Source organism: Streptomyces sp. NPDC033178, from assembly GCF_055577685.1.
Genome location: NZ_JBVIPT010000015.1, coordinates 114044 through 171714, shown reverse-complemented (window position 1 = coordinate 171714; position 57671 = coordinate 114044). Strand labels below are relative to the sequence as shown.

The following is a 57671-nucleotide window of genomic DNA, read 5'->3' as shown; positions in this document are numbered from 1 at the left end:
ACGATCGAGCAGTTCGGTGCCGTGCCCGAACCCTTCGAAGTGACGGCGCACAACCCCAAGGTCGCCCAGGACTCCACGGAGATCGGGGCCAGGCTGACCCAGTGGGACATGGCCGACGAGGGACTCAAGACCTTCGCGCACATGGCGGTCGCGGCACAGGTCGGCTGCAGTTGGTGCCTCGACATCAACTACTTCCAGGCGCTGAACAAGAACCTGGACCTGACCAAGGCGAGCCAGGTGCCGCGCTGGCGGGAGTCGGAGGTGTTCACACCGCTGGAGCGGGACGTACTGGAGTATGCCGAGGCTATGACGAGCACGCCGACGACCGTCACCGACGAGCTGTACGCGAGCCTGCTCGACCGGCTCGGCCCGGCGGCGATGGTCGAGCTCACCGCGGTCATCGGCTTCGCCAACATGGCGACCAGGAACAACACGGCGCACGGAATCACGTCGCAGGGCTTCTCCGACGCGTGCGGGATTCCGCTGGCAGCGCGTTCGGAGAATCCCGGCGTGGTGTCGACGGCGATATGACCGAGGATCCCTTCCTCGCCCATCGCAGCCTGCTGTTCACGGTCGCCTACGAGATGCTCGGGTCGGCGGCCGACGCGGAGGACGTGCTGCAGGAGTCCTGGCTGCGGTGGGCCGACGTCGACCGTTCGCAGGTGCGTGACGCGCGGGCGTATCTCGTCCGGGTCGTCACCCGGCAGGCGCTCAACCGGCTGCGGACGTTGTCGCGCAGCCGAGAGGAGTACGTCGGCGAGTGGCTCCCCGAGCCGCTGCTGACCAGCCCTGATGTCGCCGAGGACGTCGAACTCGCGGAGAGCGTCTCGATCGCGATGCTGACCGTCCTCGAAACGCTCGGGCCGACGGAGCGGGCGGTGTTCGTACTCCGTGAGGTCTTCGAGATGCCGTACGGCGAGATAGCCGAGGTCGTGGGGAAGTCCGCGGCCACGGTGCGGCAGATCGGGCGGCGGGCCCGCGAGCATGTGGCGGCTCGAAAGCCGCGGGTACAGGTGAGCCGGTCGGAGCAGCAGGCTGTGGTGGAGCGCTTCCTGCTCGCGTTGCGCACCGGTCGGTTGCAGGAACTGATGGAGGTCATGTCGCCGGATGTGGTCCTGATCGCCGACGGTGGCGGGATCGTGGCCGCCGTTGAGGCGCCGATCCACGGTGTCGAACTGGTGGCGAAGCTGCTCGCGCGCGCGGATCGGGTGGTCACCCCGTTCGAGACGACGACGGTGTGGCTCAACGGAGCCCCCGCGGGCCGGGTCGAGGTCGACGGCGAGCCGGCCGCGGTGAGCCTCGTGGTGGACGGCGGGCGGGTCACCCGGATCTACCTGGTGAGAAACCCGCAGAAGCTGACACGACTGGATGTGCGGGCCGAACTCGCCAGGTAGGCCTGCTGCTGCTCCGGCGTCTTGGGTGTTCCGGACGGTTCCCGGCCGTCCGGAACACCCACGAGCGCCTCTGCGAACGGCGGCTAGTCGAGGCGCGAGACCTGGTAGTGGCTGATGTACCAGTCCTCCGCCGTGCGCTTCACGACCACGCCGAGGCTGACGTTGAGTGTCGGCCGGTCGGAGAACGAGAAGTCGACGCTCAGATAGCCCAGTACGAGGTCGTCGGCGAGGCGTCTGGTCTCGACGATCCGGTACGCGGCCGTCAGACCGAGGGGCTGGGAGTCGTAGTAGTCCGCGATGCCCTGACGCCCCACGCTGTAGGGGTGCAGTCCCTGGAAGATCGCGTCCTCGGTGAACAGGGCGGCGACCTTCTGCGGCTCGTGGCTGTCTACGGCGGCCTTCCACCGGTCGAGTACGCCGCGCAGGACCGATGCGGTGTCCAGGGTGCTGTTCATCGGGTTCTCCTTGCCGATGGGACTGATGGGACCAATCGAACTGATGGGACCGACAGGCCCGATGGGACCGTCAGTGCCCGGCGCTCATGCCACCGTCGACGTGGAGGATCTCGCCGGTGACGAACGGCGCGTTCTCCAGGTAGATCACGGCGTCGACGATGTCGCTCTGCTCGCCCATCCGGCCGACCGGGTGCAGGGCGGCGAGGAACCCGTGGGTCTCCTCGGGGTGCATGGGGGTCTTGATGGTGCCCGGGGCGACGGCGTTGGTGCGGATGCCGCGGGTGGCGTACTCGACGGCGAGGGACTTGGTGGCGGACTGCAGGCCGCCTTTGGTCAGCGAGGCCAGTACGGAGGGCACGTTGGCGTCGGCGTTGTCGACCAGGCTGGTGGTGATGTTGACGATGTGGCCGCCACCCTGGGCGAGCATGTGCTCGACGGCCAGCTGGGTGATGCGGAAGAACCCGGTGACGTTCACGCCGGTCGCGGTGGCGTAGTCGTCCTGGGTGTAGTCCGTGAAGGGCTTGGCGACGAAGACGCCCGCGTTGTTGACCAAGGTGTCGATGCGGCCGAACCTCTCCACACCGGCGGCGATGACACGCTCGGCGGTCGCCGGGTCGGCGATGTCGCCCTGGACGGTCAGGATGTCCGCGTCGTCTGTGGGGGCGATGGTGCGTGAGGTGGCGACCACGGCGTAGCCGAGCTTGCGGTAGGCGTCGACCAGTCCGGCGCCGATGCCCTGCGATGCCCCGGTGATGACGGCGACCTTCTGGTGCTGAGTGCTCATGGTGATCTTCTCCGGTATGGGTGCGAGTTTCTCGGCCGATTTCTTACTAGTCAACCGGTCGACTATTTGAAAACTAGGCGAACGCAGGAGGAGAAGTCAAAGGTCAGAGGGGGGATGGCCGGGACCGGCTTCCTCCCAGCTGGTAGGGCTGGGCTCCCAGCGCAGGTCGCCGGGATGATGTTCGGGAAGACGTCGGACGCCGGCTAGAGCTTGTGAGGGTCGCCGTCGGGCAGCCAGGCGGCCGGGCCGTGGATCCCGAGGTCTCCGACTCCCTCGCAGAGGGCGTCGACGACGGCGAGTACGGCGGTACGGACCTCGCCGGCTCGCCGGACCAGGGACCACGTCCAGTAGATCTCCGGTGCGACGACCGGGCGCTGGACGAGGTCGGGCGGCAGCGGGGTGGTCTGCCCCTTGGGGGAGTTGATGACCGGGCGGCCGCTGCGGCGTACGTGGTCGAAGAAGGCCGGCCCGGTGATGCCTCCGTCGAAGATGCGGACCGCGTCGGCCCCGGTGTCGTGCGCCAGTTGCTCGGCGTAGGTGTTCCAGGAGGACCACGAGGTGGTGTCGTCGTCGAGAAGGACGGCGGTGTCCTGGGCGGCCACCTCGCCGGTGTCGTCGCCGGAGGCGACGGCGTAGAGCCGGTCGGCACCGATGAGCCGGGCCTCCAGGCCGTGGCGCTCCACATCCTCGGACCGCACCCAGCACACGGCGAGATCCAGACTGCCGTCGGCCACCCGGGCGGCCTGGGTGTGCGAAGGCGCGATCCACGCGTCGATGTGCAACTGGGCCACGGCGGAGGTGCGGGCGGTCAGATCTGCCGGCAGCCAGTTGACGTAACCGAGCCGTACCGGATCGGATCCGGACAGGCGGCGGGCGCGGTGCTGGAGATCGTCGGCCCGTTCCAGCAGGGCGCGCGTGTGGGGGAGCAGGGCGGAACCGGCCGGGGTGAGCGACACCGAACGGCGGTCACGGTCGAAGAGGCGCACCCCGAGATCGCGTTCGAGCGCCTTGATCTGCTGGGACAGGGACGGGCCGGCGATGAGCAGCCGCTCGGCGGCCCGGCCGAAGTTCAGCTCCTCGGCCACCGCCACGAAGTACCGCAGTTGGCGCAACTCCACGTCCGTCATCCTACGTCCCGTAGGAGGCTGTACCTATCAGAAGCAAGGAAGCCGGTCGTGGCGCGGGCCTGGTGGCGGGCGAACGATGACGACCACAGGACGCGATCACCACCGCGGCGTTTCGGTTCCCGCCGGACACCCCATCGAGTCCCGCCGGACACCCCATCGAGCGGAGCAGGGCCATGCGAGAGTTCCTGGTCGAGATCACGACCACTGTCCCCGAGGGAACCAGCCAGGACGAGGTCGACCGGCGACGCGCGGCCGAAGCCCTCCGCGCCCGCGAACTCGCCGCCGCCGGCAACCTGGCGCGGCTCTGGCGCCCCGTCGGCGAACTGCGCAGCATCGGCATCTGGCGGGCCTCCGACGAGGAGGAACTCCACGCGAAGGTGCTCGGCACGCTGCCGCTTCGCCCGTGGATGACCTTCACCGTCACCGCACTCCAGTCCCACCCCAACGACCCGGGTGGGAGCGACGCCGCGCGGTGACGGCTCGACACGCGCCACGACTCCCGTTCGCGGCCACCGCCACCGTGCACCGCCGGTGCAGGAAGCATGGAACCAGCGTGCGTGCGGCGTACGTTGGGATGCCATGCGGATCACGAAATACACCCATGCATGTGTGCGGCTCGAACACGAAGGCCGGGTGCTGGTCATCGATCCCGGGACATGGAGCGAGCCGGCGGCCTTGATCGGCGCGGACGCCGTGCTGGTCACGCACGAGCACGCCGATCACATCGACGTCCTTCGCCTGGCCGGGCTCGGCGTGCCGGTGTACGCCCCGGCCGACGCGGACATTCCACGGCTGGAGACCATCGGGGTGTCCTCCGGCACCGAGTTCACCGCCGCCGGCTTCCGAGTGCGAGCGGTCGGCGGACGCCACGCGTTCATCTACGACGGCGAGCCGGACTGCGCGAACCTCGGCTACGTCGTCGACGAGTCGGTCTACCACCCCGGTGACTCGCTCCACGTCCCTGAGCAACCGGTCGAGACGCTCCTGGTCCCGGCCCAGGGATCGTGGATGAAGATGGCGGAGGTGATCGACTTCGTCAAGGCGATCGAACCGCAAAGGGCGTTCCCGATACACGACGCCCAGATCAACGATCGCGGCCTCAACAGCGTCAATGGCTGGCTCGCCGAGTCGACCGACAGCGGCTACCGCTATCTGGCACCCGGCGAATCGCTGTGATCGCTCTGAACCGTCAGTGGGCGATGCCGTCGATCAGGTCCCGGGCGCCCTGGCGCAGCAGGGCCACGGCGACGGAGGTGCCGAGGGTGGCCGGGTCGAGGGGGCCGGCCCACTCGTGGGCGTTGAGCTGGGTCTTGCCGTCCGGGGTGAACACGCAGGCGCGCAGGGAGAGTTCGCCGTTTCGTGCGGCCGTGGCGTAGCCGGCGATCGGGGAGTTGCAGTGGCCCTGGAGGACGTGCAGGAACATGCGTTCCGCGGTGGCTTCGCGGTAGGTGTCCGGGTCGCCGAGCGCGCTGACGGTGTCGATGACCGTCGTGTCTCCCTCGCGGCACTGCAGGGCGAGGATGCCCGCGCCGATCGGCGGCATCATGGTCTCGGGGGAGAGGATCTCGCTGATCACATCGGTGCGGTCGATGCGCTCCAGGCCGGAGACCGCGAGCAGCAGCGCGTCCGCCTCGCCGGCCGCGAGCTTGGCCAGGCGCCGGTTGGCGTTGCCGCGGAAGGGCACGCACTGAAGATGCGGGTGGGAGGCGGCCAACTGGGCGATGCGGCGCACCGAGGAGGTACCGATCCGGGTTCCGTCCGGCAGCTCGTCGAGGGTGAGTCCGTCGGGGTGGATGAGGGCGTCGCGGATGTCGTCCCGCTTGAGGAACGCGGCGAACATGGTGCCTGCAGGAAGCGGCCGGTCGGCGGGCACGTCCTTGACGCAGTGCACCGCCAGGTCCGCCTCACCGGCCAGAAGCGCGGCGTCGACCTCCTTGGTGAACGCCCCCTTGCCCTCGACGAGGGCGAGATCGCCCATCCACTTGTCGCCGGTCGTCTTCACGGGCACCACTTCGGTGCGCAAGTGCGGGTGGAGCGCTGCCAGTTCGCCTTGGACGCGCTTCACCTGGGCCAGCGCCATGGGCGAGTCGCGGGAGACGATACGGATCAGTTCAGGGACGGACATGCCGACACGATAGACCCTTGGAGCCACCGGTCCGTCATCCACCGGAACGTGCCGACGGCGTCGGACTCGCCGCCTGCGCAAACAGCGGCCGCACCGGCGCGCGGCCCGGCCCCCCGACCCCGGGCCGCGCGCCGGCTCTCAGACCGCGGTCCGCTCCACGGGGATCCACAGCTCCGCGTCCGCGTGCGAGGCATCCTGCGACAGCCGGGTCCGGAGGATCTCGGGCCCCGGTCGGCTCTGGTACGGATTGGACGGGAACCACTGGGTGAACACGTCCCGCCACAGGTACTGGAGCGCCTGCGGGAACGGCCCGGAGTTCTCGAAGACGGCCCAGGTCCCGGCCCGGACGGTGAGCGCGTCCATGTCCTCGGGCACGGCGGCAAGGGTCACCACGCCGTGGTAGTAGTCGAGTTCGGTTCCCTCGGCGCGGCTCTCGTCCAGATTGTCGCTCACCGAGATGATCCCCTCCGGTTCCTGATCGGACAGCTGCTCGATGCGCTGGATCGTCTCCTGGCCGAGGCCCCGGATGAAGGCGACGATCGCCGGGTTCATCCCCTCATGCACGAGGGGGACGCGCGCCTTCCTGCCCACCACCCGGAACTCCTCCTTCTCCACGACCCTGTACCGCATGCTGCTACTCCCTTCGACGACGAGTCGGAAGGACATCCGGGGTTGGGACTGCAGGCTCGCACCGACCCGCCTGGCCTCGCCGGGACCGACGCCGTGCATAGCGCGGAACGCACGCGCGAACGCCTCCCCCGAGGTGTAGCCGTAGCGCACCGCGATCTCCAGCAGTGTCCGTTCACCGGCCAGCACCTCGGCACCCGCGATCGTCAGGCGTCTGCGCCGGATGTACTCCGACAGCGGAATCCCCGCCAGCGCCGAGAACAGCCGCCGGAAGTGGTACTCCGACGTCACCGCGATCCGCGCCAGTTCGGACGCCTCGATGCGCTGATCGAGGTGGCACTCGATGTGCTCCATGGCCTGGTTGAGCCGCTCCAGCACCCCGGTCTCCTTCCCTTTCGATCACTGACGTTAGGAAGAACCCACCCTGCCGGACCCGACATCCTGTGCCCGGTTCGGTCGGGCACGACCGGGCTTCGTTCGCCGGGGCCGATCCAGGACGACGCCGTCGAAGGCACCGCTCCAGTGCGTACCCGTCACCCCTGAGGGAGCCCGCGCACCGGATGCCTGCTCATGATCGAGACCCGGTTGAAGGCGTTGATGGTGAGGGCCACCCAGATCACGGCGGATATCTCGTCCTCGGTCAGGACCTGGCGGGCGTCCTCGTAGGCGTCCTCCTGGGCGGTCGCGTTCGCGATGTCGGTGGTCGCTTCGGCCAGGGCGAGTGCGGCCCGCTCCCGCGGCGCGAACAGTTCCGTGTCACGCCAAGCGGGCAGTACGCCCAGGCGTTGTGTGGTCTCGCCGGCACCCAGCGCGGCCTTGGTGTGCACGTTGAGGCAGTAGGCGCAGCCGTTGATCTGGGACACGCGGAGGTTGATCAGCTCCACGAGGATGCGGTCAAGACCCGCGTCGGCGGCGGTCGCACGGACGGCTTCGGAGGCCTGGACCAGTGCGTGATAGGCCTTGGGGCTCTGCTTGTCGATGAAGACCCGCCTGCCCGCGGAGCCCGTCGTCGTGTCGCTCAAGCTGAACTCCTTCGGTGAGCCGTCCCCGGCCCTGATCGTTGCGTCGCGTCCGTGTCGAGATCATCGTGTCAGGCCTCATGTGACGCCCGCCTCCCGGGAATTGAAACCGTTCAATCCACTCGCGTCGTGGCTGCCACGGACGGGGGTGAAGTCACACCCTCATCCGACTGTCCGTCAAGAAATCCCTGCACACTCATTGACCCTTGCCTCGCACGCCCCTACGTTCACCTACGTCCAACGCCGTGAATCGATTCATCATTCTGCGTTAGGGGCCCGTAGTGATAAGTAGGAGGAACATCCTGGCGAGCGCGGCGGCCACGGTTGCTGGTGTGGCCGCCGGAGCAGGGCCGGCCGTCGCCGCCCCGGCGTCCGCATCATCTCAGGCGTCCGCGCAACGCGGCGCCCTGCGCGTCACCGCGCCGACCGTCGAGTACGTTCAGCACCCCCTGGGCCTCGACGTACAACACCCGCGCCTGAGCTGGCCGATGGCCTCGGACAAGCCGGGCTCGCGCCAGAGCGCCTATCAGGTCCGCGTCGCCTCCAGTGAGTCGCGCCTGCCCCGCCCGGATGTCTGGGACAGCGGGAAGGTCGTCTCCGGCGATTCGTCCCTCGTTCCGTACGCGGGCCCTCAACTCAGGCCGCGGACACGCTACTTCTGGTCCGTGCGGGTGTGGGACGGCGACGGCGAGGCGTCCGGCTGGAGCGCGCCGTCGTGGTGGGAAACGGGCCTCATGGGCGCCGCGCAGTGGTCCGCGAACTGGATCTCCGCTCCCGCGGCCCTCACGGACGCGCCGTCCCTCGAAGGCTGTGACTGGATCTGGTTCCCCGAGGGCGAACCGGCCAACAGCGCGCCCGCGGCGACCCGTTGGTTCCGTCGGACCTTCGACCTCCCGGACGGAGTCACGGCGGCGAGCCTGGCCATCACCGCCGACAACGTGTACGCCGTCTCCGTGAACGGCACCGAGGTGGCCCGCACCGACCTGGCGACGGACCACGAGGGCTGGCGCCGCCCGGCCGTCGTCGACGTCCTCGCCCAGGTGCGTTCCGGTGGCAACGTCCTCGCGGTCTCGGCCACCAACGCGAGCGTGGGACCCGCAGGTCTCGTCGCCGTCCTGACCATCCGGACGCCCGCAGGCGAGCAGAAGATCGTCACCGACACCTCCTGGAAGTCGGCGGACAAGGAACCCGCCGAAGACTGGCGCGACGCCGGCTTCGACGACAGCGGCTGGCCGGCGGCGAAGAAGGCGGCCGCATGGGGAGCCGGTCCGTGGGGCAGGGTCGTCCCGGTCGTGTACGCAGCCAACCAACTGCGGCACGAGTTCCGGCTGCCGCGCAAGAAGGTGTCACACGCACGCCTGTACGCCACGGCCCTCGGCCTGTACGAGGCGCACCTCAACGGCCGCCGCGTGGGCCGCGATGAGCTCGCCCCCGGCTGGACCGACTACCGCGAACGCGTCCAGTACCAGACGTACGACGTCACCAAGCTCGTGCGGCAGGGCGCAAACGCCATCGGTGCCTACGTGGCACCGGGCTGGTACGCGGGCAACGTCGGCATGTTCGGGCCTCACCAGTACGGTGAACGCCCGGCGCTGCTGGCGCAGTTGGAGGTCGAGTACGCCGACGGCACGAGCGAGCGCATCACCTCTGGCACCCAATGGCGGGCTACCTCCGGACCCATCGTCTCCGCCGACCTGCTGGGAGGTGAGACGTACGACGCGCGCAAGGAGACCGCCGGCTGGACCTCGCCCGGCTTCGACGACCGGACGTGGCTCGCCGTGCGTGCCGCGGACGAGGCCCCTCCCGCCCTGATCGTCGCGCAGGTGGACGGCTCGGTCCGCGTGGCCAGGGAACTTCCCGTCAAGAAGGTGACCGAACCCAAGCCGGGGGTCTTCGTCTTCGACCTGGGCCAGAACATGGTCGGCTCGGTCCGGCTGCGGGTCGCGGGCCCCGCGGGAACGGCCGTGCGCCTGAGACACGCCGAGGTCCTCAACCCGGACGGCACCCTCTACACCGCGAACCTGCGCACCGCCGCGGCCACCGACACGTACATCCTGAAAGGCCGTGGCGAGGAGACGTACGAGCCGCGCTTCACCTTCCACGGGTTCCGCTACGTCGAGGTGACCGGGTTCCCGGGCACTCCCTCGGCGAGAGCCATGACCGGCCGCGTCATGCACACGGCGGCGCCCTTCACCTTCGAGTTCGAGACGAACGTCCCGATGCTCAACGAGCTGCACAGCAACATCACTTGGGGGCAGCGCGGCAACTTCCTCTCCATTCCGACGGACACGCCCGCGCGCGACGAACGCCTGGGATGGACGGGTGACATCAACGTCTTCGCGCCCACGGCCGCGTACACCATGGAATCGGCCCGTTTCCTCACCAAGTGGCTCGTGGACCTGCGTGACGCCCAGACCGCCGAAGGTGCCTTCACCGATGTGGCGCCCATGGTCGGGACGGTCGGCAACGGCGTGGCCGGATGGGGTGACGCGGGTGTCACGGTCCCCTGGTCCCTGTACCAGGCCTACGGCGACCGGCAGGTGCTGGAGGACGCCTGGCCGTCCATCCAGGCCTGGTTGAAGTACCTGGAGAAGAACAGCACCGGCCTACTGCGGCCCGCCGGCGGGTACGGCGACTGGCTCAATGTCTCCGACGAGACACCGAAGGACGTCATCGCCACCGCGTACTTCGCGCACAGCGCCGACCTCGCGGCCCGGACGGCCGAGGAACTCGACAAGGGTCCCGCCCCCTACCGCGACCTCTTCGAGCGCATCCGCAAGGCGTTCCAGGACGCCTACGTCACCGCCGACGGCAGGGTGAAGGGCGACACGCAGACGGCGTACGTCCTCGCCCTGTCGATGAACCTGCTGCCGGACGCACTGCGGAAAGCGGCGGCCGACCGGCTCGTCGCGCTGATCGAGGCCAAGGACTGGCACCTGTCGACGGGCTTCCTCGGTACGCCCCGGCTGCTGCCCGTCCTCACCGAGTCCGGGCACACCGATGTCGCCTACCGGCTGCTCCAGCAGCGTTCCTTCCCCAGCTGGGGCTACCAGATCGACAAGGGCGCCACCACGATGTGGGAACGCTGGGACTCCATCGAGCCCGACGGCGACTTCCAGACACCGGACATGAACTCCTTCAACCACTACGCCTACGGCTCGGTGGGGGAGTGGATGTACACGAACATCGCCGGCATCTCGGCGGGCCGGCCCGGCTACCGCGAGATCGTCATCCGTCCCCGTCCGGGCGGTGAAGTCACTTCAGCACGCGCCACGTTCACCTCGGTCCACGGTCCGATCTCCACGCGGTGGCAACAGCGGTCCGGCGGCTTCGTCCTGACGTGCACCGTGCCCGCCAACACGACCGCCGAGATATGGATCCCCGCGGACGGTCCGGACGCGGTCACCCACACCCGCGCGACGTACCTGCGCGAGGAGAACGGCTGCGTGGTGTACCGGGCAGGCTCCGGCAGTCACCGCTTCACCACGTAACGCGGCTGCCGGGACGGCTGAACACGTCGGCGCGGGCTGCCCTGTGGCACCCCGCGCCGTACATCGAGATCGTCGTCACGGCTTCATGAAGAGGGACCTGGGCGCGCGGTCACAAGACCCTTCGTCTGCGGCCGAGCCAGGTCTGGGCCACGACCACGACGGCGAGGAAGGCGCCGCTGACGACCTGCTGGTAGGCGGAGTCGAGGGAGCCGATCTGGTTGATGACGTTCTGGATCACCTTCAGCAGGAGCACCCCGACCAGCGAACCGCTGACGAACCCGAAACCGCCGGACAGCAGCGTGCCGCCGATGACGACCGCCGCGATGGCCTCCAGCTCCATGCCCGTGCCGAGGATCGTCACGCCGGACAGCAGCCAGGCTGCGTTGAGAGCACCCGCGAGGCCGGCGCACAGACCCGAAACGGCGTACACCGCGATCTTCGTACGGGCCACGGGGGCGCCCATCAGGGCCGCCGCGTCCTCGTTGCCGCCGACCGCGTACACGTACTGGCCGAATCTGGTGCGTCGCAGTACGACGGCTCCCAGTACGAACAGGGCCACCGTGATCCACACGGGCACGCCGATCCCGAGCAGTGAGCCCTGGCCGAGCGTCGCGAAGAACGAGTCCTTGTCGACGAGATAGGTCCGCGAGCCCTCGTCGGTGATCGCAAGAAGGATGCCGCGCGCGCCGAGCATGGCGGCGAGGGTGACGATGAACGGGGCCAGTCCCGACCGGGCGATGAGCAGTCCGTTGACCAGGCCGATCAGCCCGCACACCGCGAGCGGGAGCAGCAGGGCCACCGCCGAGCCGTACTGCGAGCCCCAGGCGGCCACCACTCCGCCGAGGGCGAAGAGCGAGCCGACCGACAGGTCGATCCCGCCGGTGACGATGACGAAGGTCATGCCGAGCGCGACCACGGCGAGGAAGGCCGAGGACAGCGCCATGTTCTCGAGGTTGTCGCCGGTCAGGAAGGTGTCGAAGCTCAGCGACGCCACGGCCATGGCCACCAGGAGGGTGACGAGGGCCCCGTGCTGCTGGGCGAGGGCGCTGAACCGGTCGGCGCGGCCCGGTCCGTGGTCCTCGTCGGTGATCTGGTGGACGGCGTCGGGCTGCATGTCGGCTTCCGTGGTCTCGGTCGTCATCGCTTCCCCCGTTCGCGGGCCGCGTAGACGGCGCCGACGATCACCACGGCCTGGGCCATCTGCGTCCACGACGGCGGCAGGTCGTGCTTGACGAGCGTGGTGGTGAGCAGCTGGATGAGGACGGCACCGGCGACCGTGCCGCCGATCCGGACCCGGCCGCCGGACAGGGGAGTGCCGCCGACGACCACGGCGGTGATCGCCGACAGTTCCATCAGTGTGCCCAGCGAGGTCGGGTCGCTGGCCGTCAGCCGGGCGGTGGCGAGGACGCCCGCCACCGCGGCCAGGGCGCCGGAGCAGGCGTACACCACGACGAGGACCCGGCGGACGGGCAGGCCGGCGAGGCGGGCCGCCGGCCGGCTGTCGCCGATGGCGAGCAACTGCCGCCCGAAGGTGGTGCGGCGCACCACGAAAGCCACCAACAGGGCCAGGGCGACGGCGATGAGGACGAGATACGGCACGCCCAGCACGTCGCCGGAGCCGAGTGCCGTCATGCCCGGATCGCGTACGTCCTTGAGCTGGGGGAGCAGGACCAGGGCGAGGCCGCGAGCGGCGACCATGAGGGCGAGCGTGGCGACGATGGGCTGAACGCCCAGGTAGGCGACCAGGGTTCCGTTCGCGAGACCGATCACGATGCCACCCACCACCGCCACGAGCACGGCGGCCCACGGCCCGTAGCCGAGATAGAGGGACAGCAGCGAGGTGGACAGGGCCATCACGGAGCCCACCGACAGGTCGACGCCCTCGGTGCCGATCGCCAGCGCCATGCCCAGCGCAACGATGAGCACGGGTGCGACTTGGACGGCCTGGGTGCGGAAGTTCTCCGCGGATACGAAGTGATCGGTGAAGGCGAAGTTGAAGACCAGGAGTGCGGCGACGCCCGCGTAGACGCCGTACTCCTGGAGCAGGCGCAGCAGCCGGTCGCGGTCCACCCGGCCCTGCGCGAGCGCGAGTTCAGTCATGGTGGCTCCCGGCGGGTTCGGCCGCGATGGCCCGCATCAACGCGTCCTCGGTGACGCCATCGCCGGTCAACTCGTCCACCACCGCTCCGTCCTTGAGTACGAGGATCCGGTCGCTGCCCTCGATCAGCTCCTCGGTGTCGGAGGAGATCAGGAGCACGGCGAGTCCGTCGTCGGCGAGTTCGTCGATGAGTGCCTGTACCTCCGCCTTGGCGCCGACGTCGATCCCGCGGGTCGGCTCGTCCAGCAGCAGGACCTTCGGGTGCAGGGCGAGCCAGCGGGCCAGCAGCACCTTCTGCTGGTTGCCGCCGGAGAGTTCGCCCACCTTCTGGTGGGGGCCGGATGACTTGATGCGCAGCCGCTTCACGAAGGTGTCGACGATCCGGTCGATGCGGGCGTCGTCCACCAGACCGAACCGTGAGAGTGAGGGCAGGGCGGCGAGTGCGATGTTCTCCCGTACCGAAAGACCGGGGACGATGCCCTCGGCCTTGCGGTCCTCCGGCAGCAGGCTGATGCCGGCGCGGATCGCGGCCGGTGTGGAGCCGGTGCGCACGGCGGCGCCGCCGACCGAGACCCGGCCCGAGTCCGTGGGCAGTGCCCCGGCGACGGCCCTGGCCGTCTCGCTGCGGCCCGAGCCGAGCAGCCCGCCCAGGCCCACCACCTCGCCCGGGCGGATGGACAGTGAGACGTCCCGCAACTGGTGACGGACCGTCAACCCTTCGGCGTTCAGCATGGGTTCGGCCGACGAGTGGTGGGATCCGGTGAACTTGGTCAGGCCCTCGCTGCGGACCTCGCCGATCTCCCGGCCCAGCATGAGCGAGACCAGACGCAGGCGGTCGAGGTCGGCGAGGCGGCCGGTGTGGACCACGCGGCCGTCACGCAGCACGGTGACCGTGTCGCAGATCTCGTACAGCTCGTCCATGCGGTGGCTGACGTAGACCACGGCGATGCCGCGCTCGCGCAGCATGCGGATCACGTCGAACAGGGTGCGCACCTCGCGCGGTTCGAGCGAGGAGGTGGGCTCGTCCATGATGACCACTCGTGCGTCGATGGCGACCGCACGCGCGAGGGCGACCATCTGCTGGGCCCCGACGCCGAGTTCGCGCAGCGGGCGGCGCACGTCGACGCGGATGCCCAGGCCACGCAGTGCCTCGTCCGCCTCACGGTGCATGCGCCGGAAGTCGATCAGGCCGAGCCGGCCGCGGGGCTCGCGGCCGAGGAGGAGATTGCGGGCCACGCTCATCAGCGGGACGAGGTTGACCTCCTGGTAGATGGTCGAGATGCCGGCCTGCTGGGCCTGCAGGGGTGTGGTGAAGCGGACCGGTGTGCCGTCGTGGACGACCTCGCCCGCGTCCGGCCGGTAGACGCCCGTGAGTACTTTGATCAGGGTCGACTTGCCCGCGCCGTTCTCGCCGACGAGGGCGTGCACCTCCCCGGCGCGGGCGGTGAAGTCCACGTCGGACAGCGCCTTCACGCCGGGGAAGAGCTTGGACACGCCGGTGACAGCGAGCATCTCAGTAGGCCTTGTCGAGGTCCGACTGGGCGTTGGCCTCGGTGTAGGCGCTGTCCTTGATAACGATGTCCTGAGCCACCTCGGAGCCCTTGGTGAAGGTGTCGAGGGTCTGGAAGGCGAGCGGCCCGAAGCGCGGGTTGGACTCGATGACGCCGCTGATCCAGCCGTCCACGATGCCCTGCACGGCCTTGCGCGTGCCGTCGATCGTGACGATCTTGACGTCGCCCGGCTTCTTGCCCGCGCCCTTGAGGGCGTTGACGGCGCCGAGGCCCATCTCGTCGTTCTCGGCGTAGATGCCTTTGATACCGGGCTTGGACTGGATGAGGTTCTCGGTGACCGACTGGCCCTTCTCGCGGGCGAATTCGCCGGTCTGCTGGAACACCACCTTGAGACCGGGCGCCTTGTCCTTGATCCGGTCGACGAAGCCCTTGGTGCGTTCCGTCGTGACGTTGTTGCCCGCCGAGCCGAGCAGGATGGCGATGTCGCCCTTGCCCCCGGTGGCCTCGATCATCTCGTCGGCGGCCCGCTTGCCCTGCTCCACGAAGTCGGAGCCGATGAAGCTCACATAGTCCTTGCAGGCGGTGGCGTTGATCTTGCGGTCCACCGTGACGATCGGGATGTGCCTGGCCGCCGCCGTACGCAGCACGGGTTCCCAGCCGTCCGAGTTGAGCGGCGCGATGACGAGCAGGTCGGCGCCCTTGGCTATGAGGTCCTGGACGTCGCTGATCTGCTTGGAGAACTGCGACTGGGCGTTGGCGGTGAGGAGCTTGACGCCCCGCTTCTTCGCCTCCGCCTCGATGGAGGCGGTCTCCGCGATCCGGAAGGGGTTGGCCTCCTTCTCGGACTGGGAGAAACCGACGGTGGCGCTCTTGAGATCGAGCTTCTCGCCCCCGTACGCGTCGATGGTGCAGGCGGGCCCGGATCCGGTGCTGGGCGAGGCGACCTGCTGGCCGGCGTCACCCTGCTGGGGCGCGGCCTTGTCGCTGTCGGAGGAGTCCTCGGACTTGGTGCATCCGGTGGTCAGGACCAGGCTTGTCAGGAGGCCGGTGGCGAGGAGGGTTCGTGCGGCGGTACGACGAAGAGGTGCGGTGGGCTTCATGGGAGTCCCCAAACGGCGCGGCCCCGGCGCTGAGAGCGCTCCCGGGGAGTTCGGCACTTGCGGTCAACATGGCGTGCACGTCGTTCAGGGGAGTTTTTTACATCGTTGGAAGGGGGCTGTAAACCCTTCCGTCCGAAATCTCGGCCAGTTGGTCCGGACCGTGGTCAGCGTCGTCCGAGGGTGCTCTCCCGCTCCACCAGCCGGTATTCCGCGGTCAGTTCACGTCCTCCGGGATCCTGACGGCCCGACAGACTGCGCAGCAGTGAGCCCATCGCGAGGCGGGCGATGGCCTGCTTGTCCGGCGCGATCGTGGTCAGTGAGACGGCTCCGAAACGGCTCTCGGCGATGTCGTCGAAACCCACCACGGCGACGTCCCACGGCACCCTGAGCCCGCGCTCGTGCAGCACCCGCATGGCGCCGATCGCGATGAGGTCGTTGTAGGCGAAGACCGCGTCGGGCCGGATGCCCGAGTCCAGCAACCGGGCCATGGCCCGGGCCCCGTCGTCCCGGTCCCAGCCGTCGACGGGCACGACCATGTCGTCCGTGGTCGGCAGGCCCGCCGCCGTCAACTCCGCCCGCCAGCCGTCGAGTCGCAGATGGGCGGGGCGGTTCGCGGAGTCGGTGCGGGCGCCGAGGTAGGCGATCCGGGTCCGGCCGCGGCCGATCAGATGGCGCACCGCCTCTCGCGAGGCGGCCACGTTGTCGATCGCGATGTGGTCGAAGGGCAGGTCGTACTCGCGCTCGCCGAGCAGCACCAGCGGCACGTCGTCGGCCCGGCCGTGCAGGTCCTCGGCCTCCAGTTCCAGCGGGCTCAGGATCAGCCCGTCGATCACCCGGGCCCGGAAACCCTGGCTGACCAGCAGCTCCTGCTCACGGTCACCGCGCGTGTGGTCGAGCAGGACCGTGAACTCGTGCTGGGCCGCCGCGTCGATCACCGCGCCGGCGAGCTCGGCGAAGTAGGGATTGCCGAGCTCGGGAACGGCAAGCGCGATGATGCCCGTACGGCCCTTGCGCAGATGGCGCGCGGTGAGGTTCGGCCGGTAGCCGAGCTGGTCGATCGCCTCCTGCACCTTGGCGCGCATCGCCGGTGTGACGTGCGGATAGTTGTTCACGACGTTGGAAACGGTCTTGATCGAGACGCCGGCCCGTTCGGCCACGTCCTTCAGGCTGACCCGCAAGGAATCTCCTCGGCATCGACAGGGGCTCCGCGACCGGAGCTTTGTCATGGACCTGGACAGCGGCCGGGAGCCGTGCTCTCATGCCAACTGCCTCTGCTTCCAACGTTGTACAGACTGAAGCACCGAGCCGCCACCCTTCCTCAACCAAGGAGGATTCGTGCGCATCAGACCGTTCACACACAGCCTCGCCCTGCTCGTCGCAGCAGTGCTGGGTGCCGCGGGACTGGCCGCAGCACCTGCCGCGACGGCCGCGGAGGATCCCGAGATCCACGGCCTCAAGGGTGAGTACTACACCCAGTCCGCCCCCGGCGCCTTCGACTTCCACGAACTCAAAGCCACCGGATTCGACCCGCAACTCGACTTCGACAACCTGGAACCCCGTCTCCGTTCGGCGACCGGACGGTCGGACGACGTCTCCGTCCGCTGGACCGGCCGGATCGTGCCGGAGAAAACCGGTCCCACCACCTTCTCGATCATCGGAGACAACGGCTTCCGACTCTGGGTGGACGGGAAACCCGTCATCGACCACTGGGTCGACGACTGGGACCGCGAACAGACCGCTGCCCCGGTCGAGTTGACCGCCGGCAAGGCCTACGACATCAAGATCGAGTACTTCGAGCACTACGGGGGCTCCAACCTCCATGTGCGCTGGACGCCGCCCGGCGGCACCAAGACCGCCGTCCCGCAGTCGGCCTTCCTGCTGCCCGAGGGCTACGACTACAACGGGGCCATCGCCGCCACGGTCCTCAAGGACGGCCGCAGCCTGCGGCTCGACTTCGCCCAGACACTCGCGGCCGCCCCGGCCGGTCTCACCGACCACCTGGACGCCGTGATCGGCGGAGCCACCTGGCCGCTGGGCCGGGCGCGACTGGATCCGGCCAACCCGAGATCGCTGCTGGTCGCGCTGAAGGAACCCGTGGTCGGCAACAAGACCGGCACCGCGCGTGGCGCCGCCGATGTGCGCTACGACGGATCGGGCGGCCTCTCCGGCACGGACGGCAACGTTGTCAAGGCCTTCTGGAGCAGCGGCGCCAACAAATCCACCTACCAGCTGAGCACTCCGTGGGGCGAGAAGGTCACCCCGGCCAACGCCCACCGCGAGTACCCCAGGCCGCAGCTCACCCGCGGCGACTGGAAGAACCTCAACGGCAGCTGGCAGTTCGCCGCGGCGAAGGCGGGCGAGCAGCCCCCGGTCGGCCGGAAACTCGCCGAGAAGATCCTCGTCCCGTATCCCGTCGAGTCCCAGCTGTCGGGCATCGAGCGGCACGAGGACCGGATGTGGTACCGGCGCACCTTCACCGTCCCGTCCGACTGGAGGATCGGCTCCGCCAAGCGCCTGCGGCTCAACTTCGGCGCGGTCGACTGGCGCTCCGAGGTCTACGTCAACGGCACCAAGGTCGCCGAACACAAGGGCGGCTACGACAAGTTCAGCGCCGACGTCACCGACGCCCTCAAGCCCGGCCGCATCCAGGAGCTGATCGTCGGCGTCTACGACCCGACCGACTCCGCGGACGGCGAGAACCCGCCCGTCGGCAAGCAGCGCCTCGACCCCAGTGGCATCTGGTACACCCCGTCCTCCGGTATCTGGCAGACCGTGTGGATGGAGCCCGTCGCCACCGACCACGTCGACTCGCTGAAGCTCACTCCGGACGTGGGCACGGGCACCCTGACCGTCGAGCCCCAGGGCGTACGCCCCGGACTCGCCGTCACCGCGACCGCGTACGACGGCAAGCGGAAGGTCGCCACCGTCACCGGCCGCACCGGAAGCCCGCTCACCCTGAAGATGAAGAAACCCCGGCTGTGGTCGCCCGACGACCCGTTCCTGTACGACCTGAAGGTCAGCGTCGGCACCGACCGTGTCAACAGCTACTTCGGCATGCGGTCCATCGCCGTCGAGAACGTGAACGGAACCCCGCGAACCGTCCTCAACGGCAAACCGGTCTTCATGATGGCCACCCTCGACCAGGGGTTCTGGCCCGACGGCCTGCACACCGCCCCCAGCGACAAGGCCCTGGCCTATGACCTGAAGATGCACAAGGCGATGGGCTTCAACTCGGTCCGCAAGCACATCAAGGTCGAACCCGACCGCTGGTTCTACTGGGCCGACCGGCTCGGCCTGCTGGTGTGGCAGGACATGCCGTCCATGACGGCGGGCGTCAACCCGTCCACCGCGGCCCGCGCCGAGTACGAGCTCGAAATGAAGCAGATGATCGACGAGCACATCAGCAGCCCGTCCATCGTCATGTGGGTCACCTTCAACGAAGGGTGGGGCCAGTACGACGTGGGCCGCATCGCCACACAGGCCAAGGCCTGGGACCCGACCCGCCTGGTCAACAACCAGTCGGGCCTCAACCTCGGCGCGGACGGCGGTACCGGCGACATCATGGACGAGCACGGCTACCCGAGCCCCGCACTGCCACCGCGCCCGGACGGCAAACGGGCCCTGGTCATGGGCGAGTACGGCGGCCTCGGCCTGGCCGTACCCGGACACGCCTGGTCGGTCCAGCAGTCCTACGTAGACGTCGACCCGGCCACGTACACCGACGACTACCTCACCAAGCTCGCCGAGGTGCACGCCCTGGCCTGCAAGGGCGGCAACGGCGCGGTCTACACCCAGATCGCGGACGTCGAGGGCGAGCTCAACGGGCTGATCACCTACGACCGCAAGGTCGTCAAGCCCGACGTGTCACGGGTCAAGGCGGCCCACGAGGCACTGATCAACGACGTGTCGCGGCCGACTCCCGCCGGCTGCGCCTGACCCGGACCGCCCGGCGAACGGCTCACCTCCGTTCGCCGGGCGGCTCCGGCCCCACACCGCGGATATAGGGACGGCCCCTGGACCACACGGTCTTTCCCTACGTTTTCCTGGACGCCAACTACTGCAAGACCTCACGCAGCGCGGTGCGGCGTCGTGCGCGGGACCGAGCGAGGGCCGTGCACGACGCCGGGCCCCTTCAGAACATCAGCCTTTGATGGGGCCGCCGTTGATGGCGATGCGCTGGCCGTAGCGGGCGTAGGGGTAGTAGTCGTACGTCGCGTGGTGCTGGACGCACCGGTTGTCCCAGAAGACGAGCGTGCCCGGGGTCCAGCGGACGCGGCAGTGCAGGACCGGCCGGCGGGCGATGATGTCGAAGAGCACGTCGAGCAGGGCCCGGCTCTCGTCGGGGGAGAGCTGCGGGATACGGCTGGTGTAGGCCTTGTTGACGTACAGCAGTTTGCGGTCGGTCTCGGGGTGCCGGGCGACGAGGGGGTGTTCGCTCTTGGGGATGACGTAGTCCGCGGGCAGCGCGTATCCCGCCAGAGCCTGCGCTCCGTCGTGTATCGCGGTCAGCGGGTCCAGCAGGGCACGCATCGCCGGCGAGAGCATGGCGTAGGCGAGGTGCATGTTGGCGAAGAGGGTGTCCCCGCCGCATCCCGGCTCGGGGGTCTCGGTGATGTAGAGCATCGATCCCAGGGACGGTTCGGCGTCGGCGGTGCCGTCCGCGTGCCAGCCGTTGCCCGCCACGTTCGCCGCGGCCGACGTCGTGCGGATCTCCAGGATGTAGGGATCGCCCTCGGGCGGCGGCGGGTTGACGGGGCGCAGTTCGCCGAAGGCGGCGGCGAAGCGCCTGTGATGCTCGGCGGTGATCGTCTGATCGCGGAAGACGAGGACGTGGTGGTCGCGGAAGGCGGCCCGGATCTCTTCCAGTTGCTCTGCCAGGATCTCCTGCGACAGGTCGACGCCTGAGACTTCCGCTCCCAGAACGGGAGTGATCCGCTCGACGGTGAGCGTGCGGTAGGGGTACGCGGGACGAGTGGTCACCGCTTCCAGCGCTTCGAGTTCGTACGACTCCATGTCAACCTCCAGAGGCGGGGCGGGGTTTACAGGTCGGCGATGCCGCGGGCACCGGCACCCGGGGACGCCAGCGTCGCCCTGATGGTTTCGGCCACCGTGTCCACGTGGGGTGCCGCGAGGATGCCGTAGTGGTCCGTGGGCAGATACCTGCGTACGGCGGACGGAGGCAGGCAGGTGTTCCACTGCCGGTCCGGCTCCTGAGGGTCCGCGGGGGTGGGCATGCCCGCCGTGGGGTGTTCGGCCAGCCACAGATACGTGGGGACGAAGACGAGCGGCCGTACGCGGTGTTCCTCGAGGCTGCGCAGGTTCGCGCGGCAGCAGCGGGCCAGCCTCTCGGCGTACGCCTGTGCGTGCTCGGTCGGCAACGAGGAGGCGCCGGCGCCGAGTTCGGCGGCGAACACCCTGTCCAGGTGGGCCTCGTCGTAGGCGGCGACCAGCACTTTTGCCTCGGGCGGTGGCGGATCCAGCAGGTGGAGCGACTCCAGCGGCCATCCGGCCGACTCGGCCAGGCCCGCCATCTCCATCGCCACACGGGCGCCGTAGGACCATCCGGCCAGGTGAAGCCGGTGGTCCGGTCCGCCGAAGCGCTGACGTAGCTCGGCGTCGTAGTGATGGGCCTGCTCGGTCAGTGACCACGTGGGCATCCCGGTGTCGCGGAGTGCCGGGTCGGCGATGAGGCACACCGTCGGCGCGGGGCCGAGCGCTGCCACCAGGGAGCGGTAGGCCTGGACGTCTCCGCCCACGGGATGCACCAGGCACAGGACGGCCGAACCGGTTCCCTCCTGCCAGATGTCGAGGACGACCCGGGAGGTGCCCCCGGCCGCCTCGGTGGTGGCCTCGGAGGTGGGCTCTGCGGTGGTGAGGGCCGCCTCGATGTGTTTCAGGATCTCCGTGAGGCTGACGCGGTGGCTGAAGGAGGCCAGGTCGAACTCGATGCCGTAGTCATCCTCGATCCGGGCGATCAGGCTGATCAGGGTCAGCGAGTCGGCGCCCAGGTCGTAGAGGGAGTCCTCGGGGTCCAGTTCGTCCACGCCCAGCAGATCCTGGATCACCCGGGCCATGGTGTCCGCCTGCTCTCCGGAACCGTCGGCGTCGGAGCCTACGACGAGGGCTTCCTCCTCTCCGCCCGTCGGGTGCACCGGTCCGGAACGCGACGGCGGGGCCGCGATCCCGGTCGGAGCGTAGAAGGCCCGGGAGACATCGATGTCGGTGGTGGACACGAGGAGTTGAGGCAGTTGCAGGGCCAGGGCATGTGCGAAGACGGCCTTGCCCTCCTCGACGGTCAGGCCGACCGCGAGGTGGGCCTGATGGCGGCTGTCCGGGGTCAGGACCCGGGTCGCCATTCCGGTCTCGCTCCAGATGTCCCAGTCGATGCCGATCCGGACGGTCGTCTCCGTCTCGGCGGCCAGGTGGTGGGCGAAGCCGTCGAGGAGGCTCGCGCCGGCCGCGTAGTCGCTCTGGCCGACACCGCCGAGCAGGGCGGACATCGAGGAGCAGTAGACCGCGATCTCCGGGCGGAAGGCTCCGATCAGGTGCTCGACGACGAGCGCGCCCCTCTCGCGGACCGCGGCGGCGTCACGCATCGCGGTGGCGTCACGTCGTACGAGCAGCCCGCCGTGCCCGAGACCGGCCGCGTGGATGACGCCGTCCAGCCGTGCCGTGTGGCCGGCGACGGCCGCCGCCACCTCGTGGACGGGCATGGTCGCGAGATCCGCCGGGACGAGGCCGATGCGGTGGGCCCATCTGTTCAACTCCTTGGGCAGCCGCGGGTTTCTCGACAGCAACAGGATGCGACCGCGGGTGTGTTCGAGCAGCCAGGCGGCGATGGCGCGGCCGATGCCGCCCGTGCCGCCGAGCACCAGGTGGACGGTGTCCGCTCCGGCCGGTACGAGGGACCGCGTCTCCTCCGGTTCCGGTACGGGTGTGGTGCCCTGCCGCCACCAGTAACCCTGCCGCAGCGCGAGCTGTCGCGGCAGATCCGGTCCGTCGGGATGACCGGTCTCGCGTGTTCCGGCGATGACCGAGGCCACGTGCCAGGCCCAGCGGGTGAGGTCCCCGTCGGGGAGGTCGAGCCAGTGTCCGTTCAGGGCGGACTCCTGATGGGCGACCTCGACGGGCCCGGCGAGGAGTGCCAGTTCGGGTCTGTCCACTGTGCCGGTCACAGGCCGGGCGCCGTACGACAGCCACCACACACGGGGGGAGCCGTTTCGCCCGGCAAGGGCCTGGGCCAGGGCCGCCGTGCTGTCCAGGCAGGTGTGCCGGGCGTGTTCCAGGGTGCCGGGACCGACCGGCCCCGTCACGTCGAGGGGCAGGGCGTGCACCCACTCCGTGTCGGCGGAGGCGGGGACGCCGTCCTCGGACAGCGCCTCGAGCAGCCGGCGCAGAGACGCCGGATCGGCGGGGTCCACGGCGTAGGCGCTCGGTCCTCCACGGGCGAAGGCGCCGGCCGGGTGCACCCGTATCACCCGCGACGCCACCGCCTCGAAGGGCGTGAGCGCTGTCCGCGGGGTGTTCTCGGAGGCTACGACGACCACGGTGGACGCGCGGCCGGCCGGCACGCCGGTGTCCGCGACGGCGGCACGGCGCAGCCGGACCCAGTGCGGCTGGTGCAGCCAGTTCTCCCGGGGAAGCCGGCGGGGTGTGGCGGCCGGGACCTCGCGAGGCTTTCCGGGGAGCCGGTCGAAGTCGTGCTCCGTGAGGGAGAAGGACGGGGGAGGGAAGTCCCAGGGCGCCGGAGCGGTGCCCGCCTCCCAGTCGACCGGGCGTCCGGAGGCCCAGTCCTCGGCGAGGTCGTGGGCCGTGCGACCGGCCGCGGAGACCGTTACGGCGTCCGGGTCCGCGGTACCGGGCGGCACAGCTCCCGCGGCCACCGCGCGCAGCCAGCGCCCGGCCGCGGCGGCGTCCGCCACAGGTGCCGCGGCCCGCAAGCGGCGAGCGACCCGCCCGGCCTGGAGATGGCGCAGCACGAACTCGTAACGCTCCGGGTGGAGTTGGAGGTAGTCGGCGATCCGCGCGGCGTCGGCGGCGAGGGCGTTCGCCGTGGCGGCCGACAGCACCAGGCATGCGGGTACCTCGCGGGTCGCCACCGGTCCGGGCGCGGTGTCCTGCTCCACGATGACGTGGGCGTTGGTGCCGCCGATCCCGAAGCTGCTGACCGCGGCCACCCGTTCGCGTCCCTCGGGCCAGGGCGTGGCCTCGGCCGGGACGTAGAAGGGAGCGGGATCGGGGCCGATCTCCGGGTTGAAGGCACGGAAGTTGAGGTTGGGCGGGAGTGTCCCGTGGTGCACGGCGAGCACCGCGCGTACGAGGCCCACCACACCGGCGGCGGCGCCCATGTGGCCGAGCTGGCTCTTGACGGAGCTGAGAGCGCAGCGGCCGGACTCACCCACGTCGAATGCCTGCCGAAGCGCTCCCACTTCGATCGGGTCGCCCAGCCGGGTGCCGGTGCCGTGTGCCTCCACGTAGCCGAGGTCGGCGCCCGTGCGTCCGGCGCGGGACAGGGCGGTCCGGATCACCTCCCGCTGTCCGGCGAGGGACGGCGCGGTGTAACTCATCTTCGCCGCACCGTCGTTGTTGATCGCGGAGCCGGTGACGAGTGCGTAGACGGTGTCGCCGTCGCGCCGTGCCCGCCGCAGCGTCTTGAGGACCACGACGCCGACGCCGCTCGCGCCGACCGTGCCGGTGGCGTCGTCGCTGAAGGGCCGGCAGTCGCCGTCCGCGGAGAAGATGTGCTGCGGGCGGTAGCGGTAGCCGCCGGTCAGCCCGGGGTCGATGAGTACTCCTCCGGCGAGCATCACGTCGGCCTCGCCCTGCCGGAGCAGACCGGCGGAGAGGTGCACGGCGACCAGAGAGCTGGAGCAGGCCGTCTGGGCGCTGAAGACGGGGCCGGTCAGTCCGAGGTGGTACGCCACCTTGGTGGCCAGGAAGTCCTTCTCGTGGTGGAGGGCGAGCTGGAAGCCGTCAGGCAGCCGTTCGGGGTCGGCCTCGCGCAGCAGGGACTGGAAGTAGGTGTTCTCGCCCGCTCCGGCCACCATGCCCACCCGGGTGGCCGAGGTGTCCGCGACTCCGGCGTGCGCCAGGGCCTGCACGCCGGCCATCAGCAGGTGACGCTGCTGGGGGTCCATCAGACGTGCCTCTTGGGGGCTGATGCCGAAGTGGCCCGGGTCGAAGCCGAGCATGCCGTCGAGCGTGCTGTGCGCGCCGACGACTCCTTCCGGCGCGTCGACACGGCGGATTCCGGTGCCGCCGGAGACCACCAGCTCCCAGAAGGCGGCCAGGTCCGGGGCGCCCGGCACCCGTACCGCCATGCCGACGACCGCGATCGGCTCGCCGGGTTCGGGGGGCCCGTCGTGCTCCGCGGCCGAGCGGGTGAGCGGTCGCGGAGCAGTGAGCGAGGGGGTGAGCGGCGGCGGGGCGGTGAGGTGGCGGGCCAGGGCGCGGACGGTGACGTGCTCGAACAGGTCCGCGACGCTGAAGCGCAGACCGAGTGCCGTGGTGCAGCGCAGGTGGAAGCGCATCAGGGCGAGGCTGGAGGCGCCGGCCTCGAAGAAGGTCTGGTCCGGTGCGATCACCGACCCGGTGACCTCCTCGAAGGCAGCGGTGAGACGCTCCTCCTCGGCCGACAGCCCCGTGCGGGTGATCGCGGAACGACGTATCTCTTCTCCCGGTGCCCGGACGACCGACTGCCGGTCCAGCTTGCCGCTGGGCGTGCGGGGCAGTCTCTCGAACTTGCGGAAGCGGTCCACACGTACGTAGGAGGGCAGCAGGCCGGACAGATGCGCGGTCAGCTCGTCGGCGGACGGCGTTTCGCCACGGATCTCCAGACCGGCCGTCAGCTGCTCCCCGTCACGTGTGACGGCGGCGTTGACCACCGCCGGATGGCGCAGCAGGGCCGCCTCGACGGAGCCGAGTTCGAGCCGGTGCCCGCTCAGTTTGATCTGCTGGTCGTCGCGGCCCGCGTAGTGCAGCAGGCCCTCGCGGTCGAAGAACGCCCGGTCACCGCTGCGGTAGAACAGGCCCGTGCCGGGGAGTTCGACGAAGCGGGTGTCGTCCGGTGCGGGTTCGTCGAGGTAGCAGCGGGTGGTCATGGTGCCGCCGATCAGCAGCTCGCCGGTGCGCCCGGCCGGGACCGGGTCGCCCTGGGCGTCCACCACACGCAGATCGGCGCCGGCCACCGGGCGTCCGACGGCGGGCCGCTCGGGCCACTGCCGAGGATCTCCGTCCAGACACAGGGCGCTCACCACATGGGTCTCGGTCGGCCCGTAGTGGTTGAACAGACGCGCGCCGGGGAGTCCGGAGAACCAGCGCCGGATGCTGTCCGTGCACACCAACTGCTCGCCCGCGGTGACGACTTCGCGCAGCCGGGAGGGATACCTGTTGAGGCGGACGGCGTACTCGGCGAGCAGATGCAGGGCCACATAGGGCATGAAGATCCGCTCGGTGCCCGCGGAGTCCAGCCGGTCCAGGAGCGCGGGCACGTCCTGACGCCACTCGGGACGAATGAGCTGGAGGCTGCCACCCGTGCACAGCGTCCCGAAGATCTCCTGGAAGGACACGTCGAACGCCAGCATCGAGAACTGCTGGGTGGCCGCGGGGGCGGTCAGGCCGCCGGGACCGGACTGCCACCTGATCAGGTCGCACAGGGTGCGGTCGTGGATCTGCACGCCCTTGGGGACGCCGGTGGATCCGGAGGTGAACAGGGTGTACAGGGGGCGGGCGCCGTCGTGTGTCGGCACGTGGTCCGGGCGTCGGTCGTACGTGTGCCCGTCGTACGAGGGGCTCGTGCCGTCGCTCTCGACGGGTGGTACGACGAGGTGGCGCACCACACCGTCCGGGAGCAGTGTGTCCAGCGTCGTCGAGCCGTCCTGCGTGGCCAGGACGCACAGCGGGTCGATCTGTTCCAGGACGCGGCGCAGCACGTCGGACGGGTAGGAGGGGTCGAGGGGCACGGCGGTGACGTTCAGCCGTGCCAGCGCCAGCAGTGCCACCACGTGCGCGACGGAGGGATCCAGGTACAGGGCCGCCCGGCAGGGGCTGCCGTCGGCCGGGATCGGGTAACGGCCGGCCAGTTCCGTGGCGAGTGCCGCGGCCTGGGCGTCAAGGGCCGCGTAGCTCAGCGTGACGCCGTCGGCCGTGACGACGGCCGGGGCGTGCGGAGTGCGGGCGACCTGCCGTCCGAAGCCTTCCGCGATCGTGGTGAAGCCGGGTTCCGGGGCGGGTCCGCGCCCGTGCTCCGGAAGGGAACGCCGGTACGGCAGGACCAGCTCCCGGGCGCTGGAGCGGCCACCGGCCGCGAGCGCGTCCACGCCACGCCGGAACAGCTCCGCCATCGCCTCGACGTCCTCGCCGGTGAACCGGTCCTCGGCGTACTCCCACAGCACGTCGAGTCCGTCCGCGTGCTCGACCACGGAGACCGTCATCGGGCACTTGGCCTCCGGCGCCGCCCACCACAGGGGGCGCTGGACGCAGCCGGGCAGCCGCAGCGCCCCGAAGTCGGTGTTCTCCAGGACGAACAGAAAGTCGAACGGCGTGCTGTCGCCGACGCCCTCCCAGCCGGTCAGGACGTCCGTGAGCGCCACGTCCTGGCATCCCAGTACCCGCCCTGTGTCGGCCCCGGTACGGGCGAGATGCGAGCGCAGGTCCTCACCGGGCGCGACGGTCAGGGGCAGCAGCACGGTGTTCGCCATCATGCCCGTGCTGTTCTCGAACTCGCGCACCGGGCGGCCGGCGACCGGGGCGGCGACGCGCGGGCGGACCAGGCCGGTCACGCCGTACAGGCACCAGGAGAACACGCTCAGCAGGACCTGGAACCGGGTCAGTCCGAACTCGGCGGACAGCTGGTCCACTTGGGCCTGCCGAACGACGTCGAGCGACGTGTGCAGCAGGTGCGCCCGCGGTGCCGGTCCCTCCACGTCTTGGGCGAGCAGTGGATCCAGCGGCTCCAGGGGCTCCTCCAAACCCCGGTAGAACGCGAGGAGTTCATCGCGCTGCGCCTGGTAGGCCGGGCTCGCGAACCGGTCGCTCTGCCAGACGGCGAAGTCCAGTGGCGTCGGAGCGGGTTCCGCGGTCGGGCCGCTTTCGGCGTACGCCGTCGACAGGTCGTGCAGCAGGACGCTCAACGACCAGCCGTCCACGGCGATGTGGTGCAGGTGGAGCAAGAGCGTGCCGCCGTCGTCACGCGGCAGCCAGCAGGCCCGGAGCATGCGGGGGACGGCGAGGTCGAAGGGCTCGGCGAAGAATGAGTCGGCGAAGGCGTGCGCTTCTTCCTCGTCCCAGGCGTGCTGGGGACCCGGTTCGTGCCAGGGATCGTACGGCTCGCCGACGGTCTGCTCCAGGCCGTCCGGCCCGGGGCCGAAGCTCGTCCGCAGCGCGTCGTGGCGTGTCACCAGGCCGCGCAGCGCTCGCCGGAGGCCTGCGGTGTCGACGGGTCCGTCCACGCGGAAGACCTGGTTGACGGAGTAGGCCCGGGAGTCCGGGGTACGGCGCTGCAGCAGCCACAGCCGCTGTTGTTCGCTGGTGGCGGGTGCCGAGCGGGCACCCGAGACCACCGGTGCCGGCAAGGCAGGCTCCTCGCCGGGACGGACCGTGGCGACCGACCGGGCGACGGCGGCAAAGTCGCCGTGCAGGACGGCCGCCTGGGGCAGCTCGCGGCCCCATCTCTGTCGTACGGCGAAGCAGAACCGCAGCGCCTTCAACGAGTCACCGCCGCTGGCGATCCACCGGTCGCCGAGCCCGAGTCCGGTGGTGCCGAGTATCTCCTCGGCCAGTTCGACGACCCGCCGCTCCGTCTCCTTCATGGCCGGTCCCTCGGCGCCAAGGGAGGCGGGCCGCCAGGGCCGGTCGGACTGCCGTAGCAGGGCGGCCTCGTCGATCTTGCCGTTGGCGTTGAGCGGCAGCTCGGGCACGAGATGAATGTGGTGGGGGCGCATGTAGGCGGGCAGGTGGGCCGCCAGGTGGCTGTCGAACTCCTCGTAGGGCAGTTCCTGACGGAGGACGACGAAGGCCAGCAGTTCGTTGGGCCCCTCCTGGCCCGCGCGGCGTGTGCATACGTGAGCCCGTTGGACCGCCGGGTGGGTGAGAACGCGCCGTTCCACCTCGCCGGGCTCGATCCTGAAGCCACGGACCTTGACCTGGCGGTCGGTTCGGCCGACGTACTCCACCAGGCCCTCGTCGTCGACCCGTACGAGGTCACCGGTGCGGTAGTGCCGTTCTGTGCCGCCGTCCAGCCATGCCAGCCGCACGAATCGCCGCTCGGTCTCCTCGGGGAGGTTGCGGTATCCGGCGGCGAGTCCGGGTCCGCTCAGCAGGAGTTCGGCGACCTCACCGGGTGCGGCGACCCGTTCCTGGCCCGGCACGACCAGGACGGCACCGGTCTGCGGCAGGGGCCGGCCGATCGGCACCACGGCCCCGTCGAAGTCCCGGGGGATCGGATGACACAGGGCGAAGGTGCTGGCCTCCGTCGGTCCATAGCCGTTGAGCAGCCGGGTGCCGCTGTCGGGGTTGTCGCGGTACCAGCGGCGTATCGTCCGGGCGTCGAGTTGCTCACCGCCCACCAGAACCTCGCCGGCCGCGGCGAAGCAGTCCGGTACGGCCGTGACCACCGCGTTGAACAGCGCGGCGGTGACGAAGAGGGTGTCCACCCTCTCGTGCCGCAGTGTCGCGGCGAGCCGCTCGGGAGTCCGTACGTCCCCGTCGTTCAGGATGACGCAGCAGCCACCGGTCAGCAGGGGCACCCAGACTTCGAAACTCAGCGCGTCGAACGCCGGGTTGGCCAGGCAGGCATAGCGCAGACCGGGCTCGGAGCGGATGTAGCCGGGCTGTGCAAGTCGCCGGACCCCGGCGTCACGGACCTCAACTCCCTTGGGCTGCCCCGTAGTTCCGGAGGTGTAGAACAGGAAGGACACCTCGCCGGGGGCTGACGGTGCCTCCAGGGCGGCGACGGCGGTCGCGGCAGTTGCGGCGTCCGGGAGTTCGGGCAGAAGGGTGTCCGCGGCGAGCGCCTTCACGTGCTGGGGGAGCCCGGTGACGCTCTCGGCCGTCTCGTGCACCAGGTCGTGCACCAGGGCGACCGCGGCGGAGTCCCGGAGGATGAAGTGACGGCGCTCCGCGGGGCTCTGCGTGTCTAGGGGCACGACCTGCGCCCCCAGCCGCAGAATGCCCAGCATCACGCAGACCAGCCGCCATGAGCGCGGCAGCGCCACCGCCACGGCCTGCCCCGCGGTGACGCCCAGGCGCTCCAGATCCTGGGCGACGCCGGCGGCTGCCGTGTTCAACGTCGCGTAGTCGAGGCCGACTTCACCGTCGACTACTGCCTCGGCGTGTGGTGTGCGAAGAGCCCGGCGGTGAATCTCAAGGGCTATCCCGGCCGAGGCGCTCAACTCCTCCGCCACGTCGGTGGGGGACGTTTCGACGCGCGGTTTCATCGTGCCTCCGACGTGCCTGAAGGTGTGGTGCACTCCGTCTCGCCCTGGCCGGGGTCGGAGGTCAGCCGGTGCAGTTCGGCGGTGAGGACGGCGGCGACGCGGGGCAGTTCGTCGCTCTCCAGCATGTCCCAGTGACCGCAGGCGACCGGCTCGACCACGAACTCGCCGCTGACACGATGCCGCCAGAACGCGCGTAGACGAGCGGCGGCGTTCTCGACGTCCGCTTCCTCGTCCTCCACGGCCGTCGCCTGCATCAGCACGACACGGGCGGGCGATCGGGGTACGGCGTAGTCGCGCCCTGTCTCGCGGTGGTGGTTGTAGACGTTCAGGTACCGGGCCACCTGGTCGTCGTCGATACCCGGGTACATGCCGTTGAAGCGCACCAGCTTCTCCCGGAACTCCGCCATGCCGACCGGTGCGATCGCGGCGCGCTGCTCGTCGTCCTGGGCGCCGTGGGTGTCGAGGAGGACCACGCTCACCTTCTCGTGCCCGGCCGCCACCAGGCGGCGGCCCATCTCGTACGCGATGAGACCGCCGTAGGAGAGACCGCACAGCACCAGTGCCTCGTCGGTGCCGGGAGCGACGAGCCGCAGGTACTCCTCGGCCATCGCCTCGACACCGGGCAGGGTGGACTCGCCGGGATTGATGCCGGGTGCCTGAAGTCCCACCACGCCGATGTCGTCGGCCAGTTCGGCGGACAGCGGCAGGTAGCAGAACGCGGTGCCGCCGGCGGGATGCACACACACCACACGCTGCCGGCCGCCGCCCGCACGGAACTCGACCAGGTTGCCAGGTTCCGCGGACCGCGCGGTGTCGCCCGCGTGGCCACGCACCCGCTCGGCGAGCGCCTCGATGGTGGGGTGCAGCATGACGTCCCGGACGGGCAGGGCGACGCCGAGTTCCTCCTGGACGGCGGACGCCATCTTGATCGCCGATATCGAAGTGCCGCCCAGCTCGAAGAAGTTGTCGCCGATACCGATGTCCGGGTGCAGCAGCACCCCGCGCCAGACCCGGTACAGCGCCATCTCCACATGGTCGCGGGGCGCGGCCGTGTTGACCTGCCCGGCGCGGGTTCCCACCGCGGCCCGCAGCACCTCTGTCCGGTCCACCTTGCCGCTGCGGTTCAACGGCAGCCGCGGGAACTCGGCCACCACGGCGGGGATCATGTAGTCCGGCAGCCGGTCCTTGAGGGCCGCACGCCACTCGTACGGCAGCCGCGTGGCCCCGGCGTCACATCCCACGCCGGCGACCAGGCGGGGGCCGCCGGGGGAGTCCCGGTCGGCCAGGACGACGGCCTCCCGCACTCCGGGTACCGCCAGCAGCGCCGCCTCGACCTCGCCGGGTTCGATACGGAATCCGCGCAGCTTGAGCTGGTCGTCGCGGCGGCCGACGTACTCGGCGTTGCCGTCCGGCAGCCAGCGAGCCAAGTCACCGGTGCGGTAAAGGCGTCCACCGGGGACGAACGGGTCCGGCACGAAGAGTTCGTCGGTGAGGTCGGGGCGGTTCAGATATCCACGGGCCAGACTCGCTCCGCCGAGGTAGACCTCTCCGGGGACCCCCACGGGCACCGGACGCATGCGCTCGTCGAGCAGGTACAGGCGGGTGCCACGCAGTGGCCGCCCGATGGGACACGACCGCTCGTACGGCTGTGGGTCGGTGTAGGCGGTGGAGTAGAGCGTGGCCTCGGTCGGGCCGTAGCCGAAGCAGATGCGCAGGCCGGGCAGCAGCTCCCGCATGCGGTGCAGGGTGCTTTCCGGCAGGGATTCCACTCCGGTCAGGAGTTGACGCAGGCTCGATCCGGCCAGGCGCGCGGCCGGATCCTCGCCGATCCACAGCACATAGGACGGAGGCAGGAACGCCTGGGTGACCTTGCGTTCGCGCATCCAGTCCAGCAACGCCCGTGGGTCTCCACGGAGTTCGTCGGGAACCAGGTGGAGCACGGCGCCGGTGGCCAACGGGACGAGGAGTTCGTGCACCGACGCGTCGAAGCCGATGCTCGACCAGGCGGAGGCCGCCTCGCCGGGGGCGTCCCCCATGAGTTCGCGCCAGTGGTCGAAGAGATTGACGACGCTGCCGTGCGTCACCGCCACGCCCTTGGGGCGGCCGGTCGACCCCGAGGTATGGATGACGTACGCGAGCCGGGTCCGGTCCATGTCGATGACCGGTGCCTCGTCGTGCGACCCCTCTGCCTCCACCTCCGCCAGGTGCTCCCACAGCCGTCCGCGGTCGCCCGCAGAGTCCTTCTCGTCGGTCAGCACGAGGACCGGTGCGGCGTCGCTCACCATGGCGCCGAGCCGCTCCGAGGGCTGGCCGGGGTCGAGGGGGAGGTAGGCGGCTCCGGACTTGAGGATCCCGAGGACGCCGATGACGAGTTCGGTCGTACGTCCGGCGTGCAGGCCCACCACCCGGTCGGGACCGGCGCCGCGGGCGATCAGCGCATGGGCCAGACGGTTGGCCCGGCGGTCGAGTGTCGCGTAGTCCAGCTCCGCGTCGTCGGCCACCACCGCACACTGCCCGGGGCGTTCTCGGACCTGCGCGGCGAAGCGTTCCAGTACGTCCGCCGACGCCGGGCCGGCCACGGGGGGTCCTGTGCTGAAGTCGGCGAGGAGCGCCCGCTGCTCGTCCTCGTCGAGCAGCGTCAGGTCGGCGATCTCGGCGTCGGGCCGCTCGGTCATCAGCCGCAGCACGCGCAGGAATTGACATATGAGCCGTTCGATCGTCGCCCGGTCGAAGAGCGCCACCGCGTAGTCGATCTCCCCGGTGAGGTGTCGCTCCTCGTCGGCCAGAGCCAGGACCATGTCGAACTTCGCGGGTACGTGGGCGGCGTCCTCCCGTAACTCGACCTGCAGGCCCGGAAGTTCGAGTTCCTGCCGCATGGAGGGGACCCAGGCGAACATGGTCTGGAACAGGGCTGTGTAGGAGGGGCTCCGCGGTGGGTTGACCAGTTCGACGACTCGTTCGAAGGGGAGATCGACGTGCTTGAGGGCGTCACGGATCCGCTGGTTCACCCGCTTCAGGGCAGCCTTGACGCTGGGTGAGCCGGAGAGGTCAGCGCGCAGGGCGAGGGTGTTGACGAAGAAACCGATCAGGCCCTCGACGTCGCCGCGTCGGCGGTTCGACGTGGGGGCGCCGACAACGATGTCGTCCTGCCCGGAGAGCAGGGACAGCAGCACGGACCAGCCCGTGAGGACGGTCGCGTAGAGGGAGACATCGTTGTCTGCAGCCAGCGCGCGCAGGGCTCGCGTCAGATCCTCGTCGACGGTCACGGGCAACCGATCGCCGTGGAAGCCTTGCTCGGGCGGGCGGGGCCGATCGGCGGGAAGGGAGATCACGGCTGGGATGTCGGCCAGTGCGGTGGTCCAGTAGTCGGCGTGCGAGGCGGGCTCGTCTCCCGACATCCACTCCCACTGCCAGCGCGTGTAGTCCCTGTACTGCCAGGTGAGTTCGGGCAGTGGGACGTCCTGCCCCTGCTGAAGCGCGGAGTACATCACGCCCAGCTCTTTCAGCAGCAGGGAGCGGGACCAGCCGTCGAAGATGATGTGATGCGCCGTCAGGACCAGTACGTGATGGTGCGGTTGGAGCCCTATCAGGCAGCCGCGCACCATGGGCTCCTCGCCCAGCCGGAACGGGGTGCTCTCCACCTTCGACCGTATGCGTGCGAATCGTTCGGCCGCGTCCGGCAGTCCCGTCAGATCCTCGAAGGTCACCGGGAACCCCGTGTCCGGCGGATCGACGACTTGAAGAGCCGAACCCTCGAAGGGGACCAGCCGGGTGCGCAGGGCCTCGTGGCGGGCCGCGAGCAGATGCAGCGCCTTGATGAGCAGGTCCCGGTCCAGCGGACCCCGGATATCGAAGGGCATCGGCTCGTTGTAGGCGGCGCTGGCGGCGCCGTCCATGCGTGCCATCACCCACAGACGCTCCTGCGCCAGTGACAAAGGCGCAGGTTTTGTCTCTTCGTCGGAATGATTACTGACTGCGATTCGGGGTAAAAACACGGGTTACCCTTCACGAGAAGAGAACGCGGCGAAAATCGGGTAAAGCGCGAGCGGCTGTCCGTCCTGGTCAACGCTGTTCTATGGAGTCGAGCGAGGTACTTGCGGAGTGGCGATTGCGAACGGTTCTGTCTATTCGACCACCCGCACGGTGGCTCATTTCCGCTGATGCTAAATGCGCTTCGATTGGGTGGTCAACCGTGACCAATGCCACACCCATTCAGTGATGGAATACTGTTTGCGCTCGGCGTGCGACATTAGGGAAATTGCCTGAAGATAGCGGACCACGCGGGGTCAATGGTTCACTTCGGTCGTGCCGCGTTCTCCCCGTCGGGACGGCGTATTCGGAGACAGAAGGCCATGAGCCCGAACGCCGGCAACCGAGGGTGCGGTGTCGGCCGCAGCACGATCAACCACGAGGCCACGGTACTCACTTCACGGTCCTGGGTTCGCCCCGGTCGGGTTCGCCCCGGCCGGGGCCCCTGCGCTCGGACCGGCCCGAGAGCTCCCGAGCACTACGGGCCGACGTCGTTCACCGAGACTCGTCGACCAATCGGCGTGCGGCCACCTCCGCTCCGTCGGTGCGGAGCCGACTGCTCAGGGAATTCGCGCGCGCCCGGGTCTCGGGCGACAGAGCGGTCTTGAGCGCGACGCCCAGGGATTCGACGGTCGTGGTCGGAGCGTCGAGGGCCGCACCGAGGTCCAAGGCCGCCACCTGGCCTGCCCAGTAGGGGTTGTCCGACAGCTGGAGAGGTATCACCACTTGGGGCGTGCCCGCACGGGCCGCCGTCAGCGTCGTACCCGCGCCGCCGTGGTGGACCACAGTGGCCACCTTGCCGAACAGCTTCTGATGGTTGGCCTCGCCGATGGCGAAGCAGTCGTCCCCGTCGTCGAGGAGATCCAGGTCTGCCCACCCGCGGGACACGAGCACGCGGTGCCCCTGTGCGCGGATCGCCTCGACGGCCATGACTCCGACGCCTTCGGCCGGGGACATGCTGCCGAAGCCGACGTAGACCGGTGGGGTGCCCGCGTCCAGGAACCTCGCCAGGTCCGCCGGGAGGGGCCGTTCGTCCGCGAGGGTCCACGCGCCTGTCTGCGCGACGTCGAGCCCGGGGGTCTCCCGCCACGGTCCCAGGACCGGGTCCGCCGCCAACCACGGACGGTCGGTGAGGATGTGATCGCGCACGTTGTCCACCGGCGGCAGACCGATCTCTGCCCGGTGGCTGTTGAGTGCCTCGCCGAACTGCGCGTTGACGTTCCGGGCGTCCGACTCCCACAGTGTCCGGTTGTCGGCGGCCTCGGGCTCCGGCCAGCCCGGCCGCGGTGGTGGCGCGTGGTGCGGCGACGGCAGGTGGACCGCCGCATAGCTCACGTACAGGTAGGAGATACCCGCGGCCTCGGCCACGGATCGCGCGGCGACCTGCCCCAGACCTGCCGCCACCACCACGTCACATCCGTCGAACGCCGCAGGGAAGGCGTCGAACTGTGTCTCGACCAACTCGTTTCTGTAGCGGGCCAGGTCCCCTGCCGAGGGCAGAGTGTTGCCGCGCATCAACTCCCTGACAGGCGGCCCGACCGGCACCAGCCGCACTCCGATACCCGCGAGCCGCTCGGCGAACTCCTCGTCCGGCGGGGCGCACATCCGCACCTCCGCGCCGAGCGCCCGCAGCCGCACCGCGAGTGCCACCAGCGGTTCGACGTCGCCACGTGTCCCGTATGTAGACAACAGCACCCGCATTCAGTGTCCTCTTTCGTCGGGTCGTCCATGTGCTCAGGGCGGGGGAGAGCCGCCGCGCGTCATCGCGCTTGGTCGTGTCGGTCAACTCGGTTGTCTCGCAACAGACTTCGGCCCTCGGGCGTTGCTGGGGCGGCCATCTGGGTGGCTACGGTGCGAGTGAGGCCGGAGGTTCGGCGTCGGCCGGCTCTGGGCAGTCTGTGCTTGGCGAGGTGTGCAAGGTCCCCCATCGTCCACACAACCGGAGTGTTACGCGATGCAGAGTCCGTCCACACCCCTACCTGATGTCTCGGTCATCCTGCCCTGCGCCGGATACGGAACACGTTTCGGGGCGCCCTACCCGAAGGAGTTGCACTGTCTGGCTCCTGGGGTGACGGTGCTGGACCGAAGCCTGGAAGCCGTCGTCGAACTCGCCAAGAGCGGACTCAAGGTGCGCCTGGTCGTCGTGTTCGGCACACACAAGCTGGACACCGTGAGTTATCTCCTTCGCTATGCCGACACCTTCCAGATGGTCTTCGTCCACCAGGACGAGTCGTTCGGACCCGGTCTCGACGGGGCGATCCGGGCCGCTCTGCCGATGACCCAGGGGCCGGTGGCCCTCGTGCTGCCCGACATCGTTGTCTCAGGGGCGGACACGCCTGGCAAACTCCTTGACGCCTTACGGCAGTTGGAGGTGGCGGGCTGGAGCGTAGTGGCCGCGGAGGAGGGGGATCACGACACGCTCCGGCAGATGGGCGCGTTGGCCGTCGCTGAGGCGGAAGGCGTTCTGACCGTGGGGGCGGCCACCGACAAGCCGACGGATCCCTCGGGCTTCAACGCGTTCTGGGGCATGGTGGCCGTCACCGAGAGCGAGGCGCACAAGCTGCCCGACGTCGTGGGCACAGGAGCGACCAACCCGTTGGCCGGTGCGGTCGCTCTCATGGTTGAGGGGATCGTCAACTACAACACCCCTGCGGGCTGACTCGTTGCACGCCGACGCATAGTTCCTGACGGACTTGGGCCGCGAGGCAGCCGAACAGGTCCGCGCCCTGGCGCTGTGGACCAACGAGCGGAGGGACCAAGTGGTGAAGGCGCGAGAGAACTACGACGTGGCGAAAGAGCGGGCCTGAGCGACCACGACCGACCGCGGCGCTCGTTCGGCGCTCCGAGTGCCCGCGCCGCGTGTGCAGAGGGCCCGGGGGTCTTGCAGGGTGTGGTCGGTCGGTACAGAGCCGTTGCCCCACTACCAGTGGGAAGGTCTCAAGTGGTCTGGGAGACCGAGAGCTTGCCCAGCACCGCACGAGACCTGAACCGGGCGTCGTGAGCCCCCTGCCGACAGCGATGGGGCAAGCGGGCGCCGGGGCTGAGACGCGGCGGCCAAGACTCACGAATCACGGGAAACGGACGGTCACGACGAGGCCGCCCGATCGGCCGGGTTCCGCCGTTGCCCCGGTTCCGTGGGCCTCGGCGATGGAGCGGACGATGGCGAGGCCCAGTCCGTGCCCCGTGGTGCCGATTCGGTCCTGGCCGAGGCGGCGGAACGGCTCGAAAAGGTCCGGCACCCGGTCGGCGGGCACCGGAGGCCCGGTGTTGGCCACGGCCAGCGTCCGGTCGTCGATCAACACCCGGACCCGGCCGCCGGGGTGGTTGTACTGAATGGCATTGCGGACGAGGTTGGTCAACAGGTGACGCAGCAGCACAGGATCACCGAGGACGGTCAACGGCCGGTCTGCCGACACCTTTACGTCCACCTGCTCTCCCTCGGCCTCCGGGGCGAGCTCGGCCGCCACCAGCCGGGCCGTGGCCGACAGGTCCACGGTCTCGGTCTCGTCCAGTCCGCGATCGCTGCGGGCGAGCAGCAGCAGCGCGGTGATCAGCCGCTCGGCCTCACGGTTGGCGGCGAGTAGATCCTCACGTACGTCGGCGAGACCGTCGGGGAGGGGATCGGCGAGGCCGACCTCCAGGCTGGTGCGCTGGACCGCGAGAGGAGTCCTCAGTTCGTGGGAGGCGTTGGCGACGAAGCGCCGCTGGCTCTCGAACGACTTCTCCAGCCGGTCGAGCATGGTGTCGAACGTGTCGGCCAGGCGCTGGAGTTCGTCGTCGGGACCGGTGAGCGCCAGCCTCTGGTGCAGGTTCTGCTCACTGATCCGACGGGTGGCCGCCGTCATCGCGGCGACCGGCCCGAGCGCCCGCCCGGCCAGCCACCGGCCGAGCAGTCCGGCCAGCACTGCCATGACGAGCAGCCCGACGGCCGACCAGAGGACCATCTGCCGCAGGGCGGTGTCCTGCACGGCCTGCACGGTCTGGTCCATCTGCCGGATCATGGCGAATTCGTCGCGAGGCCTGACCAGCGGCGGAACAGTCCCCTGGGGATCCGTGGGTTGCGCGCCTGCTGTGGCGAACCCGCCGCCGCTCGGCATCTCGCCCTTCGTGATCTCGATTCCCTTGACCTGCTGGGCCGTTCCGTAGCGCGCGAGCAGCACCACGAAGGCCAGCAGCGCCGCGCCCGCGAGCAGGAAGAGCACGGAGAAGGCCGCGGTCAGCCGGGCACGGAACGGCATGCCCCGCAGCAGCGCCCGCGGGTTCAGTCGCACAGCCGGTATCCCTGACCCTTGTCGGCGGTGATGAGACCGGGGTCGCCCAGCTTGCGGCGCAGCCGGCTGACGACGGCCCGTACCACGCCGGTGCGCGGGTCGAGGTTCTCGTCCCAGAGAGTGCGTACGAGTTCGTCGTGCGGCACCGCCACCCCCTGGGCCTCCATCAGCAGTCGCAGGACCGCGAACTCCTTGGGGGTCAGTTCCAGCGGCCGGCCCTCCACGCACACCTCGTGCCGCGCCCGGTCCAGGGTGATGCTCTCGTGCCGCAGCGCCGCCGGAGGCGACTTGGGGACGCGGCGGCCGAGTGTCCGTATCCGGGCGACCAGTTCGGCGAAGTCGAAGGGCTTGGCCAGGTAGTCGTCGGCGCCGAGCGTCGTGAGCCCGTACACCTTGTCCGCGACCTCACCGGCCGCGGTCAGCATCAGGATCCTTGGCGGGTCGGTGAGTTCGCGCAGCCGTCGGCACACCTCGTCGCCCGTCATGACCGGCAGGTCGCGGTCGAGGATCAGCACGTCGTACTCGGTGAGCAGGCACATGCGCTCGGCCTCGTCACCGGAGACGGCGAGATCGACGGCCATCGCCTGCCGACGCAGACCCGTGGCGATCGTACGGGCGAGAACACGATGATCCTCGGCTACCAGAACTCTCATGCGCCCCATGAAACCCGGCGTGGCATTGCAGCGGAGTAAGGACGGTGGCCGCGGCGGCTCGTCCCCGCATCGCACGTACAGCGCTCTTACGTCCCTGTCACGCGCTTATCCCGCTGTACAGGGCGCCCTGCTTCTGTCGTGGCCATGAACTTCGTCAAGCGCGCCGGGCTGAGCCTGCGCGCCAGGAAAGCCAGGACCGCCGTCCTGCTGGGGATCTTCGTCGTCATCTGCACCCTGCTGCTGGGCGGCTTCCTGCTGCAAGGCGCCACCGCCCGTCAGGAGGCGGACGCACAGCGGACGATCGGCGTCGACGTGACGCTGAAGGGCGAGGCCCTCACCCCGGCGCTGGCGGACCGGCTCGGCTCGTCCCCGCAGGTCCACCGGTACAACCCGCGGCTCCCGATCGAGGCCGGGGCCCGCGGTTTCGAGCCGCTGGAGTCCGACGTCCCGATGCCCGGCGGCAAGCGCGCCGGGACGAACACCCCCCGTCCCCTGGCACTGAACGGCGTGCGGGACTCGGGCCTGCTGCTGCCGTTCTCGTACGGCTCGAACAAGATCACTGCCGGGCGTGGGATCACCCCTGAGGACGTCGGCCGTCGGGTCGCCATGGTCGAGAAACGGCTGGCCTCGAAGAACGGACTCAAGGTGGGGGACACCATCCGCGCCCTGTCCGCCGACGGAAAGAGCACCGTGCCGCTCACGGTCGTCGGGATCTACCGCGACTCGACACCCGACCCGACGAGGTGGACGCAGCCGCACCGGCTGCCTGGCAACACGCTGTACGTACCGGTCCGCGCCGCTCAGCAACTGAGCCCCGGAGCCGCGGACTTGGCCGAGGCGGTCTTCAGGATCGGCTCCCCGGAACAGGCCGAGCAGCTGCATGCCGAGGCCAGGCGGCTCCTCGGCACGGGGTCGTTCGACTTCCGCGTCAACGACAAGGCGTACAAGGACCAGGTCCGTCCGATCCAGCGCGTCGGAACCTTCTCCAGACTGATCGTCCGGCTCATCGCCGTGGCCGGAGCGCTGGTTCTCGGACTCATCGTGATGCTGCAGATCCGGGAGCGCCGCGACGAACTCGGCATGCTGCTGTCGCTGGGCGAGAAGAAGTGGAAGCTCATCGGCCAGCACACCGTGGAAGTGGCCGCCGTCGCCCTGCCCGCGGTGGCCGTCGCCGCCCTGGCCGGTCAGATCGCCGCCCAGCAGGCGGGCGACGCGCTGCTGGGCCACCAGGAGTCCGCCGCCTCCCCGCGACCCCGTGCCCCGGACACACCGGCGGACCCGCCGGAGATGCACGTCGAGCCGTCCGACCTCGTCAAGGTCGCCGGCATCGCTCTCGGTATCTCCCTGGTCTCCACCGTCGTCCCCGGCATCGGAATTCTCCGCCTCCACCCCCGCTCCATCCTCACCGACAGCGAATAAGCACCGCACCGACACAGACCGGGAGAGTCGACCGACATGAACTTCGTCAAACGCGCAGGGTTCAGCCTGTGGTCCCGCAGGGGCAGGACCCTGATCACCCTGTGCACCTTCCTCGTCATCTCCGTGATGGTGCTGGCCGGGGTACTGATCCAGGACGCGACCGCCCAGGCCAAGGAGGAGGCCAAGCGCTCCGTGGGCGCCGAGGTCAACCTGGAGATGGACCTGAGCGGCCAGAACGCCGCCGGTGGTCTGGTGGCCCCTCAGATCAGCGCCGCGACGGTGGAGAAGCTGGGCGCGTCCACGTTGGTCCAGAAGTACAACTACTCCATGTTCGACCGAGGTGTCGTCAAGGGCGGCACCGAGCTGGTCACCGGGGGAGCGAACACCGAAGCCTCCGGTATGGGTCCCGACGGCACCCCGACCATCGGAGTCCTCGACTCGGCCCTGCTGCCCGACTTCCGCAGCGGCAGATTCCAACTCCTGTCCGGAGCACACATCACCGCCGCCGACAGGGACAAGCACCTGCTGCTGATCGAGGAGAGGCTGGCCCGGAAGAACGGTCTCAAGACCGGCGACAAGATCACCCTGGGGGCCAACGAAGGCTCTGCCACAGCGGAGTTCACGGTGTCCGGGATCTACCGCGACCCGCGTCCCAGCTCCGAACCCGAACCCGAGTACTTCAGCGACCCGGCCAACATGCTGTACGCGTCCATCGGCGGCTTCGCCGGACTCAACGCCACCGAGGAGAACTCCCTCCAGGTCACGAAGGCGACGTTCCTCCTCCAGGACGCCGGAGACCTCGGGAAGTTCAGGGAGGAGGCCGAGCGGATCGCGGGGTCCGAGCTCGACGGGTTCCAACTGGACGCGAACGACAAGGCGATCCGGCAGATGACGGGCCCACTGGACAGCATCGGTTCCACCGCCGTCCTCGCGATGTGGCTGATCGGTGTCGCGGGCGCCGCCGTCCTCGTCCTCCTCGTCAACCTCGCGGTCAAGCAACGCCGCCAGGAGTACGGCGTACTCCTGGCGATGGGCGAGAAGAAGTGGAAACTCGTCGCCCAGCAGGCGCTGGAGATCGTCGCGGTCGCGGCCCTCGCCATCGGACTGAGCTCCCTGTTCACCCAGAGCCTGACCCAGAGCGCGAGCCAGTCGCTGCTCGGTGAGGAGGCCGCCGCGGCCCGGCACAAGCTCGACTCTTGGCAGCCTCCGGCTCCCGGCACCACCGGCATCGACCAGGGCATCGACCCGAACGACAAACCGGTGGAGAACGCCGACCCCATCGACAGCATCGACATACGCCTCGACCCGGCGGCCCTCGCCACCGTGGGCGCCGTCGGCCTCGGCCTCGGCCTGCTCGCCACCGCCGTTCCCGCCGCCTCCGTACTGCGGCTCAGCCCACGGACCATCCTCACGAAGGGCAAGTGACAGCCACCATGAACACCGCCCCCACCATCGCCACCGAAAACCCGCCCGTCCTCCGGCTCGACGGCGTCAGCCACACCTACATCGGCCAGCGCCGCCGGACCACCGTGCTCAAGAACATCGACTACAGCTTCCGGCGTGGCACCTTCTACACGGTCCTGGGACCCTCGGGCAGCGGCAAGACCACCCTGCTCAGCCTCGCGAGCGGCCTCGACGCACCCACCCGGGGCACCATCAGCTTCAACGGCGAGGATCTGACACGGCTGGGCCTCGGCCGCTACCGCAACAAGCACGCCGCCACGATCTTTCAGTACTACAACCTGCTCACCTACATGACCGCCCTTCAGAACGTCACGACAGCCATGGAGATCACCGGTGTGAAGCCGGGCAGCGGTGGCCGGAGGGCGCGCGCACTGGAACTCCTGGAGCGGGTCGGCCTGGACAAGCACATGGCGACGCGCAACGTCATGCGGCTCTCCGGCGGCCAGCAGCAGCGAGTCGCCATCACCCGCGCCCTGGCCTGCGACGTCGACATCCTCTTCGCCGACGAACCCACCGGAAACCTCGACGAGGACACCGCCCAGGGCATCATCGACACCTTCCGCGAACTCGCCCACGAACAGGACAAGTGCGTGGTGGTCGTCACCCACTCCCAGCGCCTGGCGTCCCAGTCCGATCGCGTACTCACCCTGCGCAAGGGCAAGTTGACGGAGTGACTCTGCACGGCTCGCTCGCCGTACGCGGCTACTCCTGAAGCTCCAGCATGGGTTCACCGCAGGACTGGCATTCGGCGAAGACATCGAGATCGTTGAGTATCTCGGCGTACTCGGGGTGACCCTTGAGGGCCGCCGCGGCGGCGAGCAGATAGCGAGTGGTGATCTGGTCGTGCTCCGCCGTGGCCAACGTGTCGGCCAGCAGGGTCATGGCCTCGGGGAGGGCCTGACGGTAGGCGTCCGCGATGTCGTCGGGCAGGTCGGCCGGAGACTCGCCGAGTTCGCCGGAGCACATCGCCACGAGGCCGACGACGTACAGGTAGTCGTCGCGCTTGGCCGGAGGAAGCCCGCGCGCGATCGTGACGATGTACGGCACGGCCGCGTAGGCGGCCGGCCAGGCGGTGCCCTCGGAACACAGGTACGGCCAAAGGTCGTTGAAGTGCCCGCCGTTCATGGGGTCGGCCATCAGATGGCGCAACTCGTCGGGAACGAAAGGGGCGTCGGGCGCACTGCCCTGGCCCTTGGACCAACCCCGGTGGTCGAGGGCGGGCCAGCGCGGGTCGTCCAAAGGCATCATGGGCGGAAGTGTAGGTGGACCGGACCGATCGTCGGCCGGGAGGTCCTGGCGTATCTCTCGGCAGAGATCGGCAGAGAACTGACCGCCTCCGCAGAGCCGAGCCCACCTAGAGGGAAGCGAGCAGCCCATAGAGGAGCGGGATGCGCGGTGCGCTGTCCGGCAGCCGCCACCAGCCGGAAGGAGTGCGGATCATCTGCGGGAAGCGCGGCCAGGGGAGTTCCTCGCTCTCGCGGAGCCGGACGATACGCAGACCGGCTCCGGCCAGTGCGTTGATCACCTCGTCCAGGCCGTGCCTCCACTCGAAACTCTCCGTCGCGCCGTCGACGGCCGGGCCATCGGTGTACGTGTGGGTGGAGTTGCCGCGGATGGCGCCGCGCCCCTGGAGATAGTCGTGGCGCAGCAGAAGGTCAGGGCCCTCGTCGGGGGCGGGCTTGGGACCGAGGGCGTTGAGCAGGGGGTGGAACTCGACGAGGTACAGCCGTCCACCCGGCTTGAGGAGACGGGCGATCACCTCCGCCCAGCGGTCCAGATCCGGCAGGTAGCACAGCGCCCCCTTGCCGGTGTAGACCACGTCGAAGCGTCGGTCGCCGAGCGCGTCCACCGCGTCGTACACATTGGCGCGTACGTAGTCGACGGTGCAGTCCGCCTTCGCCGCGAGGTCCCGGGCCGCCGCCACCGACGCCCCGGAGATGTCGAGCCCGACCGTGCGCGCTCCACGCCTCGCGAACGCGAGGGTCTCCGTGCCCAGATGGCACTGCAGATGCGCGACCTCCCGCCCTGCCAACTCGCCGAGGTCCTCCCACTCGAAGGGAGCGAACCAGCGGAACGGATCGGGTTGCTCCTCGACGTCGTAGAAGCGGCTGGCCAGGTGTACGGGAGTGCGCGCGTCCCAGTTCGCCCGGTTGGCCTGCATCATCTCCCGGACCGCGGGATCGAAGCGCTCGGCAGCCTCAGTCATGGAGCCATCCAACCGTGAAATGCGTTCCTGCCGAAGCATCTCAGTGGATCTCGACGAGCCCCTTCGTGAACTCCCCTCGTACGCACCCCGAAAGAAGTTGCCCGGCGACCGATGAGTTGTCGGGCGGGCCGTGGTCTACCCCTGCGAAAGGCATCAACACCCAACAACGGAGCAGGAGTCAGTGCCATGAGCGCAACCACGCCCCAGACCCGTCCCGCCACCTCGTCCCTGTCCTCCGCCCGGTCCGCGCGGCTGCTCGACACGCGTCCCGTGTGGCTGGTCGGCGTACTCGCCACGCTCGCCGGTGCCGTCGTGACCGAGGCGTTCGGGCTCATCGCCCGAGGCGTCGGAGTGCCGATGGAGGCGGCCAGTCCCGGCGCCACGGAAGCGGCGGAGATCCCAGTGGGCGGCTTCTTCGGAGGTGTGCTGTTCTGGTCGGTCGTCGGCATCGTCCTCGCGGTGGCCCTGGCCCGCTGGGCGAAGCGGCCCGCCCGCACCTTCGTGGTGACGACCGTCGTGCTCACCGCGCTGTCCATGGCCGGTCCGGCGGTGGCCCCGCACACCGCGACCTCCACCCAGATCGTCCTGGCGGTGTCCCACCTGGTCGCGGCCGCTGTGATCATTCCCGTGGTGGCGCGCCGGCTCTCCCACCGGCGCCCGTGACCCGCGTCGGAAGACGTCAGCAGCTGTGGCGGCCGGCCCATGTGGGCCGGCCGCCATTGATGTCATGTGGTGCCGGCGGTGTGCCATGGCTCAGCCCCGGGTGGTCTCACCCCGAGGTGGCGCCGGCTACGCGGTCAGGCGCAGAGGACGCGGGTCTCGGGCGTGTAGACCGGACCGCCGCTGGTGTTCGCGCTGTCGCTGAACTCGGCGTAGAAGTACGAGTAGAAGCCGATGTTCCCGTTGCAGCCGGAGTCGGCGGCGACCTGCAGGGTGAGGGTTACGGTCCGGCTCTGACCGGGCGGGATGGTGGCTCCGTAGTTGGTACCGAGGTTGGCGGGTCCGGTGCCGGTACACGGAACGCTGCCGGCTGCTGTGGCCAGGCTGCAACCGGTGAAGCTGTACTTGAGGTCGGGCCGTTGGGTGGTCAGCCAGGTCGGCTCGATCGTCTGGTAGATGAACCAGACGTCATAGGTCCTGTTGTTGGTGAGCGTCATCGACAGATTCACCGTGCCACCCGGGGTCGCGGTGGCGCTGTCGGTGGTGAAGGTCAGATCGGCCGGGCCCGGTTCGGCCGCACTCGCGGTGGGCGCGAGACCGAACAGGGCGAGGACGAGGGCGAGGATGCCGGCGAGACCGATGCGTCTCATCTGTGTTGATCGCATGACCCGGGAGGCTAGGCAAACCGCGAACGCACCGTCTTCCCCAACGGACACACCCGGAGCGACGCTCGGCCGGAAGTGTGCGTCCGGTGATGCCGCCGTGAAGGCGCCTTCACTAACGGCTCCTTCCTGCATTCGCGCACGGCAACGCGGGATCGATGGCCCGATCGGCGCGGCGCGCCGTGCCGGACGGCTCCCCGGAACGGAGTGGAGCGGTGTGGCGGTAATGGCGGATACAGGATGCGTCGGCCGCCGCTGAACGAGTACCGCTGCGTGCGACGTGATGACAGTTTCGGTCAATCGTGCGCATTTGGGCCACGTAGTCAGCTGCACGACTGGCCTTGGCGCCGGCCTCGGCACGCTGCTCCGGCCCAGTCAGCCGCGTGTGGGCTGCTCTCGCCGTCGTCTTGCTCGGCGGCGGCGGTGGAGTCGGTGGTGGTGGCGAGCAGGCTGCCGAGGACGGTCGCGCCCGGCCCGGCCGCGCCGGTGGGGCCGTCGGCCGCGCGCTGCAGTTGGATGACCGTCTGTCGACGAAAATGGTAGTGTCGCTACCGAATCTTTCCCTCCCGTCGAGGTCGGCTCCGTCGAGGTCGGATCGCCGCTGCCGCATCGACGGGCATCCCGACGAGGAGCTCGTCTTGACTGCCGCGTCACAGCGCGCGCCGCGCAAGGATCAGGTCCGTAACCGGCGGCGGCTGCTCGACGTCGCCCGCCAGGCCTTCGCGGAGCATGGGCCTGAATTGAGCATCGAGGCCGTGGCCCGGGCAGCGGGGGTGGGGGCGACCACCTTCTACCGGCATTTCCCGACCAAGGACGACCTCGTCCTTCAACTGTTGGAGGACCTGACGGGCGGCGCGCGCGAGGTCGCGGAGGAGGCCGCCGCCCTCTCCGACGACTGGGAGGCCTTCCGTACGGTGTTCGTCCGCGGATGCGCGCTCGACGAGGAAGGGCTGCGCCTGTTCGACGCTCTCTGCCGTACGAGCTCGCAGGCGGCCGAGCGGGGTCGGCTGATCGCGACTTCCCTGATCGCCCCGGTCGTCGACCGGGCCCGGGGCAGTGGCCGGCTGCGCCAGGGCGTCACCGCCGGGGACGTGGCGGCTCTCATGCGCATGGCCGACTCGGCCTCGAGCCCCCGGCAGCGGGAGATCGCGCACGAGGTGATGTTGGCCGGACTGAGCGTCCCGCCCGCGTAGCGGCGCCCCCTTGCCGGACTCTTCCTTTCCAGCGCCCTATTTCTGGGGCTGCCCCGGCGGGACCCGGCGGCTGGCCGCGCCGGCCCGCCCGCGACTGCTTCTTCGCCGCCGGGACGGGCCGATGTGCTTCCCGGATTGTCCCGGGCACCCACCCGCGGACTCCAGCCCCGGACGCGATCGGCAGCGCATTCGGTGCGACGGTTGCGGCGGCGGGCCTCATCCGTCCCGCGCTACGGCTCGCTTCTCTTGCTGAGCCGCGGGCTCACACCGTGCCGCCGTCGGTACCTTCCGCGGGCGCGCCGCGCCGCTGGCTGCTCCGCCGACCTGGATGCCGGTGTTCCGCGTGAGCGCTGTGAGCGCGACGACGGCGACTCTCGATGCCGGCCCGACGCCACCGCCACCTGCGAAAAGGCGATCCGGTTGTAACGCTACCGTTTTGCGCGCTACGGTGAAGCGGTAGTCACACTACCGTTTCTTGGAAAGGTCCTGCCCTCATGCGCGCACTCATCCCGACCGGCAACCCGGAGACCCTGACCGAACTGGGCGAAGTCGACCTGCCCGCCCCGGCACACCACGAGGCGCTGATCCAGGTGACCGACATTTCGCTCAACCGGGCGGACTTCCTGTACCTGAGCGGCCCCGCCGGAGACTTCCGGCCCGGCATCGACGCCGCCGGGGTCGTCGCCAAAGCCGCCGCTGACGGCAGCGGGCCGTCGGAGGGCACCCGCGTGGTCCTGCACCTGCCCGCGGGCGGGGGAGGCGCCGAGTACGTCTGCGCCTCGGCGGACCGCCTCGCGGTCATCCCGGACAACGTGGACTCCGCCTCCGCGTCCGCGCTCCCGCTGGGCGGCCTGGTGGCCCAGAGGCTGCTCGCCATGGCCAGCCCGCTCAAGGGGCGCCGGATCCTGGCCACCGGCGTCGGGGGCGGTGTCGGCCAGGTCCTCATCCAGCTCGCAGTTGCGGAGGGGGCCGAGATCACCGCCGTCGCCGAGACGGGCCAGCCGACCGAGCACATGGCGGCGCTGGGCGCCAACATCGCCCTCGACATCGACGCCGTCGAGGGCGGCGCCTTCGACATCGTGCTGGAGTCGGTCGGCGGCGACCTCGGATCCAGCGCGGCCCACAAGCTCCGCCCCGGCGGCCAGTTCCTCTGGTTCGGCCAAGCCAGCGGCAACCCCATCACCCTGGACTTCTTCCGACTGCTGCAGGACGGCACCTCGCTGACCCTGCGCCACTTCGTCTACGCCGACGGCGACGGGAGCCGTGACGCCGTCGACATCGGGGCGTTGCTCGACCTGGCCTCGCAGGGCAGGCTCCGGGTCGAGATAGGCCACCGCGGCGACTGGAGCAGCGCCGGCCCGGTGCTGCGGGAGATGTCCGCCGGCCGCCTGCGCGGCAAGGCGGTCCTGAGCGTCGCCTGACCTCACCCGAGCCGGCCGGGACGACGTCACCCCGGCCGGCCAACCCGCGTACCCCTGCGCAACACCGGCCTATGGCTGGATTCGCCGATGCCCCCTTCCCCGCCTCTCGGCCAAGCGGTACTCCTTGCCGAGATGCGGGGCGGGCCCCAGGCAGGGAAGGGACACTGCGATGACTCATGCGCGGCGCTACGGCCAAGAGGACCTGAGAAGTGCCGCCCCCGGCGATCCTGCCACCTGCGGCCAGGCGGAGATGACCTCGTTCGACGAGGTGTACGACCAGCCGGACCCCAGACACTTCTTCCGTGTCCTGGGCCCCTGGGACTATCAGACGCCTCGCCACGCGCAGGGGCTGTTCCGGGGCTTGGCCGCCGCCCGCACGCGAACCGCCCGCGCCGCCGCCCCGGTCACCGTGCTGGACATCTGCTGCTCGTACGGCATCAACGCGGCACTTCTCAACCACAACCTCACCCTGGAAGACCTGTACGCCCACTACACGTCCCCGAAGGCAGCGGCGCTCACCACGGCGGAGCTGATCGAGTGGGACCGTGCCTACTACGCATCCCACCGACGTCCCGACGCGCACCGGGTGATCGGGCTCGACATCGCCGCGAACGCCATCTCCTACGCTCTTGCCGTCGGTCTGCTGGACGAAGGCTTCACCGAGAACCTCGAAGCGGCTCCGCCCACCCCCGCTCTCCTGCGTGCCGCGCAACCAACCCTCCTGGTCACCGTCACGGGCGGAGCGAGTTTCCTGTCCCCGCGCACCTTCCAACCACTCCTCGCCGCCGCTCACGAACCGGTGTGGATCGCGTCGTTGGTCCTGCGTACCGGTTCCTACCGCCACATCGAGGACGGGCTGGCCCCGTACGGCCTCATCACCGAGAGGGCAGCAGCTCCGACCTATCCGCAACGCCGCTTCACGAGCGTGCACGAGCAGCGGTACGCCATCACCGCGGTGACCGCCGCCGGCGAGGATCCCCGGGGCAAGGAGACCGACGGCTACTTCCACACCGCACTGCACCTCTCACGACCCGCGAAAGACGCCGCAGCCCTGCCGCTCAACACTTTTACGAAGGACGACCGGCGCCCCGAGAGCATCATCGAGCGCGACAGCTTCAGAGGTTGAAAGACAGGCTCAGACCGACACCCGGGACGGGGCCGTGGCGTCCTCGGTTTCCCGCGCCATGCGCCACAGCGCCGCCGAGAGCCAGATCAGGATGGCGCCGACCAGGATGTGCAGCCCGCTCGTGAGCAGGCTGTCGGGCAGGCCCGTGAGGAACGCGAACAGCGGCAGCACGACGGCGTAGCCCCAGGCCGGAATCCTCGGAAACACCCGGGCGCGGATCATCGCCGCCCCGAACAGCGCACAGCCCACGGCGAACACGGCCGCACAGCCGATGAGGGCGGGGATCGTCGGGCCGGTCAGGACCTCGTCGATGACGTCGTCGTCGAAGTAGAACAGCACCAGGTTCGAGGCGAACGCGGCAGAGCCGAACAGGCCGAGACCGATGAGGTTCACGATGTGCGCCACCTCTGCGAAGCGGCCGGTGGCAGGGCGCTGTCGCAGTTGCAGTGCGGTGAGCAGAGGAAGGGCGAACGCGGGGGAGACGGCGAGCGGGACGCTGGTCGCGGTGGTCTCCCCGGTGAACGCCTCGACCAGCGCGGGCAGGGCGATCAGCAGACCCGACAGCACTCCGCACAGGGCGCCGACGCGAAATGCCGATGAGGCTGTGGGTGGGGTGATGGGTGAAGTGAGGGGCGAGGACATGAGGCCAACTCCGGTTGCTCCGACGGTTCCGACAGTGGGACAGGCCGCAACCGTAGAGAGCCGCCGATCAGCGGCAGGAGGTGCAGAACGGGGACATCGACGGCCGGAAGTCACCATCTCCCGTGCGCCGTCCAGCCGTTCGGCACGTGTCGTTCGGCCCGAACCGTCCGGAGTTTGAGCGGCGATGCCGCTGGGCCGCCCGGTCCGGCCTAGCCTGACGGCAGCGGATGAGGACGGGTGAGGGGGTGTTCATGGCGGCGTACGGGCCCGTGCGGTGGGTGCCGCCGCTGCTGTACGGCGCCGTGCTCGTGGGCGGCCTGTACTACGCGGCGGCCGGACTGGGCGACGGACCAGGCCCGTCGGTGTGGCGGACGGTCGGCTTCGTCGCCGTGATCGGGGCGCTGTTCGCCCTGGAAGCCGCGGGACACCGCCGTCCCACGGCCCGGATGCCGCTGCTGCTCGCGCGCTGCGCCCTGATCGGCGCGGCGGTGGTCCTCGACGCGTCGGACCTGGCCCAAGTGCTGTTCGTGCTGCTGCCGTTCACCGCCTACTTCGCCTTCGGCCGTACGACCGCGCTCACGCTGGGCGCGCTCTGCCTGGCCGGGCTGCTCACCTTGTACGTGCTGACCGCTCCCGGCTGGTACCGCGACCTGGAGCACGTCTCCGACCTGCTGATGCTCTCCGTCGGCCTGGTGCTGGCGCTCTCGATGGCCGCCGTGGCCGTCGGCGAACAGCGCGCCCGGCGCGAGCTGGAGGAGTATGCCGCGCGGGTCGCCGAGCTGTCGGCCGCCACCGAACGCAACCGGCTGGCCCGGGACATCCACGACAGCCTCGGTCACCATCTCACTGCGATGTCCGTGCAGTTGGAGATGGCCTCCGACTTCCGGTCCCTGGACCCCGACGCGGCCCAGCGAGCGCTGAACGAGGCGAGGCACTCGGTGAAGCTCGCACTCGGCGACGTACGGCAGTCGGTCCGCGCGCTGCGCGGCGAGGCGGCGCACCCCACGCTCTCGGCCGCGCTCGCAGGCCTGGCACACGGCGGCGAGGCCCGGCCGGTGGTCACCGTCGAGGTGACGGGCGACGAGGACGGCCTCGGCGCGGCCGAACTGACCGCCCTGTACCGGGCAGCCCAGGAGGCGGTGACCAACGCGCGCCGCCATGCGCGGGCCACCCGGGTGACGGTGGCGGTCCTGCTGGCCGAGGACACCGCGCGGCTGGTGGTGACCGACGACGGCCGTGGCTTCGTACCGGACACGGCCGCCAGCGGGTTCGGGCTCCTCGGGATGAGGGAACGGGTGCACCTGGTGGCCGGGAGCGTGGACATCGACAGCGGCCCGGATGCCGGAACCCGGCTTACGGTGACCGTGCCGCGCGGGAAGACCGCGCGGAGATGAACAGGGACGGGCGTGGGGCCGAGATGACCATGGACGACCATGAGCCGGCACCGCCGGTGCGGGTGCTGGTGGTCGACGACCAGCGGCTCATCCGTGACGGCATCGCCTCGCTGCTCACCATCCGGCCGGGCATCGAGGTCGTCGGTACGGCCGTGGACGGGCGGGACGCCGTGGCGAAGACACTCGAACTGGGCCCGGACGTCGTGCTCATGGACGTCCGGATGCCGGAGATGGACGGGATCGAGGCCGTCGCCGTACTGCGCGGCCGGGCCCCGGAGTGCAGGGTGGTCATGCTGACGACGTTCGAGGACGAGGAGTTTGTCGTGCAGGCGCTGCGGGCCGGCGCCCACGGCTACCTGCTGAAGGATCTGCCGGCCGAGGAACTCGCCCACGCGGTACGCCTTGCGCACGCGGGCGTCACCCAGCTCGACTCGTCCGTCGCCCGCCACCTCACCGCCTCCCTGCCGGCCCCCACGCCCGCTCCCGTCGCCAAGCCCGAGCCCGCCGAGACCGCCGCCGTCCTGAGCCCGCGCGAGACGGACATCCTGCGGCTTGTGGCCCAGGGCCACACCAACCGGGAGATCGCCGCGCGGCTCTACCTCAGCGAGGGCACGGTCAAGAACCACGTGTCCCGCATCCTCACCCGCCTCGCCCTGCGCGACCGCACCCAGGCGGCCCTTCGCGCCCGGGACCTCGGCCTGCTGTGAGAACCGCGCACGCCGTCGCTGAGAAGAACCGCGCACGCCGGCGTTGAGAGAACCGCGCACGCCGGCGTTTCAAGTGGCCGCCGCCTGCCGCACTGTTGCGGTTCACCACCAGCGGGCACGAATCAGACATGTATTGCTGCCTCTCCGCTCCCCACGGTGGCCTGCGATCCGCCGCTCTCCTCGCCCCCGCCCTGCTCCGAGCCCTCCACGCCGCCGCCCGCCGCGGCACGACACAGATACGTCACCCACGCGACCCGGATGCCGTGTCCGCCGTAAATCTGGAACTGGTCACCCTCACCGAGGACCTCGCCGTCATCACCTGGTACACCGGCGTGACCGGCAGCGACGACGGATTCGGCCACCTGCTCCCCGCCGTGACTGAGGGCGAAGTCGTCTACGGCACCCACCCCGCCCGGCTGAACCGCACCGCCTCCGAAGGCCGCCGCACCGCCCACCACTACGTGGAACTGACCGGCCTGGAACCCGGCCAGACGTACTACTACCAGGCCCGCTCCCGGGGTTCGGCGGCCACACCCACACCGCTGCACCTCGTCAAGGGCAACGCCGTCGGAACCTCGCTGCACGGGTTCGGCTCGCGTGGCGGCCCGTACTCCTTCACGACGCCCCAGCCTCCGCCGGGCCGCCATCTGAGGACGATCGCCCTCTGCAACGACCTGCACCTGGGGGAGACGACGGCCGGTCTTGTGGCTGGAGTCCCGTTGATGCGGGGCGTCTCGCAGCGGTTCGGCCTCGCCCCGTATCCGGAAATCATGGGCCGGGCCCTGGTCGACGAGGCACGTCGGCGCGGAGCCGACCATCTGCTGGCCGCAGGTGATATCTCGGCCGGCGGCGCGCCAGGCGATCTGGCCGGGGCCAGGCAGATCCTGGACGGCTTCGGTACGCACGGACAGGACTACTTCGTCGTCCGCGGGAACCACGACCGGCCCAGACCGAAGAGCGGCCACGCCTCGTCCGGCGACAGTTTCCTGGACGAATTCCCCGGTGGCGACGGGCCCGCGTACTTCGCGCGCGATCTCGGCGGACTGCGGATCGTCGGACTGGACACCTACGAGAAGCGGGGCAACGGCGGCGACCCGGGCGGACTCTCGCCCGACCAACTGGCCTGGTTCCGAGCCCGGTTGAGGGAGAACAGGGACCAGCCGACCATGGTCTTCGGACACCACCCGCTGACCGTACGCAATTCACTGTTCCCCGTGATGAGCGGGCAGCGCCTCAACCGCCGCCAGGCCCGCGCGATCCTCGACGCCTACTCCGTCGCCCCCGGCGTCTTCCTCCACCACGCCGGTCACACCCACCGCAACAAGCGCACCGTCCTCCCACAGGCCCGGCACGTCACGCTGCAGGAGGTCAGTGCCGTGAAGGAGTACCCGGGCGGCTTCTGCCTGCTCCGGATCCACACGGGCGGCTACGCCCTCAACTACTACAAGACCAGCAGCGGACCGGCCCGTGAGTGGAGCGAGCGCAGTCGACGCGTGGCCGCGGGCCTGTGGCCCCAGCATGCCCTCGGCCGCTCGGTGTGCGACCGCAACAGCGTCACCACCCGCGACCTTTCGGGCATCACCCCGGCCGCGTCGCGAACCGCGGTCCGTGGAGCTGCCTAGGCGTCCGAAAAGGCTAGGACCCTCGACCTGGTCCTTCAGCCAGTACGGTGGGCATGAGGCCTACCGGATGAACGGCACCCTGGCTGCGTGTGTCGGAGGAAGCGATGAGCGGGGAAGGTCAAGGGGGCTCCGGGCAGCAGCTGCCCAAGCTGAGGCTGGACGAGCTGCTCGACGAGCTCCAGGCACGCATCGACGCGGCCCGGGGGACGCAGGACCGGGTGCACAGCCTGTTGGAGGCCGTTCTGTCGGTCGGGCGGGAGCTCGATCTGCCGCACGTGCTGCGGCGCATCGTGGAAGCCGCCGTGGTGCTGGTGAACGCCGAGTACGGCGCGCTGGGCGTGATCGGCGACGACAGCCGACTGTCGGAGTTCCTGACGGTGGGCATCGGCGAGGAACGGCGCGAGGAGATCGGTGAACTGCCCAGCGGTCACGGCATTCTCGGTGAGTTGATACGGCACCCGATGCCGCTGAGGCTGCCGGAGCTGTCGGAGCATCCGGCCTCGTACGGCTTCCCGGACCACCACCCGCCGATGCATTCGTTCCTGGGCGTGCCGATCCGCGTGCGGGAGAAGGTGTTCGGGAACATCTACCTCACCGAGAAGCGGGGCGCGGCGGAGTTCGACGCCGAGGACGAGTCGGTGCTCTCCACACTCGCAGTGGCGGCCGGAGTGGCCATCGAGAACGCGCGGTTGTACGAGGAGACGCGGCTGAGCGAGCGCTGGCTGCGGGCGAGCGCGGAGGTCACGAGCACCCTGCTGTCGGGAACGTCCGGCGCCGAAGTGCTTGAGCTGATCGTCGGAAAGGCCAGGGAGATCGCCTCGGCGGACGTGGGGATGATCGCGGAGTACGTGACCGGGGCGGAGGAACTGAGGCCGGTACTCGCGGTGGGGCCGAACGCGGAGCGGCGCAGTGGGCTGGTCCTCTCCGCGCAGGACGGATTCGTCGCGGCTGCGCTCACCACGGCGGAGCCGGTCGTCAGCGCCGATATCGAGCGTGATGCGCGCACCGGCGAGGGGGAGTCGCAGTGGGCCGGGCTCGGCCCCGTGGTCGCGGTGCCGCTCGGCGCCGGCGGGACGGCCCGCGGGGTGCTTCTGCTGGGGCGGCTGGCGGGCCGTACGCCCTTCTCCGAGTCCGACATCGGGCCTCTGCTGGGCTTCGCGGGGCAGGCGGCGCTGGCACTGGAGCTCGACGAACGCCGTCGGGACGCGGAGAAGATCGCGCTGCTGCAGGACCGGGACCGGATCGCGCGCGATCTGCACGACCTGGCGATCCAGCGGCTCTTCGCGGCCGGCATGACCCTGCAGAGCGCACAGCGCTTCGTGGACCATCCCGAGGCCGTGGAGCGGCTGTCGCGGACCGTCGACGACCTCGACGACACCATCAAGATCATTCGGTCGACCATCTTCGGTCTGCGCGCCCATGGCGGTGTGGCCAAGGAGGGCGGCGGTCTTCGCGGCCGCGTGTCCGAGGCGGTGAAGGTCTCCGCCACCTCGTTCGGGTTCGCTCCCGCGCTGCGGGTGGAGGGTCTTGTCGACACGGACGTCCCCGGCGAGGTGGCCGACCACGCTCTCGCGGTTCTCGGCGAGGCGCTCAGCAACGCGGTCCGGCACTCGGGGGCGCGCTCCGTGGACGTCCATCTGCAGTGCGCCAGGGGTGAGTTGGCGCTGACGGTGACGGACGACGGGTGCGGAGTTCCCGACGGCGTGGCGTGCAGCGGACTCAAGAACCTGGAGGACCGGGCTCGCGCGCTCGGTGGAACACTCACGCTCGGCGAACGGCCGCGGGGCGGCGGTACACGTCTGGTGTGGCGTGTACCGACAGGCTCAGCGCGGGACTGACCGCGCTCCTTCGGCCGGCGTCCGGGACACTCCGCGACGCGGCGAAGAAGGTCCCTGTGGGCCGTACCCCAGGCGGATCACCATCTGCGCGTGATCGCGCCGGTCGCTCGGCCATGGCACCAGCTGTTCGCGCAGATCGGGCCACTCCAGCGCTTGGTGCAGCAGCGATGACCGTAGGCCATGAGCGGTAGCCGTCAGCAGTACGCGTTCCAGCGCCTGACCGGCGCGCAGCCAGTCGGTCCGGCGGTCGTGCGCGGTGGACAGTACGGCGATCGACGGCCGCCTCTCGAAAGGGCGGGAGGCCGGCACGGCCGGGTGCCGGTGTGCGCCGAAGTCCCGCATCGGGACCTGTTCCCGGGAATCGTGCGGGCCCAGCGCCTCCGGCGGCACTCCCAGGTCCGAGTGGTTCGGATCGCGCACCCACAGGCGGCTCTCCGCAGCCCGGTCGGCGTCGGCCGTGTTGCGGCGCTCCGCTTCCGCGGTCAGCTGCAGCAGACGGTCGGTCTCGCGCGGCGCGGGACGGCTCAGCAGCGCGCCTTCACTGTGAGCGGCCTCGGCGAGTTCGGTGAGGACGGCAGCGGGCAACGGCCGCTCGGAGAAGGGGAAGCGGCTGCTGTGCCGGCGCCACACCGCGTCGTACAGTCGTGGCGAAGAGGCGCTTCTGGCGGTGCCGCCCAGGCGTACGGCGGCGAGCAGATCCGGCTCGTCGGGCCGGGGCAGCAGGCGGGACACCGGTTCCCAGCCGAAGTGCGCAACCGCCACCCGCAGGTTGAGCAGCGCGCACCCGACGGAGAGGTGCAGGGCACGCCCGGTCGGGTCGATGTGGCGCAGGCCATGGTCCGGGGCGGCGCGGATCTCCAGGGTGACGGTGTCCGGGGCGAGGTGGAAGCGCCAGGGCTGGGTGTTGTGGATCGAGGGGGCGGCCACGGCCGCGGATATCAGCTTCTCCAGGGTCGGGGCGTCGAGTGTCATGGACCTCATCGCGAACTCCTCCCCGCCCTGGGCCGGTTGGCGGGCCGGGCTCATCGGTGACCGCTCTCAGCGTGCGGTCACCGGGTGTCGCGGCAGCAGGGGCCGTACGGCCCTGTGCTGTGCCGGACGGCCCGGATGCGCTTCACCTCGCGGGACGCTCTCCGGAGCCGGAGCCGGAGCCGGAGCCGGGCTGTTCGAGGTGGGAGGCTAGGACCGCGGCCTGCACCCGGCGCTGGACGCCCAGCTTGGCCAGCAGCCGGGAGATGTGGTTCTTGACGGTCTTCTCCGAGAGGAAGAGGTTCTTGCCGATCTCGCGATTGGTGAGTCCGTCTCCGATGAGGGCGAGGATGTCGCGTTCGCGGGGGGACAGGCTCGCCAGTTCGGGGGCGACGGCCGGGGTGCCGGCGGGGTCCGCCCGCAGCGAGGCCATCAGCCGGGCGGTGGTCGCGGGGTCGAGCATGGACTGGCCCGAGGCGACGGTGCGTACCGCCGAGACGAGGTCGGAGCCCTTGATCTGCTTGAGTACGTAGCCCGAAGCCCCGGCCATGATCGCGTCGAGCAGGGCCTCCTCGTCGTCGAACGAGGTCAGCATCAGAACGGCCAGTTCCGGCATCTTGCTGCGCAGCTCACGGCAGACGGTGATCCCGTCGCCGTCGGGCAGGCGTACGTCGAGTACGGCGACGTCCGGGCGGAGGGCAGGGCCGCGGGCGAGCGCGTGCTCGACGTTCTCTGCGTCGCCGACCACCGAGATGTCCGGTTCGGAGTCCAGGAGGTCGGACAGCCCGCGTCGTACGACCTCGTGGTCGTCCAGCAGGAAGACGCGGATCGGGTCGTGCTCCGTAAAGGTGCGTGTCTTGGCCATGACGACCCCTCGTTCCCCGGCGACTGACGGACTGCGGGCTGTCCGTGACGACGATCGTCACTCGCCGGGACCGGATGTACTAGGGCCGACCGGCCCCACTCCAACCCACAATGCGCCCTGTGCGGTCACAGGCGGCTGCCGCTGCCGTACGGGGCGTAGAGATCCAGCAGCCGGGTGCGGGCCGAGCGCAGGCGGTGGGCGAGGATGCCGCCCACCCACTGGGCGACCGTGTGGCCCAGGGCGGGGTCGTCCTGGCACATCGCCCGTACGGCCGTGGCGTCGAACTCGTAGGCGCGGACCGGGCTCGTCGTCTCGGAGCCCAGGTGCCAGGAGTGCGGTGCGAACAGCCAGGACCAGCCGACGA

General features: G+C 70.0%; 42 protein-coding genes and 1 pseudogene (2 of these 43 running past the window's edge). 19 read left to right on the top strand and 24 right to left on the bottom strand.

What is annotated here, in order from left to right; all coding sequences use genetic code 11:
- Positions 1–531, top strand: the 3' portion of a protein-coding gene (locus tag ACZ5VQ_RS32995; RefSeq protein ID WP_469108142.1) for a carboxymuconolactone decarboxylase family protein. The gene continues 51 nt to the left of window position 1, outside the view; the window shows 531 of its 582 coding nt (coding positions 52–582); the start codon falls outside the window, past its left edge; it ends in the stop codon at positions 529–531.
- On the top strand, positions 528–1394 hold the full coding sequence (locus tag ACZ5VQ_RS32990; protein ID WP_469108141.1) for an RNA polymerase sigma-70 factor: 867 nt from the start codon (positions 528–530) through the stop codon (positions 1392–1394). Before ACZ5VQ_RS32995 ends, ACZ5VQ_RS32990 begins: the two co-directional genes overlap by 4 nt.
- 83 nt (positions 1395–1477) lie before the next feature.
- Here the strand turns inward: ACZ5VQ_RS32990 and ACZ5VQ_RS32985 are convergent, their stop codons facing one another.
- From ACZ5VQ_RS32985 to ACZ5VQ_RS32975, 3 genes are all read right to left on the bottom strand, one after another.
- Positions 1478–1849, bottom strand: a complete 372-nt coding sequence (locus tag ACZ5VQ_RS32985) for an SgcJ/EcaC family oxidoreductase (protein WP_469108140.1) — start codon at positions 1847–1849, stop codon at positions 1478–1480.
- Positions 1850–1919: 70 nt separating this feature from the next.
- On the bottom strand, positions 1920–2633 hold the full coding sequence (locus ACZ5VQ_RS32980; protein ID WP_469108139.1) for an SDR family NAD(P)-dependent oxidoreductase: 714 nt from the start codon (positions 2631–2633) through the stop codon (positions 1920–1922).
- Positions 2634–2836: 203 nt separating this feature from the next.
- Positions 2837–3760, bottom strand: a complete 924-nt coding sequence (locus ACZ5VQ_RS32975) for a LysR family transcriptional regulator (protein ID WP_469108138.1) — start codon at positions 3758–3760, stop codon at positions 2837–2839.
- A 173-nt stretch (positions 3761–3933) separates the two neighbouring features.
- Here ACZ5VQ_RS32975 and ACZ5VQ_RS32970 point away from each other — a divergent pair, with 173 nt between their 5' ends.
- Both ACZ5VQ_RS32970 and ACZ5VQ_RS32965 read left to right on the top strand, forming a co-directional pair.
- Positions 3934–4236 (top strand): muconolactone Delta-isomerase family protein, encoded by a 303-nt coding sequence (locus ACZ5VQ_RS32970; RefSeq protein ID WP_469108137.1) that lies wholly within the window; start codon positions 3934–3936, stop codon positions 4234–4236.
- 103 nt (positions 4237–4339) lie between these two features.
- Positions 4340–4936, top strand: a complete 597-nt coding sequence (locus tag ACZ5VQ_RS32965; protein ID WP_469108136.1) for an MBL fold metallo-hydrolase — start codon at positions 4340–4342, stop codon at positions 4934–4936.
- A 13-nt stretch (positions 4937–4949) separates the two neighbouring features.
- Here ACZ5VQ_RS32965 and hemC read toward each other — a convergent pair whose 3' ends face one another.
- The 3 genes from hemC to ACZ5VQ_RS32950 form a co-directional block, all read right to left on the bottom strand.
- Entirely contained in the window at positions 4950–5885 is a 936-nt protein-coding gene (gene hemC / locus ACZ5VQ_RS32960; protein ID WP_469108135.1) for a hydroxymethylbilane synthase, read from the bottom strand.
- 138 nt (positions 5886–6023) lie between these two features.
- Entirely contained in the window at positions 6024–6890 is an 867-nt protein-coding gene (locus ACZ5VQ_RS32955; RefSeq protein WP_469108134.1) for an AraC family transcriptional regulator, read from the bottom strand.
- A gap of 155 nt (positions 6891–7045) precedes the next feature.
- Positions 7046–7534: a carboxymuconolactone decarboxylase family protein gene (locus ACZ5VQ_RS32950; protein WP_469108133.1), complete on the bottom strand. Its 489-nt coding sequence runs from the start codon at positions 7532–7534 to the stop codon at positions 7046–7048.
- A gap of 278 nt (positions 7535–7812) precedes the next feature.
- Here ACZ5VQ_RS32950 and ACZ5VQ_RS32945 point away from each other — a divergent pair, with 278 nt between their 5' ends.
- Positions 7813–11022, top strand: a complete 3210-nt coding sequence (locus ACZ5VQ_RS32945; RefSeq protein ID WP_469108132.1) for an alpha-L-rhamnosidase — start codon at positions 7813–7815, stop codon at positions 11020–11022.
- A 109-nt stretch (positions 11023–11131) separates the two neighbouring features.
- Here ACZ5VQ_RS32945 and ACZ5VQ_RS32940 read toward each other — a convergent pair whose 3' ends face one another.
- The 5 genes from ACZ5VQ_RS32940 to ACZ5VQ_RS32920 form a co-directional block, all read right to left on the bottom strand.
- Entirely contained in the window at positions 11132–12163 is a 1032-nt protein-coding gene (locus tag ACZ5VQ_RS32940; RefSeq protein ID WP_469108131.1) for an ABC transporter permease, read from the bottom strand.
- A complete protein-coding gene (locus ACZ5VQ_RS32935) occupies positions 12160–13122 on the bottom strand; it encodes an ABC transporter permease (RefSeq protein WP_469108130.1) in 963 nt (320 codons plus the stop codon). The genes ACZ5VQ_RS32940 and ACZ5VQ_RS32935 overlap by 4 nt, the downstream gene beginning before the upstream one ends.
- Positions 13115–14632 carry a sugar ABC transporter ATP-binding protein gene (locus ACZ5VQ_RS32930; RefSeq protein ID WP_469108129.1) on the bottom strand — a complete coding sequence of 506 codons (1518 nt, stop codon included), beginning with the start codon at positions 14630–14632 and terminating at the stop codon, positions 13115–13117. Before ACZ5VQ_RS32930 ends, ACZ5VQ_RS32935 begins: the two co-directional genes overlap by 8 nt.
- A 1-nt stretch (position 14633) precedes the next feature.
- A complete protein-coding gene (locus tag ACZ5VQ_RS32925; RefSeq protein ID WP_469108128.1) occupies positions 14634–15731 on the bottom strand; it encodes an ABC transporter substrate-binding protein in 1098 nt (365 codons plus the stop codon).
- A 164-nt stretch (positions 15732–15895) separates the two neighbouring features.
- On the bottom strand, positions 15896–16909 hold the full coding sequence (locus ACZ5VQ_RS32920) for a LacI family DNA-binding transcriptional regulator (protein WP_469108127.1): 1014 nt from the start codon (positions 16907–16909) through the stop codon (positions 15896–15898).
- 157 nt (positions 16910–17066) lie between these two features.
- On the opposite strand from ACZ5VQ_RS32920, the gene ACZ5VQ_RS32915 reads away from it, so the two are divergent.
- Positions 17067–19667, top strand: coding sequence for a PA14 domain-containing protein (locus tag ACZ5VQ_RS32915; protein WP_469108126.1), 2601 nt, complete (start codon positions 17067–17069; stop codon positions 19665–19667).
- Positions 19668–19871: 204 nt separating this feature from the next.
- Here the strand turns inward: ACZ5VQ_RS32915 and ACZ5VQ_RS32910 are convergent, their stop codons facing one another.
- From ACZ5VQ_RS32910 to ACZ5VQ_RS32895, 4 genes are all read right to left on the bottom strand, one after another.
- On the bottom strand, positions 19872–20744 hold the full coding sequence (locus ACZ5VQ_RS32910) for a TauD/TfdA dioxygenase family protein (RefSeq protein ID WP_469108125.1): 873 nt from the start codon (positions 20742–20744) through the stop codon (positions 19872–19874).
- Positions 20745–20770: 26 nt separating this feature from the next.
- Entirely contained in the window at positions 20771–30166 is a 9396-nt protein-coding gene (locus tag ACZ5VQ_RS32905) for an amino acid adenylation domain-containing protein (RefSeq protein ID WP_469108124.1), read from the bottom strand.
- A complete protein-coding gene (locus tag ACZ5VQ_RS32900; RefSeq protein ID WP_469108123.1) occupies positions 30163–34161 on the bottom strand; it encodes a non-ribosomal peptide synthetase in 3999 nt (1332 codons plus the stop codon). The genes ACZ5VQ_RS32905 and ACZ5VQ_RS32900 overlap by 4 nt, the downstream gene beginning before the upstream one ends.
- Positions 34162–34690: 529 nt before the next feature.
- Complete coding sequence (locus ACZ5VQ_RS32895; protein ID WP_469108122.1) at positions 34691–35896, bottom strand: glycosyltransferase; 1206 nt, start codon at positions 35894–35896, stop codon at positions 34691–34693.
- A gap of 253 nt (positions 35897–36149) precedes the next feature.
- Between ACZ5VQ_RS32895 and ACZ5VQ_RS32890 the strand changes: the two genes are divergently transcribed.
- Both ACZ5VQ_RS32890 and ACZ5VQ_RS32885 read left to right on the top strand, forming a co-directional pair.
- Positions 36150–36854: a glycosyltransferase family protein gene (locus ACZ5VQ_RS32890; RefSeq protein ID WP_469108121.1), complete on the top strand. Its 705-nt coding sequence runs from the start codon at positions 36150–36152 to the stop codon at positions 36852–36854.
- 25 nt (positions 36855–36879) lie between these two features.
- Positions 36880–37002: pseudogene (locus ACZ5VQ_RS32885) on the top strand (winged helix-turn-helix transcriptional regulator); the annotation flags it as partial.
- 261 nt (positions 37003–37263) lie between these two features.
- On the opposite strand, the gene ACZ5VQ_RS32880 reads toward ACZ5VQ_RS32885, so the two are convergent.
- On the bottom strand, positions 37264–38466 hold the full coding sequence (locus ACZ5VQ_RS32880) for a sensor histidine kinase (RefSeq protein WP_469108120.1): 1203 nt from the start codon (positions 38464–38466) through the stop codon (positions 37264–37266).
- Complete coding sequence (locus ACZ5VQ_RS32875) at positions 38457–39119, bottom strand: response regulator transcription factor (protein ID WP_469108119.1); 663 nt, start codon at positions 39117–39119, stop codon at positions 38457–38459. Before ACZ5VQ_RS32875 ends, ACZ5VQ_RS32880 begins: the two co-directional genes overlap by 10 nt.
- Positions 39120–39263: 144 nt before the next feature.
- Between ACZ5VQ_RS32875 and ACZ5VQ_RS32870 the strand changes: the two genes are divergently transcribed.
- Genes ACZ5VQ_RS32870 through ACZ5VQ_RS32860 form a run of 3 tightly spaced genes read left to right on the top strand, consistent with a single transcriptional unit; the run spans position 39264 to position 42676 of the window.
- Positions 39264–40538, top strand: a complete 1275-nt coding sequence (locus ACZ5VQ_RS32870; RefSeq protein WP_469108118.1) for an ABC transporter permease — start codon at positions 39264–39266, stop codon at positions 40536–40538.
- A 36-nt stretch (positions 40539–40574) separates the two neighbouring features.
- A complete protein-coding gene (locus ACZ5VQ_RS32865) occupies positions 40575–41963 on the top strand; it encodes an FtsX-like permease family protein (RefSeq protein ID WP_469108117.1) in 1389 nt (462 codons plus the stop codon).
- Entirely contained in the window at positions 41960–42676 is a 717-nt protein-coding gene (locus ACZ5VQ_RS32860) for an ABC transporter ATP-binding protein (RefSeq protein ID WP_469108116.1), read from the top strand. Before ACZ5VQ_RS32865 ends, ACZ5VQ_RS32860 begins: the two co-directional genes overlap by 4 nt.
- A gap of 28 nt (positions 42677–42704) precedes the next feature.
- Here ACZ5VQ_RS32860 and ACZ5VQ_RS32855 read toward each other — a convergent pair whose 3' ends face one another.
- Positions 42705–43250, bottom strand: a complete 546-nt coding sequence (locus ACZ5VQ_RS32855; protein ID WP_469108115.1) for a hypothetical protein — start codon at positions 43248–43250, stop codon at positions 42705–42707.
- Positions 43251–43356: 106 nt separating this feature from the next.
- Positions 43357–44208 carry a class I SAM-dependent methyltransferase gene (locus tag ACZ5VQ_RS32850; protein WP_451782595.1) on the bottom strand — a complete coding sequence of 284 codons (852 nt, stop codon included), beginning with the start codon at positions 44206–44208 and terminating at the stop codon, positions 43357–43359.
- Positions 44209–44394: 186 nt separating this feature from the next.
- On the opposite strand from ACZ5VQ_RS32850, the gene ACZ5VQ_RS32845 reads away from it, so the two are divergent.
- The gene (locus tag ACZ5VQ_RS32845) at positions 44395–44871 is read left to right on the top strand and encodes a DUF6069 family protein (protein WP_469108114.1); all 477 of its coding nucleotides are present in this window, start codon (positions 44395–44397) and stop codon (positions 44869–44871) included.
- A 134-nt stretch (positions 44872–45005) separates the two neighbouring features.
- Here the strand turns inward: ACZ5VQ_RS32845 and ACZ5VQ_RS32840 are convergent, their stop codons facing one another.
- Positions 45006–45533, bottom strand: a complete 528-nt coding sequence (locus tag ACZ5VQ_RS32840; protein WP_469108113.1) for a hypothetical protein — start codon at positions 45531–45533, stop codon at positions 45006–45008.
- A 635-nt stretch (positions 45534–46168) separates the two neighbouring features.
- Between ACZ5VQ_RS32840 and ACZ5VQ_RS32835 the strand changes: the two genes are divergently transcribed.
- The 3 genes from ACZ5VQ_RS32835 to ACZ5VQ_RS32825 all read left to right on the top strand — a co-directional run bounded on the left by ACZ5VQ_RS32835 (position 46169) and on the right by ACZ5VQ_RS32825 (position 49270).
- Complete coding sequence (locus tag ACZ5VQ_RS32835) at positions 46169–46723, top strand: TetR/AcrR family transcriptional regulator (RefSeq protein ID WP_469108112.1); 555 nt, start codon at positions 46169–46171, stop codon at positions 46721–46723.
- A gap of 494 nt (positions 46724–47217) precedes the next feature.
- The gene (locus ACZ5VQ_RS32830) at positions 47218–48144 is read left to right on the top strand and encodes a zinc-binding dehydrogenase (protein ID WP_469108111.1); all 927 of its coding nucleotides are present in this window, start codon (positions 47218–47220) and stop codon (positions 48142–48144) included.
- 169 nt (positions 48145–48313) lie between these two features.
- Positions 48314–49270 carry a hypothetical protein gene (locus ACZ5VQ_RS32825; protein WP_469108110.1) on the top strand — a complete coding sequence of 319 codons (957 nt, stop codon included), beginning with the start codon at positions 48314–48316 and terminating at the stop codon, positions 49268–49270.
- A 9-nt stretch (positions 49271–49279) separates the two neighbouring features.
- Here the strand turns inward: ACZ5VQ_RS32825 and ACZ5VQ_RS32820 are convergent, their stop codons facing one another.
- Positions 49280–49912, bottom strand: coding sequence for a hypothetical protein (locus tag ACZ5VQ_RS32820; protein WP_469108109.1), 633 nt, complete (start codon positions 49910–49912; stop codon positions 49280–49282).
- A 227-nt stretch (positions 49913–50139) separates the two neighbouring features.
- Between ACZ5VQ_RS32820 and ACZ5VQ_RS32815 the strand changes: the two genes are divergently transcribed.
- The 4 genes from ACZ5VQ_RS32815 (at position 50140) to ACZ5VQ_RS32800 (ending at position 55473) form a co-directional block, all read left to right on the top strand.
- Positions 50140–51306, top strand: a complete 1167-nt coding sequence (locus tag ACZ5VQ_RS32815) for a sensor histidine kinase (protein WP_469108108.1) — start codon at positions 50140–50142, stop codon at positions 51304–51306.
- Between the two features lie 23 nt (positions 51307–51329).
- Positions 51330–52013: a response regulator gene (locus ACZ5VQ_RS32810; protein ID WP_469108107.1), complete on the top strand. Its 684-nt coding sequence runs from the start codon at positions 51330–51332 to the stop codon at positions 52011–52013.
- Positions 52014–52141: 128 nt separating this feature from the next.
- Entirely contained in the window at positions 52142–53635 is a 1494-nt protein-coding gene (locus ACZ5VQ_RS32805) for a purple acid phosphatase family protein (protein ID WP_469108106.1), read from the top strand.
- A gap of 104 nt (positions 53636–53739) precedes the next feature.
- Entirely contained in the window at positions 53740–55473 is a 1734-nt protein-coding gene (locus ACZ5VQ_RS32800) for a sensor histidine kinase (protein ID WP_469108105.1), read from the top strand.
- Here the strand turns inward: ACZ5VQ_RS32800 and ACZ5VQ_RS32795 are convergent.
- The 3 genes from ACZ5VQ_RS32795 to ACZ5VQ_RS32785 form a co-directional block, all read right to left on the bottom strand.
- The gene (locus tag ACZ5VQ_RS32795; protein ID WP_469108104.1) at positions 55459–56454 is read right to left on the bottom strand and encodes an Acg family FMN-binding oxidoreductase; all 996 of its coding nucleotides are present in this window, start codon (positions 56452–56454) and stop codon (positions 55459–55461) included. The genes ACZ5VQ_RS32800 and ACZ5VQ_RS32795 overlap by 15 nt on opposite strands.
- A 133-nt stretch (positions 56455–56587) precedes the next feature.
- Positions 56588–57307 carry a response regulator gene (locus ACZ5VQ_RS32790; protein WP_469108103.1) on the bottom strand — a complete coding sequence of 240 codons (720 nt, stop codon included), beginning with the start codon at positions 57305–57307 and terminating at the stop codon, positions 56588–56590.
- 125 nt (positions 57308–57432) lie between these two features.
- Positions 57433–57671, bottom strand: the 3' portion of a protein-coding gene (locus ACZ5VQ_RS32785) for a Crp/Fnr family transcriptional regulator (protein WP_469108102.1). It continues 226 nt past the right edge of the window; the window shows 239 of its 465 coding nt (coding positions 227–465); its start codon lies off the right edge, out of view; its stop codon occupies positions 57433–57435.

Bases quoted from the DNA above. Each gene is read 5' to 3' on its own strand.
- ACZ5VQ_RS32890 (WP_469108121.1), top strand. From the start codon at position 36,150: ATGCAGAGTCCGTCCACACCCCTACCTGATGTCTCGGTCATCCTGCCC.
- ACZ5VQ_RS32935 (WP_469108130.1), bottom strand. From the start codon at position 13,122: ATGACTGAACTCGCGCTCGCGCAGGGCCGGGTGGACCGCGACCGGCTG.
- ACZ5VQ_RS32985 (WP_469108140.1), bottom strand. From the start codon at position 1,849: ATGAACAGCACCCTGGACACCGCATCGGTCCTGCGCGGCGTACTCGAC.
- ACZ5VQ_RS32870 (WP_469108118.1), top strand. From the start codon at position 39,264: ATGAACTTCGTCAAGCGCGCCGGGCTGAGCCTGCGCGCCAGGAAAGCC.
- ACZ5VQ_RS32930 (WP_469108129.1), bottom strand. From the start codon at position 14,632: ATGCTCGCTGTCACCGGCGTGTCCAAGCTCTTCCCCGGCGTGAAGGCG.
- ACZ5VQ_RS32910 (WP_469108125.1), bottom strand. From the start codon at position 20,744: ATGGAGTCGTACGAACTCGAAGCGCTGGAAGCGGTGACCACTCGTCCC.
- ACZ5VQ_RS32865 (WP_469108117.1), top strand. From the start codon at position 40,575: ATGAACTTCGTCAAACGCGCAGGGTTCAGCCTGTGGTCCCGCAGGGGC.
- ACZ5VQ_RS32975 (WP_469108138.1), bottom strand. From the start codon at position 3,760: ATGACGGACGTGGAGTTGCGCCAACTGCGGTACTTCGTGGCGGTGGCC.
- ACZ5VQ_RS32965 (WP_469108136.1), top strand. From the start codon at position 4,340: ATGCGGATCACGAAATACACCCATGCATGTGTGCGGCTCGAACACGAA.
- ACZ5VQ_RS32790 (WP_469108103.1), bottom strand. From the start codon at position 57,307: ATGGCCAAGACACGCACCTTTACGGAGCACGACCCGATCCGCGTCTTC.
- ACZ5VQ_RS32905 (WP_469108124.1), bottom strand. From the start codon at position 30,166: ATGAAACCGCGCGTCGAAACGTCCCCCACCGACGTGGCGGAGGAGTTG.
- ACZ5VQ_RS32850 (WP_451782595.1), bottom strand. From the start codon at position 44,208: ATGACTGAGGCTGCCGAGCGCTTCGATCCCGCGGTCCGGGAGATGATG.
- ACZ5VQ_RS32810 (WP_469108107.1), top strand. From the start codon at position 51,330: ATGACCATGGACGACCATGAGCCGGCACCGCCGGTGCGGGTGCTGGTG.
- ACZ5VQ_RS32845 (WP_469108114.1), top strand. From the start codon at position 44,395: ATGAGCGCAACCACGCCCCAGACCCGTCCCGCCACCTCGTCCCTGTCC.
- ACZ5VQ_RS32820 (WP_469108109.1), bottom strand. From the start codon at position 49,912: ATGTCCTCGCCCCTCACTTCACCCATCACCCCACCCACAGCCTCATCG.
- ACZ5VQ_RS32800 (WP_469108105.1), top strand. From the start codon at position 53,740: ATGAGCGGGGAAGGTCAAGGGGGCTCCGGGCAGCAGCTGCCCAAGCTG.
- hemC (WP_469108135.1), bottom strand. From the start codon at position 5,885: ATGTCCGTCCCTGAACTGATCCGTATCGTCTCCCGCGACTCGCCCATG.
- ACZ5VQ_RS32875 (WP_469108119.1), bottom strand. From the start codon at position 39,119: ATGAGAGTTCTGGTAGCCGAGGATCATCGTGTTCTCGCCCGTACGATC.
- ACZ5VQ_RS32830 (WP_469108111.1), top strand. From the start codon at position 47,218: ATGCGCGCACTCATCCCGACCGGCAACCCGGAGACCCTGACCGAACTG.
- ACZ5VQ_RS32940 (WP_469108131.1), bottom strand. From the start codon at position 12,163: ATGACGACCGAGACCACGGAAGCCGACATGCAGCCCGACGCCGTCCAC.
- ACZ5VQ_RS32990 (WP_469108141.1), top strand. From the start codon at position 528: ATGACCGAGGATCCCTTCCTCGCCCATCGCAGCCTGCTGTTCACGGTC.
- ACZ5VQ_RS32980 (WP_469108139.1), bottom strand. From the start codon at position 2,633: ATGAGCACTCAGCACCAGAAGGTCGCCGTCATCACCGGGGCATCGCAG.
- ACZ5VQ_RS32805 (WP_469108106.1), top strand. From the start codon at position 52,142: ATGTATTGCTGCCTCTCCGCTCCCCACGGTGGCCTGCGATCCGCCGCT.
- ACZ5VQ_RS32895 (WP_469108122.1), bottom strand. From the start codon at position 35,896: ATGCGGGTGCTGTTGTCTACATACGGGACACGTGGCGACGTCGAACCG.
- ACZ5VQ_RS32970 (WP_469108137.1), top strand. From the start codon at position 3,934: ATGCGAGAGTTCCTGGTCGAGATCACGACCACTGTCCCCGAGGGAACC.
- ACZ5VQ_RS32795 (WP_469108104.1), bottom strand. From the start codon at position 56,454: ATGAGGTCCATGACACTCGACGCCCCGACCCTGGAGAAGCTGATATCC.
- ACZ5VQ_RS32825 (WP_469108110.1), top strand. From the start codon at position 48,314: ATGACTCATGCGCGGCGCTACGGCCAAGAGGACCTGAGAAGTGCCGCC.
- ACZ5VQ_RS32840 (WP_469108113.1), bottom strand. From the start codon at position 45,533: ATGCGATCAACACAGATGAGACGCATCGGTCTCGCCGGCATCCTCGCC.
- ACZ5VQ_RS32815 (WP_469108108.1), top strand. From the start codon at position 50,140: ATGAGGACGGGTGAGGGGGTGTTCATGGCGGCGTACGGGCCCGTGCGG.
- ACZ5VQ_RS32855 (WP_469108115.1), bottom strand. From the start codon at position 43,250: ATGATGCCTTTGGACGACCCGCGCTGGCCCGCCCTCGACCACCGGGGT.
- ACZ5VQ_RS32925 (WP_469108128.1), bottom strand. From the start codon at position 15,731: ATGAAGCCCACCGCACCTCTTCGTCGTACCGCCGCACGAACCCTCCTC.